This is a genomic window from Glycomyces sp. L485 (genome assembly GCF_022548875.1).
In the GTDB taxonomy this organism is placed as follows: Bacteria; Actinomycetota; Actinomycetes; order Mycobacteriales; family Micromonosporaceae; genus Glycomyces.
This window is the reverse complement of sequence record NZ_JAKZEW010000032.1, coordinates 1-51,034: the sequence shown is the minus strand read 5'-3', so window position 1 is coordinate 51,034 and position 51,034 is coordinate 1. Positions and strand designations below refer to the sequence as shown.

The window sequence follows — 51,034 nt, the reverse complement described above, 5'->3', positions numbered from 1 at the left end:
ACTCCACCGACCAGGAAGGACAGCGATGACCCACACCGACGACCGGCCCCGGGCCTTCATCCTCACCGGAGCGTTCTGGGTGATCTGCCGCAGCCCCCGCTACCTCACCGAACTCGCCGACCGCGGACTGAAGATCCTCGTCGTCACGCCCGAAGGCTTCCGTGACCGCGCCGAGGCCGTCCGAGCCCAAGACAGCGGCCCCGCCTCGCTCATCGACGACGTTGCCTACGTGACCGGTTCGCTCGACAAGGAGGCCTCCTTCAACCCCGGCGTCGTCGCCGCGTTCACGGCTTGGCGCGCCCGCTACCGCGTCGAAGGCGTCTACGCCGTCGGCGAGACCCTCGTCGAGCCGACCGGCATCATCGCCGACCTCCTCGGCCTGCCGTTCCCGGGCCTACGCGCTACCCGGGTGTGTCGCAGCAAATACCTCCAGCGCTGTTACCTCCACGGTCACAGCCCCGCTTCGCTCATCGTCCCGCCCTCCGACCGGGACCGACTCGACCCCGCCGCGATCGAGTACCCGGCGGTGCTCAAGCCGGCCACCCGCCACTCCTCCTCCGGCGTCGTGACCGCCGACAGCCCCGCCGACATCGCCCGCGAACTCTCCGCGTACCCCGACCACGAGACCGTCCTCATCGAGCAGAAGATCACCGGTCCCGAGTACTCGGTCGAGACCCTCAGCCAGGACCGGCGGCGCGTCTTCGCGTCGGTCACCGCCAAGACCACCACCGACACCCACAGCCGCGCCTTCGTGGAGCTGTCCCACACCGTCGGAGGCACCGGCCCCGCCGACCGAGCCCTCCTCGACGCCAACGCCGAGGTCCTCGACCGGCTCGGATTCGCGGACGGCATCACCCATTCCGAATGGCGCCTCGACGACACCGGCACGCCGCGCCTGATGGAGATCGCCGCCCGCACACCGGGCGACGGCCTGCTCCCGCTCTACGAGCTCGCCACCGGTCTGCCGCTCGAAGACCAGATCATCCGCATCGCCCTCGGCGAGCGGGCCGACTACCCGCGGCCCGCCCGAGTCGCCCGCCAGGTCTACCTCGAACACCCCCTCGGCGTCCTCGAGGACGTCAGGCTCGACTGGCCCGGCGTCACCGCATCGTGGATCGGCGAGACCGACCTGTGGCCCCGCCTCGAACCCGGAGGACCCGACGACGCCCCGAGCCTCCGCGCCGTCTTCGTGCACAAGGAGAAAGGCACCCGCCTCGAGCCGCTGCGCTCCTCGGACGACCGCGCCGTCACCTTCTACATCGACGCGCCGGATACCCAAGGGCTCGACGAGCTCGAAGCCCGTGTCCGATCCGCCATCGACATCGTCGTGTCCTAGGAGCGATCCGTGACCGACACCGCCCCCGCACCCGCGGCGCCCCGCGTCTGGGAGACCTTCCGCGACAGCCCCGCCGCCGCCAAGGTCATCCTCGCCGGCGTCACCGTCAACCGACTCTCGGGCTTCCTCCAGATCTTCATCGTCCTCTACCTCACCCACGAGGGCTTCTCCTCCGAGCAGGCCGTCATCGCCGTCGGCTGCTACGGCGGCGGCGCCGTCGTCGGTGCCCTCGCCGGCGGCACCGCCACCGAACGGCTCGGCCCGCGCGCCGCCACCGTGATCAGCATGGCCGCCACCGCGGTCCTGACCGCCTCACTGCTCTACACACCGAACTACCTGCTGCTGCTCGCCTTCGTCGCCGCGGCCAGCGCGTGCACCCAGCTGTTCCGGCCGGCCTCGTCGACGTTGCTGTCGTCCCTGATCGAATCCGAGCGACAGACGATGATCTTCGCGATGTACCGCCTGGGCCTCAACCTCGGCGCCACCGGCGCCCCGCTGGTCGGCTACGGGCTCTACAACCTCGGCGGCGAGAGCTTCGTCTACGTGTTCTGGGGCGAGGCCGCCATCGCCGCAGCCTACGCCGCGCTGGCCTACGCCACGCTTCCCTCCAAGAGCGCGCTCCCGGTCGTCCCCGACGACCCAGACCAGACCGTGACGAAAGCGCGCGGCGGCTACGCGGCCGTCCTCGCCGATCGGAGGTTCGCCCTCTACCTGGTCGCGACGCTGCTGCACTCGGCCGTATTCGTCCAGTACGTGACGACGCTGCCGCTCCAAGTGGAGGACCGGGGCATCGCCCTGTTCTGGTACACGCTCGCCGTCTCGGTCAACGGCGCGATCGTCATCGCCTTCGAGCTGGCCATCACGAAGATCACCCAGCGCCTCGCGGCGCGGACCGTGCTCGCCGCCGGCTTCGCGCTCGTCGGAGCCGGCGTGGCCTTCTACGCTCTCCCCATCGGACCCGCCGCCCTGATCGTCGGCACCCTCATCTGGTCACTCGGCGAGATCATCTCCGGGCCGGCGTTCTTCGCCCACCCAGCGAAGGCCGGCCCCGCCCGGCTCAAGGCCCACTACCTCGGCAGTTTCCACTTCATGTTCAGCCTCGGCATCGCCGTCGGACCTCTGGTCGGCGGCTGGCTGTACCTCCACATCGGGTCACTGGTGTGGCCGGCGATCGCCACCGCGTCCCTCGCGGCGGCCGCCATCGCCTGGACCTGCATCCCCCGACCCGAACGGCACGGCAACGCCTGAACCCACCCCAACACCACCGCACGGGCGCAAGCCCGTACCCCACAGGAAGGACTCGACGTGGGACCAGCACCACAGCATTGGACGACGTCCGATGGTCCGACACGCCACCTCCGGCTCGCCGGCATCGGCGCCGGCCCGGCCAACCTCAGTCTCGCCGCACTGCTGCACGGCGACCCCGAGCAGCCGAACGTGTTCTTCGACCGCAAGGCCGACTTCACCTGGCACGACGACCAGCTCATCACCGGAGCGACCCTCCAGGTGTCGATCTTCAAGGACCTGGTGAGCCTGTCCGACCCGACCAACCGATTCTCGTTCCTGTCCTACCTGCACGAGCACGGACGGACCTACCACTTCCTCAACGCCCAGTTCGCCGAGGCGCCACGCACCGAGTTCCGCAACTACCTGGCCTGGGCGGCGCAGAGCAACGAGAACATCGCCTTCTGCGAGTCGGTCGAGCGCGTCGACTTCGACGGGGTCTTCCACGTCACCACCGACCGCAGGAAGGTCACCGCCGACAACATAGCCGTCGGCGTCGGCACCGTCCCGTGGGTCCCCGACTTCGTCCGGCCGCACCAGGGCGACACCCAGTTCCACGTCAGCGAGCACCTGAGCAAGTCGAAGGGCCTGGGAGGCAAGCGCGTCGCCGTCGTCGGCGGCGGCCAGTCCGGCGCTGAGGCGTTCCTCGACCTCCTCGCGCTGCCCGAGTCCGAACGACCCGAACGCGTCGTGTGGATCTCCAGGCGCCGCAATTACTTCCCGATCGACGACTCGACGTTCACCAACGACTTCTTCATGCCGGACTACTCCGACTACTTCTTCCGGCTGCCCGAGAACAAGCGTTCCGAGCTCGTCGCGGCCCACCTGCTCGCCTCCGACGGCATCTCCGAGTCCACGCTCCGCGCGATCTACCAGGAGCTCTACCGGCTCCAGTTCATCGACCACGACGAGCGCCGGTTCGGGCTGCTGCCCAATCGGACCGTCACCGCCTGCGACCGCGCCGGAGGAGGGACGTGGGAGCTGACCCTGCGCCACAACGACGAGCCCGACCAGACCCAGTGCCTCGCAGTCGACGCCGTCGTCTGGGCGACCGGGTTCCTGCCGGCCCCTAAGACGTTCCTGGAGCCACTGCTCGACCGCATCGAGACCGAGAACGGCGAGTTCCGCGTCAACGAGGACTTCGCGGCAAGTTGGGACGGCCCGCCCGACCGCAACATCTTCATGCAGAACGCGGTGCGTGGGCAGCGCGGACTGCCCGACGTCAACCTGAGCCTCAACGCCTGGCGCGCGAGGCGCATCGCCGACCGCCTGCGCGGCCGGCCCGCCGCCGACCCGGCGATGTCGTTCATCGAATGGTCCGCCAAGAACTCCAAGGACACCCAATGGACGGTGTAGACATCGCGATCATCGGCGGCGGCATCATCGGCGCCGTCACCGCCTACGAGGCCGCGGCCGCATTCCCCGACGCCCACATCGCCGTCGTCGAACGCGGTCTGGTCGGCCGGGGCGCCACCGGCCGCTCGGCCGGCGTCCACTTCCCGCGCGGCGCGACCGAGCGCGTCCGGTCCATGACCGAGCACAGCCACCGCTACTGGCAGCGCCTCGCCGCCGAGCTCGACCTGCCGCTGCACCCCACCGACGCGACCGTCCTCGCCTCGGCCGACCGCGCCGCGTCGATCCGCGACGCCTACCTGCGGCTCGGACCCGAGACCGACACGGTGCCCGGTGCCCGCGAATGGACCCTCCAAGGGTGTCACTACGCCGACGTCGAAGGCGTCGCCCGAGCGATCCTCACCGAACTGCGCCCCCGCGCGGCCGTCTGGGAGGGCGTCGAAGTCGCCGTCCTCGAAGCCGACGACGGCTGGCGCCTGACCCTCGGCCACGGCGAGCGGCTCCGGGCCCGCCGCGTCGTGCTCGCGCCCGGCCCTTGGATCGCGCACCCCGCCTGGGCCGAGTTCGTCGCGCCGCTGGGGTTGCGGGTCAAGAAGATCGTCGCGGCCCACATCGACGCTGTTCCCGGCCCCGACGACGCGCTGGAGGTCCTCGACGACGAGGACGCCTTCGTGCTGCCGCTGCATCACCGCGGGCATTTCTTGTTCAGCTACACCTGTGATGACTGGGACGTCGACCCCGACACCGTCGAGCGCGGACTCGCGCCAGCCGACCTCGCGGACGCCCGGGCCGTCCTCGAGCGCTACGCACCGGAGCTGGCTCCGCTGTGCCGCTCCGGGCGTGTCTTCTGCGACGCCTACAGCCCGGCCCGCGAACCCGTGGTCGCCGAGCTGCGCCCCGGCCTGGTCTTCGCCGGCGCGGCGGGCGGCTCAGGCTACCGGCTCGCCCCCGCCATCGCCGCCGAGACCGTAGACGTACTCGCCCCCACACCCTCCCAGGCCCCGAACCGCTAACGACGGAGGAAGTCATGATCCTGAACCAGTACAGCGAATCCGAACTCACCGAGGCCTTCGGCATCGATATGTCCTCAATAGATGGACTGGGCGTCGGCGCCGGCTGGGGTCGCGTCGCAACAGGCGTGAGCTCCACCAGCCACCAGCACGACGAGACCGAGTTCTTCGTAATCGTCGCCGGCGAAGGCGAACTCCACGTCGACGGTGCCGTCCACCCGGCCCGACCCGGCACCGTGGCCCTGTTCGAGCCGTTCGAATCCCACGTCATCACCAACACCGGCGAGAGCGACCTCGTCTTCTTCACCCAGTACTGGCGCGACGCCGCCCGCGCGCAGACCTCGGCCACGTCCCGGTTCCGGCCCCACGCCACCGGCCGCCCCCAGTTCGTGTTCTCCACGCCGCCCACCCCCAATGGCGACCTCCACCTCGGACACCTCTCGGGGCCCTATCTCGGCGCCGACGCCTACGTGCGCTTCCAGCGACTCTGCGGCAACCGCGCCTGGCACCTCACCGGCAGCGACGACTTCCAGAGCTACGTCGAGGCCGCCGCCGCCCGCGACGGCGTCACCCCCGCCGAGGCCGCCCGCCACTACTCCGCCGAGATCGCCGCCACCCTGAAGGCGATGGACATCGACGTCGACCAGTACTACGCCACCAGCGTCGACGATGGTTACATCGAAGGGCTCAGGCGGTTCTTCACCCGCCTGGTCGAGTCCGGCCGGGTCCGCCCGAAGGCGACCCCCGCCCTGGTCGACGGCGACAGCGGCAAGTACCTGTACGAGGTCGACGTCTCCGGCACCTGCCCCGGATGCTCAGGTCCCACCGGCGGCAACATCTGCGAGGAATGCGGCGAACCCAACCTCGTCGCAGACCTCGGCGAGCCGCGCTCGCGCGTGAGCGAGGCGGCCCCGCAGTCCGCCGACGTCGAACGCTGGAGCCTGCCGCTCCACGAATTCGCCGACGCGGTCGCCGACCACCACCTGCTCGGGCGCGTCCCGGCCCGCCTGCGCGAACTCGCCGAACGGGTCTTCTCCCGCGACACCCTCGAACTGCCCGTCTCGCACCTCTCCGACTGGGGCGTGCGACCGGCCGAAGACGACCCCGGCTCCCAGGTGATCTGGGTGTGGCCCGAGATGAGCTACGGCTTCCTCCACGGCATCGAGCGCCTCGGCGGCGATGTGGGGGAGCAGTGGACCCGCGAGAAGCCGTCGAGAGACTGGAAGATCGTCCACTTCTTCGGCTACGACAACAGCTTCTACCACTCGATCCTCTATCCGGTCCTGTACCGGCTCGCCTTCCCCGAGTGGAACCCCGACATCGACTACCACGTCAACGAGTTCTACCTCCTCGAAGGCTCCAAGTTCTCCACCAGCCGCCGACACGTCATCTGGGGCAAGGAGATCCTCACCCCCGAGACGGTCGATTCGGTGCGCTACCACCTGTGCCGCACCAGGCCCGAGCATGAGCGGACCGACTTCCGCCGCGCCGAGTACGACCGCGCCGTCACCGACATCCTCATCGGACGGTGGGAGGGCTGGCTGAACGGCCTCGGTGAGCGCGTCCGCCGCGACTTCGACGGACGCATTCCGGACGCCGGCACCTGGACGACCGAGCACACCGCCTTCTTCGCGCGGCTCGCCCAGCATCTCGACCAGGCCACCGCCGCCCTCGGCGCCGAGGCGTTCTCGCTGCGCCGGGCCTCGGCCGTCCTAGACGCCATCATCGACGACGCCGCCGGGTTCTCCCGCCAGCAGTCCCGGCTGCACGGCCTCGGCCGCTGGGAGTCCGAGGGCCGCACCGCGATCGCCCTCGAACTGGCCGCGGCCCGACTCCTAGCGACCGCCGCCGCGCCGCTGATGCCGCGGTTCTCGCGGCGGCTGGCCGCCGCGCTCGGCCTCGCCCCGATCGACGCCTGGCCCGACACGGTCGAACTCGTCCCGCCCGGCAACCGTTCCACCTTGGCCGAGACCCGCTTCTTCACCGCCGCACCGCCACCCGCCACGCTTCCCTGGCTGCGCGCCAAGGTCGCCGTCCTGCTGAGCCTTGAAGCGGACTTCGAGGACCTGTCGCTCCCCGAACTCGGCGCGAACTCCCTGGCCGCGACCACACTCCAGTACCACGCCCTCAACGAGCTCAAGGCCGATGTGCCGCTGGAGGCCCTCCTCGGCGACGTCCCACTGAGCGCCCTGGCATCCACACTGGATGACCTGGCCGACCCTGACCTGCTCGCCGCACTCGGACGGGAAGAACGATGACCGACACCCCAGCCGCCGTCCTCGCCGACCTCCACCGGGCGGGCCTGGCGATCTCCGTGGTCGACGCCAACCTCAAGCTCGAGGGCCCCAAGGAGGCCATGACCTCCGAGCTCGTTGCCCGGCTCAAGGCCTCCAAGGCCGAACTGGTCGAGCATCTCACCGCGCTCGAGGACGCCTTTCCCCTGACGCCCCTGCAACGCGCCTACCTGCTCGGACGCTCCGACCTGGTCGACATCGGCGACGTCGCCAACCAGGTCTACCACGAGATCGAAGGCACCTGGGACCTCGACCGTTTGCACCGCGCCCTGGAGGACGTCGCCCGCGCCCACTCCGCGCTGCGTCTGGCAGTCCTCGACGAGGAACGGCAGGCCGAGACCGGAACGCTCCCCGGCTTCACCGTCACCGACCTGCGCGAACTCGACCCCGAGGAACAAGACCGGCGGCGCCTCGCCGTCCGTGAACGCCGCTCTCACCTCAAGCTCCCCGCCACCGGACCCCTGATCGACGCCGAGGTCTGCGTCCTCGCCGACGACCGGATGGCGCTGTGCGTCAACCACGACGGCATGGCCGTCGACGGCATCAGCATGTTCCTCCTCTTCAGCGAGTGGCACCGCCGCTACGTGTCCGGCGACGACCGCGAGGCGCCCCGCATGGACTTCCGCGCCCACGTGGAGGCCCTCGATGCGCTGGCCGGCACAGCCGTCCACGAACGCTCCCGCGACTACTGGCGCTCGCGCCTCGACGAGATCCCGCCCGCGCCCCGGCTGCCGCTCGCCGCCGACCCATCCGCCATCGGCCCCACCAGGGTCGTCCAGCGGCGGGTGCGGCTCGACGCCGACGACTGGACGCGGCTGCGACGCAACATCAAGGCCGCCGGCCTCACACCCTCGGCCGCGCTGCTCGCCGCCTGGGCCGAGACGCTGTCGCAGTGGGGAGCCGGGAACGAGTTCACACTCAACACCACCGTCTCCCAGCGCCGACCGATCCATCCCGGCGCCTTCACCGCCATCGGCCAGTTCTCCGACCCTCTGCTTCTCGCCGTCCACATCGATCGGACCAGGCCGTTCGTCGAACGCGCCCGATCCCTCCAGGAGAGGCTGCGGACCGACCTCGACCACCGCCACTACTCCGGGATCGACGTCATGCGCGACCTGGCGCGCCACCGCTCGGATGCTCGATCCGCCGCCATGCCCTACACCTTTAATTCCACATTGGACGCCATCGGTGGCGTCGACGGCTCGGCGCTGGAAGCATTCGGGACCGAGGCCTACACCGTCTCCCAGACCCCGCAGGTCCACCTCGATGTGTTCGTCCTCCAGCAGCACGGCGAGCTCGTCATCCGCCTCGACGCGGTCGAGGCACTGTACCCGCCCGGCCTGCTCGACGCCCTCACCTCTGGACTCGACGTGCTCCTGCACCGGCTCTGTGACGAGACCGCTTGGGACGCCGTGCGGTTCGATCTCCTGCCGGTCTCGCAGCGCGAGGCCCGCGAGCGCGCGAACGACACCGCGCGCGAATTCGAGCCGGCCATGCTCACCGACGCCTTCCTCCAACACGCCGCCGAGCGCCCCGAGGCGGCGGCGATCATCAGCGCGAGCGAGCGGATCACCTACGGCGAACTGCTCGCCCGCGCCGCCGGCGCCGCCACCTGGCTCCGTGGACGGGGCGTCGGCCGCGGCGACCTCGTCGGCCTGGTGATGCGCCGCGGACCGGAGCAGATCGTCGGCATCCTCGCCACGCTCCTCTCCGGAGCCGCCTACGTCCCAGTCGACGCCGACCTCCCCTCCGCCCGCCGCGACCGGCTGCTGCGCGACGGCCGAGTCGCCCAGGTCCTCACTAACGCGGACCCCGAGACCGGTCTCCCGAAGCTCGACCTGCGCGAAGCACCGCGAGCGGACGAACCTCCCGAGCTTCGCGGCGCCGACCCCGGCGACCTCGCCTACGTCCTCCACACCTCCGGTACCACTGGAGAACCCAAGGGCGTCATGGTGACTCACAGGAACGTGGCCAATGTCGTCGCCGACTGCGCCGAACGGTTCGCAATCGGCCCCGACGACCGCTTCTTCGCCATCAGCGCCTTCAACTTCGACCTGTCGGTGTGGGACGTCTTCGGCGCCCTCAGTGCCGGGGCGGCGCTGGTCATGCCGGAGGCCGACCGGGCCGCCGACCCCGCGCACTGGAGGGAACTCGCCGAAGCGTCGGGCACGACAGTCTGGAACTCGGTCCCGGCGTTCGTGCGCATGCTCGCCGACCACGACGAGGCACTGCCGCCCTCACTTCGGCTGGTCATGATGAGCGGCGACCGCATCCCGCCCGATCTGCCGGCCGCGCTCTACCGCCGCCGCCACGACCTGCGTGTCGTCTCGCTCGGCGGACCGACCGAGACCACCATCTGGAACATCTGGCATCCGATTCCGGCCGATCACCCGGCGGACGTGCCGATCCCGTACGGCCGCCCCAATGCGAACAATCGCGCTCACGTCCGCGACGCGGACGGCCACGACTGCCCCGCCTGGGTTCCCGGCGAGATCCTCGCCGCAGGCGCGGGCGTCACCCCCGGCTACCTGGGCTCGCCCGAACTGACCGCCGAGCGCTACTTCGACGACCCGGCCACCGGCGATCGGCTCTACCGCACCGGCGACCTCGGACGCTACCGGCCCGACGGGACGATCGACATACTCGGCCGCACCGACTTCCAGATCAAGGTCAACGGCTACCGCATCGAGGCCGGCGAAGTCGAGACCCGGCTGGCAGCCCTCGACGCCGTCGCACAGGCAGCCGTCGTGGCCCACAAGGCCGCCTCCGGCGCGCTGCTCGTCGCACATCTGGTCCCCGCCTCGGAAGCCCGGCCGACACTCGCCGAGATCCGCGAGGCCCTGCGCATCGAACTGCCCGACTACATGGTCCCCGCCGCGCTCGCGTGGCACGAGGCGCTGCCGCTGAACCGCAACCGCAAGGTCGACCGGGCCTCGCTCGCCGCCGTCCCGATCGACGACCAGGACGCCTCGACCCAGCGGCCCGCCGATCCGGCCGTCGAGGCCAGGATCGCCGCGCTGTGGTCGAGCGCTCTGCACGTCGACCAGGTCGAGCCCGAGGTGGACTTCGCCGCCCTCGGCGGCGACTCCCTGACCGCGGCGCGCATCCTCACCGCCGTGCGCGCCGAATACGGGATCGGCCTGCCTCTCGACGCGATCTTCGCCCTCAACACCGTGCGCGCCATGGCGGCCCACATCGCAGACGCCAAGGAACGGGAGCAATGATGACCGAATCGATCGTCAACCGCATCATCGCCGAACGCCCGAACCACGACGGTGCCCTCACCGTCGCCGGGCTCGGGCACCGTCGCCGCATGCCGCTGTCCGAACTGCACGACCGCGCCCGCGCCGTCGCCGGAGCCCTGGGGCGCAATGGCATCCGAGAAGGCGACCGGATCGGCGTCCTCGCCGCCAACCGCCTCGAATGGGTACTGCTGGACCTCGCCGCGCTGATGCTCAAGGCCCAGACCGCCGGGTTCGAGCCCGGCAAGTTCACGCCCGACGCCGAACTAGTGGAGCGCTACGACCTCGACCTGCTCTACACCGACGTCCCGGTCCCCGGCGGCGCGCCGGCCACCGTGCGCCCGATCGCCGAGATCGCCGGGCACGCCGACGAGGACCCTCCGGAACTCGGGAACCTCCTGTGGGAACCGGGCGAATGCACCACCGTCAAGTTCACCTCGGGCTCCACCGGAATCCCCAAGGGACTCGAGGCCACCGCCGCGAGCGTCGACTCCTCGCTGCGCGACGTCCAAGGCATCTTCGGGCACCGCCCCGGCGACGACGTCCTCGTCTTCCTGCCGCTGTCGCTGCTCCAGCAGCGCTACTGGCTCTACTCGGCGCTGCGCTGGGGCCACGACATCACCATCACGACCTTCCAGTCGGTGTTCGCCGTGATGCCCGCGGTGGAGCCGACCGTCGTCATGGGCGTGCCCGCGTTCTTCGACACCGCGAAGCGGCACATCGAAGGGCGCCTCGCCGACGGCGTCGACTCCTCGAAGGCAGCCGCCGAGCTGTTCGGCTCGCGCATCCGCTACCTGTGGACCGGATCGGCCCCCGCCGACCAGGCCATGCTGCGGTTCTTCAACGAAGCCGGGCTTCCGATCTTCGAAGGCTACGGTCTCAACGAGACCTGCATCGCCACTAAGAACCACCCCGGCGCCCACCGCGAAGGTAGCGTCGGCAAGGCCCTCCCCGGCAAGGAGATCCTCATCGGCGACGATGGCGTGGTCCGTGTCCGCAGCGACCACCCGGTCAACACCGCCTACACCTACGCCCCGCCAGGAGAGAGCGAGCGGATGTTCAAGCTGGGCGGCGTCGTCCGCACCGGCGATCTCGGCCACCTCGACGACGACGGCTTCCTGTACATCCACGGCCGCGCTGACGACCTCATAGTCCTCGACAACGGCAAGAAGGTTATCGTCCGCCCCGTCGAGACCCGCTTCCGCGACACCGGCGCCGTCGCCGAGTGCGTCCTGTACTGCCCCGCCCAGACCGAGCTGGTCGCCGTCGTCTCCCCGCCCCCCGGCCCGGTCGACGCCGAGGCGATCACGGCGGCGCTCGAAGCGGTCAACGCCGCGTCCGAACCCGACGAGCGCATCGCCAGAGTGATCACCGCCGACGAGCCGTTCACCATCGACAACGGGCTGCTCACCTCCCAGTTCAAACCGATCCGCAAACGCATCCACGAGCGGTACCGAGCCCGCATCGACGACCCGAAAGAAGGCATCCATGCCCGCTGACATCGACACCCTGGCCCGCGAGCAGCTCGCGCAGGTCCTGCGCGACCGACCCGACCCGACCTCCCTCGACCTCGGCGAGGACCTCGTTGAAACCTACGGGCTCACCTCCCTGAACAAGGTCCTGTTCCTCACCTCGCTTTGCAAGGCCGCCGAAGTCGGCCTCGAGAGCTTCACCGAAGACGACCTCGCCGGCATGCGCACCCTTGGCGACGTCGTCGACGCCCTCCGACCCCACGCAGACCAGAAGGGATGACACCGATGACCGACACCGCGTGGAACCGGACCGCCTCGGCCGTCCTCGAGAACGACCACGTTCAACTGAGGCCGGTGACCGAGGCCCACCGCGAACCGCTGCGCAAGATCGCGTTCGGCGACGGCATCTGGGACTACTTCGTCAGCCGAGTCGACACGGCCGCCGACTTCGACGCGCTCTTCGACGCCATGGTCGCCGACCAGGCCGCCGGACGGCGCGCCGTCTTCACCATCGTCGACAAGGCCACCGAGCGAGCCGCCGGCAGCTCCAGCTACGGCAACATGGCCGAGGCCGACCGGCGACTCGAGATCGGCTGGTCCTGGCTCGGCGTCGACTTCCAAGGCCAGGGCGTCAACCGCTGGGCCAAGTACCTGCTGCTCCAACACGCATTCGAGGACATGGGCGCCGTCCGCGTCGAGTTCAAGACCGACGTGCTCAACGCGCGTGCCCGCGCCGGTCTGCGCAAGATCGGCGCCCGCGAGGAGGGCGTGCTGCGCAGCTTCAACTACATGCCGGGAGGCCGCAGGCGCGACGCCGTCTACTACTCGGTGCTCGCGAACGAATGGCCGTCGGTGAAGGACCAGCTCCGCGACCGGGGCAAGGCCGTCAACCCGTCGCTGTGAATGACATGACGCACATCGAACTCGCTGGAGGGCCCCGCGAGCGGGGCCTTGCGCACGGGCGTGCCATCGCGGAACGGCTCCGTGCCTTCCTCGACGACGCGCTCGCCCGACTCGACCACCTGACCGACCGGCCCCTGGACCGCCGCGCGGTGCGCCTCGCGATCACCGCCCACAGCAAGGCCGTCGCCGAGGCACTCCCTGACCTCGCCGAGGAGATCGACGGCCTGGCCGCCGGCGCCGGCATCGACCTAGACGAGGCATGGCTGCTCCAACTGCGCCGCGAGCTCCTCGGTTACAGCCGAATCACCGCAGGCGACTGCACCACCTACGCGTCCGCGCGGGGCCGGCCCGTCCTGGCCCAGACCGTGGACTTGAACGGGAACCTCGACGACCAGATCGCAGTCCTCGCCGTCTCCGGACCGCGCCACCGCTCGCTGGTGCTCAGCTTCGGAGGCCTCCTCGGCTACCTCGGCGTCAACGACGCCGGGGTGGCCGTCGGCCTCAACCTCGTCATCGGAGGGACGTGGAAGCCCGGAGTGCCGCCGTACCTTGCGATCCGGCACGTCCTCGACAACGCCGACAGCGTCGACCAAGCGGTGGAGATCCTCAGCGGGCTTAGGCTCGCCAGTTCGCGCTCGTTCACCGTCTGCGGCGCCGACCGCGCCGCCTGCGTCGAGGCACTTGGGACGGAGCGCCGGCTCCTCGAAGGCCCGGAACTGGTCCACACCAACCACTTCCTGCACCCGGACTTCGCCGTACACGACGAGATCCACGTCTTCGCGAAGAATTCCTCGAAGAGGCGGCTCGAGGCCGTCCACACCGCGGGCATCCCCGACGCGGACGACGTCGAGGGCCACCACCGACTCCTGGCGGGCCGCCCGGTCAACGTGCCCGACAACGGCGACATCCGCCGCGAGCGCACGGTCGCGGCGGCCATGCTCCGCCCCGACACCGGCGAACTTCGCCTGTGGCCCGGCGATCCCGCCACCGCGAAGGAACACCTGTGGGCCCTGCGGTGACGGTCCACGTGTGGGTGGTGCCCCCGGTTGAGGAACACCGGGCGGAGGCGTCCCGCCTGCGCGCCATGCTCGCCGACGACGAGCGAGACCGCCTGGAACGCTTCGCATACCCTTACACCAGAAGCCAGTACCTCACCGCGCACGCGCTCCTGCGGTGCGCACTGAGCGCGCTTACCGACGGCGTTGTCGCCGCGCAGTGGCGGTTCACGGCCTCCCGAAGCGGCAAGCCCGCGATCGCGGCCCCCGATTCGACGCTGCGCTTCAACCTGTCCCACACCGACGGCGCGGTCGCGTGCGCGATCGCCGACGGCGCCGAATGCGGCATCGACGTCGAGGTCGCCGACGCGGTCGGGCAGGACGTCGACGCCTTCGCCTTCACCGCCGAAGAACGCGTACGCCTCGCGCTGGTGCCCAATGAATCACGCAGTCCGCTTCGAACAGCGCTGTGGACACTGAAGGAGGCCTACGGCAAGGCCACCGGCGAGGGCCTCACCGCTCGGGTCCGAGCCACGACCCTCGACCCTTCGCCGCCCGCAGGCCGCCTCCTCCGACAGTGGCGCTTCAAGCGCTTCGCTGCGGGCCGCCACACGGTGTCGCTCGTCTGCGAACCCAAGGGTCGACGGCTCAGATGCCGCCTGCACCACGTCTTTCCCACCCCGCCGACGACAGGGAGAAGAGTCTGATGCCGACGCCGAGACGCAGAGGATGGTTCATCGAGGCCGACGACGCGCCCGACTCCGGCCCGAACCTCTACACCTTCGTGCACGCGGGCGGGCGGTCCGACCGATTCCTGGACTGGCAGCCCGGCTTCCAAGACCTGGCCCGCGTCGTCGCGGTCTGCGCACCCGGCACCGGCCACCGCTTCGCCGAACCCCGCCTCGACGACATCGCCGAACTCGCCGAGGCCGCCGCCGAAGCGATCACCGCGCACGCCACCGGGCCGTACTTCCTCTTCGGACACAGCCTGGGAGCCCTGGTGGCCTTCGAGACCGCGCGACGACTGCGCGAAGGCCCGGCGGCCCTGGCTGTTTCGGGCTGCGCGGGCCCGCCGCTCCTGCCGTCCGATCGCGTGAAGCGGCTCGCCGCCCTCGGACCCGGTGAATTCGCAGAGGAGGTCCGTTTCTTCGGCGGCATACCGCCCGAGATCGAAAGTGGCTCCGCGGCGGCGGCGGCGCTGCTGCTCGAGCCGCTCCGTCGCGACTTCTGCATGGTGGCTGCCTACGCATTCCGACCGGCACGCCCGCTCGACGTCCCGGTGGTCAGCGTCGTCGGCGCCGACGACCCGCACGTGGACGGCGAGGGCGCCACACGTTGGCAGGACGTCACCTCGCAACCGCTGGAGCGCCACGACGTGACCGGCGACCATTTCTACTTCGAGGACGACGACCGCCCCGTCATCGAGATCCTCCGCCGAACCGTCGACCGCCACCACCCGGCCCCGCGCGATTCCGACACTCATGTCGAACTCATCTAGCCTCGGTCATTCGTACGCCGAACGATTGGTAGGTGGTCAAACACGATCATGAGCTGGTCTGAAGCTCGTCGGTGCTTGCCGGTGCGAGTCCGGTCCGGGTAGTCGCCAGGGAGCCCAGTAGCAGGCTGGAGGCTGTGCAGCCGCCAGGCGCTCCCACTACCGACGCAGAGACGATCACTGCACGTCATGAAACGAACTTCCGCTCGCGCGCGTCTTCCTGCAGCCCGATGCCGCCTCGGACCCGCAAGGAACTGCGGACGCGATCGCCACAGCGCGTCGGTCGTCCGATATCTACGGCGTGCTAAGGAATCTGACCGAGCCGCTCCGTTGAGTGCTCCCAAAGCCGTCGAGCGAACATCGCGGCGCGCCCTCGTACCGGGATCAGGATCTCCGACTCGGCAGACCGCTGAGCGGCCGACGTCTCATCTGCCCTCCCGCGGATCAAGAACAAGAGCAGCCGCGCCTCCCAGTCGTCTGCCCGCTCGAGCGCCGAGACGTCCGGCGGAGCGCCGTCGGGCCGCAGCAGCCAGGACTTGACCAGGTCCCGCTCCTGCTGTGCGAAGTTAGCCATTGCCGCGTTGCCTGCGGCGGACGCACGCCACCACCCCGCCGCCTTGGCCATGTCTCCGGACAGAAAGTGGATGTTGCCTCTGAATTGTGCGATCTGCGCCCGGCCCGGCTGGTAGCCAATGTCGGTGAACAGTCGTTCGACCCGTTCGAGCAGGTCCAGAGCCGCTTCGGTGCTTCCCTCGAACCCCTGGACCAGCGCCTTCGAGCATTCGATGAGCGCACGAAGCGTAGGCGTGTCCCGCACCTCCTCGGTCAGGACCTCCAAGGCGTCCAATGCCTCCATGACCGGGCGATCGTCGAGGGCAGTGAACAGCGAGAGATTGCCGTACACTTCGGCTGTCCCCAGGCCGTAGCTATACTCGCGCGCCACATGATGCGCGCTGGAGAGCAGCGCCACCGCGCCCGGATAGTCGCCCTTCCTGGCCATGAGGATTCCGTCCCAGGTGGTCAATCGCATGGAAGCCATGGGATCGGATGCCTGCTCCACCTTCCTTCTGGCCTCACTGGGATCTCCCACACCCAGTACCAGCGCCGTCACGGCAAGATGCGCGGCAGCCGAAGCGTTGGCCTCCGAGGTCCGCGTCCGCCTCGCGAGCTTCCGGGCCTGTTCCAGCCGGCCGACGGCCGCCAGCGCGTAGCAATGGAGCGAGACCGCCTCCTCATGAGAGGCGGTCTCCTCGCCCTCCTCAGCGATCTGTATCGCCTGCTCAGCGAAGTCGAGTGCCTTGACCGGCTCGGTGATCGCGATCGCATACCGTGCGGCACCGAGCAGGGAACCGACCGCCAGAGCCCGCGCCTCGGGGACGCGGTCCGGTTCGGAGTTCACCGCGTCCTCGAACGCCTGCACCGCGTTCTGCACGGCGAGCAGCAGCAGCTGGGGGTCGGTCCGGCTCATCGCCGCCAGAGTCGCGGCGATCCGGATCCTCAGCTCGATCCTGTCCTTGACGGTCAGGTGCTGATAGGAGACCTCGCCGATCATGCGGTTGCCAACGAATGCCGCCTGCTGCAGCCTGTCGAATGTCTGGAATACGGCCTCGTCGTCGAGATCCGTCATCACAGTGAAGAGGTCGGATGCCCGGTCGATACCGAGGATCGAGGCGGCCGCGAGCAGCATTCGCTCTTCTCTGGTCAACGGTGCGATTCTAGCGCCGAATACTGCCTCGGCGGCCGGTGGGAGCAGGTCGCGCTCGCTTTCGGCCAGCGCCGCGAGTTGCTCGATGTAGAGCGGATTGCCATGGGCGCGTTCGATCACCTCCGTCGCGTCGGCGGTGTGCGAATGGAGTTCGAGCTCCGGCCGGAGCAGTTCGACGAACTCGCCGGCGTGCGCATCGTCCAGAGGCGGGATGGCGACCGATTCGACATTTGGCAAGGGGGCGGATCCGGAGGTCACGAGCACCGCACCCGGTCTGGACAGGACTGCGGCGGTCAAGAAGTCGCTCACCGACGAGGCCAGCAGGTCGGCGTCGTCGACCAGGTAGACAACGGCGTCGCCGGTCGACATCCGGGAGAGGCGCGTTCTCACCTGCCACTGGAGTTCTCGCACGGAGAACATTCTCGACGTGACGGGGAGGCCCTCCGCCGAGCCGAGCTGTTCGTCGATCTCGCGGAGTTGCCACAGCTCCTCGTCCGGTCCCCGAGGGCACTGCATCGGCACGGTCCGGAGACCGGCCCGCCGGAGCAGGTGTTCCAGTTGGAGCAGGAAACTGCTCTTACCTACCCCCATGTCTCCGAAGACATGGAGGTGGAGCGGCTCGGATTCGCGCCCTGCCGGATCGATCCTTCCCGTGACCGTCTCCAAGAGCGGTTTCTGGTTCACGAAGATCTGCTGCGGAGCGGGAGCGGGAGGCCGCGCTGGGTCCGCCGACCATACCCGCAGCGGATGATCGAAGCCCTTGGCCCGCACGGGAGCGAGTTCCTCGGTGTGGAAGCGGTCTCGCACGAGGAACCAGGTCCGCACGTCGATGCCGATGCCGTCCAATGGAGCGCTCGATTGGAGTCGTGCCGCCTTGTTCATGACCGAGCCGATGGCGAACGATGAGTCGCGGCCCGCGGTCACTACCCGTCCCGAGGCGATGCCGGTCCTGGTGTGGAAGTGCGCACCGTACCGCGCGGCGGTCTCCCTGTTGAAGTGCTCCAACTGGTCGCGAATCGAGGCGGCTCCCATGACTGCGCGAGGCGCCTCGTCGCCTTCGGCCGCGACCGCACCGTACACGGCGACCACCGCGTCTCCGATGAACTTCTCGACCCTGCCCCCGGTCGAGGTGAGGGCCGTCTTGGTGCCCGTGAAGTACTCGTCGAGGAGTGTGTTCCAGACCTGTGGATCGTACTGCTGGCTCAGCTGCGTGGAGCCGGCGATGTCGCAGAAGACCGCGGTGACGAAGCGCATGACCGCGTGGTCGCCGTCGGCGCCGAGGTCGGAGCCGCATGCCATGCAGAATCGGGCGACTTGCGGGTTGCTTGTGCCGCATTGGAGGCAGTCGGCGTAGTTCGTCACCATACCGCTCCTCCTCCGATCATGTCCTCGTGCCCCTCGACGTCGAGCCCGTCGTCCAGCCGGTCCTTGAGGTGCAGCAGCATGTTCCACTCCTCGTCGTCGAGCGCGAGGATCTGCTCGGCCTGCCGGTCGCTGAGTTGTGTTCGATCGAGGCCCAGTTGTGCAAAGCGGTCCGGGTTGCTCATGGTTTCCCCCTGATGTCGCGGATGGAGTGCATGACGGAGATCTGGTCGGTGACGGATGCGATCAGACTGCGTCGTATCAGTTGCTGGAGCGCCGGTTCCGGATCCAGTTCCTTGAGTAGTCGAGTGAGTACGTCGCCGTGGTCGACGTCCAATTCTGAGTGTCCGATCAGCGTTCGGAACGCCGAGTCCGGCAGTCCGGTACGGCTTCGCAGGTCGCGCACGAGCGCCATGGTGGGGGGTGTCGACTCCAGCGCCGCGATGTGGGACAGGAGTGCGACGGGATGGCGCAGTAGGAGGGCTCGCTGGCGCCCCACCATGTTCGCCACGGCGGGCGGTTCGGGTCCCGCTGACACCGGCTTTCCGTATACGGCTTGGAGATCCGACAGGGCCCACTCGTGGTGCCCGCTCTCCTCGACGAGTTGAAAGTGGAGATAGGGCGCCAGTTGCCGCGAGGTCGGATCGTCGCGCCGGGAGCATTGGTCGAGCGCCGCTCGGAGCAGCTCCGGAGTGTGGCGCATGGCGTGGTAGCTCGACCGCAGCCAGGCACCGTAGAGGTCCACGGCGGGCTCGGCCGTCCACATGAGCGCGGCTTGCCTGGTGAGCTGGGGACGAAGCAGCATGAACAGTGCTTCTATCATGTGGCCTCGCTTTCGAGCAGGTCGAACAGCACCGAGATGTGCCGCTGCCGGCTCCTCGCGTCCTGGAGGGTCCAGCACGCACCGCAGAGCGTCGCCCTATCCTGGGTGAGCAGGGACGCCAGGGCTGCCGGACCGGTCCGCCGCAGGATCCGGTGCAGGGGGTCGGCGGCGAGGCCGTCGAGAATCCCGCCCAGTTCCTCGGGCCGGGTCGCTTGGCGGCGCAGCCGGTCGGGGCCGCCTCCTATGATCACCTCTTCGTTGCAGCAGGCGGTGACCGTTCCGTCGTAGCGGATGGTCGGCGAGTTGAGCAGATGGCATGCGCCCAGGTCGGCGACGGGCCGTTCCGCCATCCCTTGCCGCAGCAGGCGTCCCCGCCCATAGGGCAGGATCGGCACGCGGTGCACCTCCGCCTCTGGAATCCGGTCCGCCCAGCGGTCGGCTTCCTCCCGGCTCCCCGCGACCTGGACCACCAAGGTGCAGTCCGACTCCAGCACGGCTCGGGCCGCGGCCTCGACGGTCGGAGGCTTCACACTGGCGGCATGAAAGGAGTCGGTGCTCAGGTACACGGTTCCGGTCGCCTGGAGTACGCGGCGAATCCACAGGGGAATGCGAGGGCCGGCCCAGTGGCCGCTGGTGAAGACGGCGGTGGTCTTCCCGTTCGCCGTCAGCGCCTCCGTGGCCAGTTGCAGTCCGCGGCGCTCGGCGAACGGCTCGCCGCCGGTGAGGGCGACCAACTGCAGGCCTTCGCGCGATCCGAGCTCGTCGACTATGCCGGTGAACAAGTTCCAGTCGGTGATGCGAGGGCTTCGGGGCAGCGAGCCCACCGAGCAGTGGTCGCAGCCGACTGGGCATCGATCCGTGAGGAAGAGTACGGCGGTCGCGCCCGGCGTCCGGCGCAGCGCCTCGCACTCCGCATGGGTCGGCCCACTCATCGGGACCGCCCCCACTCCACCGCGTCCGCGTAGGGTCCCGCACCCCACCGGGCGGCGAGGGTTCGCGCCGGAATAGCGGGTACGAGGCGCTCAGCGGAGGTCAGGAAGCGGTCGGACGGCAGGCTTTCGGCGGAGTCCAGACCGACACAGGTGCCGCAGATGCCCCCCGAGTCGCGCAGTCCCGCCGCGGAGGCCGTCCCGATCGGTCCGATGGTGCGGACGCTTCGCAGATGCGGGCTGGTCAGTACCCGGTCGCGGACGGTCCGCCAGGCGGTGTCGGCGGCGTTGCCGAGCACCAGGTGCGGGGGCCGCAGCCGCCGCAGCATCGACCCCTGGCAGCACGCGAAGATCGTCCCGTCCGAGTCGATCAGTGGCCAGGAGGCGAACTCGCAGGGGCCGACGGAGAGGACGTCGTCGTGTCGGGGGGCCCATTCGGCGGCACGGCCCGCCGACCGGAGCGAAGCGACCAGCACCGGCACTTCGGAGTCGAACTCGTCTCTGATCCGATCGACCAGATCGCGCAGATACGGATCGTGCCCGCGGGCTCCGACCGTATGGAGGCTCACCTCCACACCCCAGCTCCTGACGGTGTGCAGTGCGGCGAAGACGTCGGTCCTCGGCACCTCACGCTCGTGGAAGACGTCGATGCTGGCCGAGAAGTGGTCCACCGCCCGGATGGCTCGCTCGATCGGTGGAGGAATGCCGCCGGACCGGCAGAAATACATGCCGGACAGCACCGCGGTGGCCGCGCCGCACGCCCTACCGCGCGCGGCCAAGCGCCGGACCAGGCCGGGGCGCAGCAACGGCTCACCGCCGGACAGGAATACGACCTCCGGATGGGACTCGTCGGTCCAGGTGCCGCTGAAGGCCAAGAACGGCTCCTCGCCGAACTGAGGAGCACCGCGGTTGGACGAGGTCGAGCAATGAGCGCAGCTCAGCGGGCAGCGGTCGGTGAGCGACACGAGCACTCCGGCGGCGGGCACGGTTCGCAAGGAGAGGAGGTCTGCCAGATGCACGATTCACCTCACGGTCAGCCGCTCGATGACCTCGAACAGGTCGTTGACGGCCGTCTCCTGGGCGGGGTTCAGGCGGTCCAGAACCTGGGCCAGCCGTTCCACCGCCCCGTCCGGTTCCGCGCGGCGGCGCTGCGCGGCGCGGTCCTGGAGGATCAGGGCGAGCGCGGCTCCGCACTGGCCGGCCAGCTCGGTCAGCAGGTCGACCGCCGAGGTGCCCCCGATCGTGTCCGACTTGGGATCGAGCACTTCGAGGACGCCCAGCACCTCGCCTTCGAACTCGACCGGGGCCGCCATCAGGACATCGGGAACGAAGCCGGTGCCGCGGGCGAAGGCGGTGTCGAATCGGGGGTCGGATGCGGCACCGCGGATGATCGCGGACTCGCCGGTGTTGGCCACCCAGCCCGCCACTCCGGCGTCCGGGGCGATGGCTGCTCCCAGGACGAATTCCTCGCCGATTCCGGAAGACGCCTCGAAGACCAACATCCCGCGCTCCTCGTCGTACAGGAATACGGAAGCCGCCGCGGCGGAGAACGCGAGGCGCGCGAGCCTGACGGTGGACCTGAGGATCTCACCATGTTGATTCATCATGCCGCTCTCATTCCAGATTGTCGGCGATACAGGACAGGACGATCCGCAGTTGGGACGTTCCGAATTTCGGATGCGCCTCGAGGATGCGCGCGCACATGCCGGTGACGTGCGGAGCGGCGAAGCTGTTCCCCGACACTGAGCGGGTGGCGCCGCCGATCCAGTTGACGGGGACGTCGACGCCGTAGGCGAAGAAGTCCACCGGAGGGGTGGGGTTCCATTGCAGGTGCTCAGCGTCTGCTACCGCGTGCGATCCGACCGACAGCACCGAGGGGAAGCGCCACGGATAGCTGATGACCGGACTGTTGTGTGCCGCGGTGACCAGCGTGACGCCTGAGTACCAGGCGGTGTCGGCCATGTCGTGCAGTTGCTCCTTGATATCGGGCTTGCGGGTGGACAGGCTGAGGTTGATGAGTTGGAATCGCTCCTGGATCGCCCACGACAGGGCCGCGGCGAGCGCCTGCCCGCTGGACCGGAGGTTGCCGGTCAGGATCCGGACGCTGGTCAAGCGGCAGTCCGGAGCCAGGGACCGGATGATCCCGGCGCAGGCCGTCCCGTGACCGGCGGTGTCGTTCGGCGCGTCGGGGACGACGTGCCATTCGTCGCCGCGCTGTTCCATGGTGAAAGCGGAGCCGTCGTCGAGCAGCTCCGCCTCCACCCCGCTGTCGATGACGCACACCTCGACTCCGCGGCCGGTCGCCGATCCCCAGGCCCATGACCGGTCCAAGGGTTCCCGAACGGGGAGGGCACTCCGGGTTCCGCTGCGGCCCTTGGAGGCATGTGCGAATGGGATATCGGGCATCCCGGTCCTTTCTCGAGGTCGGACATCGGTGCGTACGCGGGTCACGGTGGCACGAGGCGGCCGCGAGAGCGCTTGACGTCGGCCAGGCCGAGCCCGACCCGAAGCCGCAGTTCCTCGATGACGTCGTTGGACGGGCCCGGGGCACTGTCGGGCTTTCGCCCGAGACGCTCGAACGCACCCCTCCTGACCTGCCCGTCGCCGGCAGTCTCCCGGTTCGCGACCACCCGCTCCAGGAGCCGGTCCGCCTCCTCCTGCGAGCCCATGCGGAGCAGCGTGTCGGCCAGGTGGGCCTCGCACTTCATCCTGGTGCCCGGCTGGGCGTGGGCGAGATCCGCTCCGGTGACCGACTCGACGAGTTCGTCGGCGTCCTGGCCGGCCCGCCCCTCCCGATCGACCTCGGCGGCGAGCATATGCAGTCTGCTGACGACGGCGAGCGTGCGCAGGTCCTTTCGGAGACGCTGCCAGTGTTCGCCCCCGAACGCGGTGGTCTCCCGTCCCAGCATCCAGGGGACCTCGTGGGCGTGGTGCAGGGTGGACCGGCGCAGCGGCCACTTGGCGCGCAGCCGCTCCGCATGCTCGGAGAGTGCTTCGTACCTTCGGTGTCGCCATAGGATCTTGCACACCTCGACGATGACGGCGTTCTTCGCGAACGTGGACAGGGGCACTCCCGCCTCCCGCATCGCCTCGGCCGTGTCCGCGCCGAGGTCGAGTCCGTCGAAGCGGGCGCCGAGCCCAGGCGTGGTCAGCCGTTCCATCTGTTCGAGTTCGGCCAACGCGTGGTCGGCGCGGTCGCCGTATCCCCACAGGCGAATGAGATTGACCTGAGCCTGCAGCGCGAACCGGGCGAGGTGAACCCGGTCGTCGACTGCGCCCGCTTCGATTGCGGCGGCCCGTTCCTCCCTGCACAGCGCCTCCGCCTCCACGCCCCGCCGACGCCGGAAGAGGATGAGCGCCAGCAGGTTGGCCGCCGTGAACACGTCGTCAGCGGTCCGCTCGGGCTTGTCCAGCAGATGTTCGACATCGGTCAGCACTTGGTGGTCGTCGACGGTGGTGCGCACTTCATCCGAGAGGGGACCGGTCCAGCGAGTCGCGGAGATGATGTTCATGGTCATGCCCGCCACGGGTCGATGGGGGCCTGGACGCCGCCGGGCAGTCCGTCGGGAGCGATGACGGGGTGCCCGCATGCCAGCGCGAAGGTGACGAATTCCGCCGGCCCCGCCAGGCCGAGGAGGGCGTCGGCCTCGCTGTTGCGAATCGCGCCGGTGATCGCCGCCCCGAGACGGAACGCGGCGCAGACGGTCGAGAACACCTGGGCGACATGGCCGACGTTGTGGTGGAGGAGCTTGTACGCGACGGGATGCCGATACTTCCAGACGAAGCGCTCGGTCATGGCGACGGTGAACACGCCGAACGCGGCGCGTTCGTAGAATCCTTGGTGGAAAGTGAGGTGCTCCATCTGGTCTCGCGTCACCTCGTCGCGGACGGGAGCCAGGCCGTGGCGGATTTCGTCATACCGGTACAGGCCGGGGGCCACGTCGGCCACATTGAAGACCGCGACGTAGGCGTCGGTTTCATGGCGCGCGCCGCCTGATGCCGCGGCACGCAGCTGCAGGACGCCCATCTGGCCGGCGTCCACGAACCGCAGCGGCGCGAACGAGTAGTGGAGTATGTCGGCGAGGTGCTGGAGGTCGACCGGTGCGTCCTCGAATCGACGGCAGGTCCTACGGCGCTCCAGCACCTCCCAGAAGTCTTCGGCGGTGCGGCTTCGGGTCCGGGGCAGCAGGAGCACTTCCGCCCCTTCCGTGCGCGGAGCGACCGGCAGCGGACGGCTGAGGACCTCCTCGAGGTACCGCTCAGATCGCTCCTCCTCGTGCGTGTGCTCGATGAACCTCGTGTCGCGAATCCTCTGGTGGTAGTTCCACGCAGCGACGCCCCAGGTGTCCCATGGGCGGGGCGTCTGCGGTGCCTCCGCGCCGTCGCCTCGGAGGAATCCGGTGCGCTTCAGGTGCGCCACGCGGGGATCGTCGGGGTCCAGGTCGCTCCCGGCGCGTGCCTCCAGAAGTGTCGTGAGCACTTCGGGTGCCACCTTGAGCCTGGCGGAGAGGCGCGGGCTCGAGACCACGGTCTTCGCGTGTTCGCATTCGATGACCAGGGGGTCAACGGTGAAGAGTTTTTCGGTCACTGCGAGTCCTCCATGCTGGTCATACGGATCATGGACGCTTGACGGGCGAACGCCTCGAGATGGGAGTGGATCGCTCCGGGGAACGACTGGAAGACGATGCCGAGGAAGCGTTCGAACGACGCGGCGGACATGCCGGCCTGGATGAAGGGCGATATCCACGACAAGAGCTTTTCGGCGTCGCGAACCTGCGTGTCCAGCGAGCGGGCGAATTGCTTCCGGTGGATCTCCCACTGCTCGCGAGGCAGGTGGGCGATCCGGGCGATGTCGCTCTCGGCGATCCGGGCGATCTCGGCCGACCGTCGGGGGTCGACGGATGTGACGATTCTCGTCATGGCGATTGCTTCCGACCCGTGGCGCGCGCAGATCACTTCGGACTCCATCTCGTAGGCCGCGCCCAACTCCTCGCGGAAGTGGCGGTGCCAGGCGGCTCCGCTCCAGCCCGCCAGGCCGTGACAGACGATGTGCGCCACGGCGAACCGTTCGGCGTCTTCGAGGTGGACCACGGCGGCGACGGCGAGCAGGTCTTGGGTGCAGCGGGGTTCGTGGAGCGTCGATCGCGGTTTCGCCCTGTCCGGTCGAGCGACCGATGAGGGTTCGCTCTGTTTCACGGACGGCAGCGAACACAGCCAGTCCTCGGACTCGCCGTGAGTCAGTCCGACGCCTATCAGGTTCCAGGCATGTCGTGTCTCGAGTGCAGCGATCGCCTGCCTCGCATCGTCGGCGGTAAGGTTTTCGATGGCGCGAGCGCTGCCGTCGGGGTGGTCTATGACGTTGGATTCCGGGTGGAAATGCATCGCACGCACGTGCCTGCGGGCCGCGTCGACCGGTCGTCGCTCCGATCTCGCCGCGCCGGCCCGCCGGATGCTGCGGGCGCGGTCGAACAGGGAGCGCTCAAGCGGCGGCTCGACGATCGCCCTGCGACACTCGTCGACGGCGTCCCAGATCAGTTCGCTCGGCGCGGCCACCGCTACTGCGATGGAGCCGAGATGGGATTCCACCGACCATTGTGCGCCAAGGGAATCGAGTCGACGGGAGCGGCCCAGCGCCCAGTCGAGAGCGATGGCGTAGCGGGCGTCGGAGGGGTTGTCCACTCGCCAGAACAGCCGGGCGGCGGCGATCCGCCGATGTTCGGGCGCGTCGAGCAGGTGCACCGTGTGCGGACCGAAATCGATCGGCGTCATCGTGAACGGAGTGCCGGACTCCTCGGTGTCGCGGGTGTTCACGGGGCGAACAGGATCTCGCATCGCTCCCCCCTCTGCCAGGTCTGCAGTGCGCCGCGGATCTCCTCTGCGCCGGGCATCGGGGTGTCGGGCCACTCCAGGTAGGCGGCTTCGTCGCCCGTGAGCAGGGCATGCGACAGGCCGTTGGCCAGGCCGACGGGATCGTCGTCGCCCTGCAACCACTCCGTGCGATAGGTCGGCCACACTCGTTCGATGCGGTCCTCCAGATCGGGTGCGTCGGCGAGCTGCCGCAAGGCGAGGTCGAACGATGCGACCGCGTGCCGGGCATCGCTCCCGGAATCGGGCACGAGTTCGATCAGGCCGATCGAATGCGTCCTGGACCGCGGCAGGAGCTTGGCCCGCACTGTGGCGACGCACTTGGGGACGATGCTCTGCCGCAGTCGGTCGGACCTGTCGTTTCCCGCGAACAGCAGGGTGGCGAGGCGGAGATGCTCGAAGGAGTGGATCTTGTAGGCCGGGAGCGGAACGCCGAGGACGGCTCGTTCACCGCCGTCGACGGAATGAGCGGCGACGCACCGGGGACCGGGATTGATCGGCAGGCGTTCCGCTGCCGATGCCGAGGAGCCGTCGAACCGAGTCCCTAGCGACTCGGCGAGTGCCGACATCTGCTCGGGCTCGACGTCGCCGACCGCCGATACGGCGACGCGTGCTCGGCGGTAGCGGTGCTCCAGGAACGCGACGCATGACTCCGGCTCGATACGTTGGAGGTGCGAGGGCGTTCCCATGGAGAGGAAGGATGCCGGGGCTCCCGGGCCGTACCACGAGCTCATGACGTGCTCCTGAGCGGCCAGCAGTTCCTTCCTGCCGCGCCGCTGCCGGATCTCGTTGAGGACCACGTTCTTCTCGTGCTCGAGTGATGCGGAGGTCAGCCAATCCAAGGTGTCCGTCATGCGGTCGGCCTCTCGCGCGAACAGCTTCGAGCTCAGTCCGGCCGGAACCGCCGCGTAGAAGTTGGTGTGCTCCGCCGAGGTTCTCGCGTTCGCGAAGCCGCCCATGTGTTCGACGACTTGGAAGCTGCCCCCTTGCGAGCCGGGATTGGGTCCGTACAGGAGGTGCTCGACCAGGTGGGTGGTGCCATTGCGGCCCTCGGGGTCGTCGAAGGATCCTACGGAGAGCCGGATGCTGAGGGCGGTGACGCGCGCTCCGGGTCGGGCGACGACGACGGCGCTCGCGCCGCCGGTCGTCTCCAGGAAGTGGGCGGTCTCCGGGGCAGGTGAATACGGCATGGTTCGCACGGACTGGTTCGCCCTTTCGTGGCGGCGTACTGGACGGCGTTGGCCGCTGCCGTCAGATCAGACGGCGGGCTGCGCTTCGGGGTGAAGGAGCAGCCCGCCGTCGTACGGCGTACGGTGCTGATGCGGGGACGCACCTGCGCCTAGTTCGGCCTACTGCAGCTTGTTGCAGCCGAAGTTGACGTCGAGAACATCGGCGTCGCCTTCGTCCTCGTCTTCGATTCCGTGGCCTTCCACGTCTTCTTCGGCCTTGGCGAGTTCTTCCTCGCCGGGGGTCTGTTCTTTGTCTGGCATCCGAACGACTCCTTTACGCATGTGATTGATGTGCGTCTGAGGCATGCCGCAATTGAGAATATCAGCGAGTGACCATGATGGTCAATGCATCGACATGGATGCATTTCCCGGTTCCCAAGACTGCTTGCTGTCGAATTCCTCGATGGCGAGCGATGATCAATTTCCATGATCATTCTTTGCCAATGTTCATGTGGAGATTCAGGACGATGCGAATCGTCGCTGATAGATCTTGATTGGCAGAAGGGATACATTGGCGCTCTTGCGGCTGCATACGAAAATACAGAAATTTCGATGAATTGCCGGATTTCAGCGATTATGGACCGAATGCAACCGGTCTACCTGGGGATACGACCGGGTGCCGAACGCATCTACCAGCGCATTCGAGAGATCCCGGATCGAGCCGCGGCCGGCGGTGCGGCGGATGTGGAGCGACTAGGCGGCATCGTTCACGAGGTGTTGACATGCGTCGCCGCCGACGGTATCTTGGATCACATGCGGGTATAAGTAGACCGAGTGGGCCTATCGGGGTTCCGCCGTGTGTCATGCGTCGAGAACGACAATGCGATGGTGCATGACGGATCAACTCACGTCGGCAGTGCGCGGTATGCGTATTCGAAGATTCAGTCTGCCCAATTCTCAAGTGACTCGTCGCCATCTTTAAGGCTCGGATTTCGCCCCGTTCATAAGGAAGCATATGGATCCACTCAAGACCCTCGCCGACGACCCGGACTTGCTAATGGAATACTGGGACGAAAAGCCACTGCTCACCACCGTCACCAGAGATTTCTCCGACATCCTCGATTTGAAGGAGATCGAGTCGATGCTCTCTAGAGGAGTTCCCGAGCGATCGCTTCGGGTCTTCGAGGACGGCAGCGCGGCTGAACGGGGCGGCATCTTCCACCCCAGGGAGCGGGGCGGCAGGACAAGGGAGCGGGTCGCGACCGCCTCCGGCTTGGCGGAGGTCCTCTCCTCGGGTTGTACGGTGCTGCTGGAGGAGGTCCAGACCTTCAGTCCCGGCGTGGCCCGCTTCGCCGACGAGTTCACCCGAGCGACGGGCTTCGAGACCTACTGCGTCGTCTTCATCACTCCGCCGGGACACAGCGGGGTGAAGCTCCACTACGACGTGGACAGCGTGTTCCTGCTGCAGCTTCACGGTTCCAAGTCGTGGCGGCTGCACGCCCCGACCGCGCCGTATCCCCTCCGGCAGACCGTGCTCGAATGCACCACCGAGCCGGTGCTCGAGACCGACCTCGATGAGGGCGAATGCCTGTACATCCCCCGGGGATACTGGCATGCGGGAACCGCGCGCGGATCGGCCTCGGTCCACCTGAGTATCGGGGTCCGCACGAGAGCCTGGCTCCCCGAAGTCCTGAGAGAACTGGAGCGGAGGGCGGGTGCCGATCCCGAACTCCGGCGGTCACTGACCCCGCACCCCGCCCAAGATGACCGCGACGACTCCCATCTGTTCGACCGCCTCACCGCGCTGGTCCGCGAGATCCCCAGCCCGCGTGCGACGGCACGGCAGCTCTCCCGGCCCGCGCCGCACGGGTGGCTCGGCGCGGCCATCGGCGAGCGGAGGGCCGCGGCATGACGACCGCGAACAGGCGGACAGGGCTCCGAAGCAATCGCAACTTTCGGCTCCTGTGGACAGGCCAGGCGATCTCCATCGTCGGCGATCTCATCTTCGACGTCACCGTCGTCCTCTGGGTCGGGACGGTCGTGGCCGGAGGGGAGTCCTGGGCGCCGACGGCGGTGTCGGCAGTGCTGATCGCCGCGGCGGCACCCATCCTCGTGGTGGGACCGCTGGCCGGCGTCTTCGTGGACAGGTGGAATCGCCGCACGATCATGATTTGGGCGAACCTCGCGCAGGCGATCTTGAGCTTCGCCATGCTCGCCGTCGCCGTGACCGGCGGCGACCTGCCCGCGGTGACCCAGCTGAGCGCCATCTGCTTCCTGGTGTTCTTGAGCAACTCCGCCGCGCAGTTCTTCAATCCGGCCCGCTTTGCCGTTATCGGTCAAGCGGTGCCCGAATCGGACCGCCCCAGGGCGTTCGGCCTGTTCTCTGCCACATCGAACACCGCCGCGATCCTGGCACCCCCGTTGGCGGCGCCCATCCTCTTCGCCAGCGGCGTCGAGTGGGCACTCGGGATCAACGCGGTGTCCTTCCTGGTCTCCGCGCTGTGCGTGTGGGCGGTGCGGCTCCGGCCCGCCGAGCCTGCGGAGCGGACCCCGCATCAAGGCTTCTGGAACGAGCTCAAGGAGGGGTTCGCCTTCTTCGTCACCATGCGACCCTTGGTCATCCTGATCCTCGGGACCTGCGTCTACATGTTCGGGATCGGTGCGCTCAACGTCCTGGAAGTCTTCTTCGTCACCGACAACCTGGCCACGAACGCCTCGTGGCTCGGCACGATCACCGCCGCGGCGGGGGCGGGCACGATCGTGGGCGCCCTCCTGACGGGGCGGGTGAGCGGCAGACTCGGCGAGGCCAAGGTCTTCAGCTGGGGCCTGGTGGCGATCGGACTGCTGGTTCTGCTCTACTCCCGCCAGACGGCGCTCATACCGGCCCTGGTCGTCCTCATGCTCGCGGCGGTGCCGCTCGGGATGGTCAGCACCATCCTCGGCCCGCTCGTCCTGAAGATCGTCCCGGACCACCTGCTCGGCAGGGTCAACTCCATAATGAACCCACTGACCTACACCACGTCCATCACCGCCATGGCCGTGACGGGCGTCCTCGCCGGCACGGTCCTAGCGGACTTCGACACCACGGTCGCCGGGGTCCGATTCACGACCGTCGACACGGTCTACGGTGTGGCCGCGCTGTTCATGATCGCGGCCGGAGCGGTCGTGTTCAGGCCGCTGCGCAACGCCCTGAAGAAGGCCCCCGAGGGCGGGCAAGACGCGCCGGCGGTCTCGGATTCGGGAGCTGAGCGCGTATGAACACCGCAGCCGGCGAGGAGCCTCGCGACCCCTGTGCTCGACTGCTCGAGGTCTGCGCGGGACATGGGATGCTCGACGGGAGCCCTGTCGTGGTGGGCTTCGAGGCGGATCGGAAGTCCGAGGCCGCGATGCTGCTGGCCTATCTGCGGACCGCGGGCGCGCCGGCAGTTCCGAAACTGCGGCGCTCGGCCGAAGGCGCTGAGGTGGTTCGACTCGGGCGGGGCCACCGACGGTGGCACCTGTTGGTGGTCGGTGAGGACCCGCTGGCGGTGCCGGGAGTCCCAGGGCTCGCGGGAGCGATGCAGGTGGCCGGACCACCTGCAGGCTGGGGGACCGAGTCGGACGGCGGGCCCCGTCCACCGGCCGTGCTCCACCGCGGGGACCTGCGCCTGAAGACCACCGGACCGTGGGAACGCGCGGCCCTCGCCTCCCGCATACCCTTGTCTCCCACGCCGTACGGATGGCGAGCGGGAGTCGGCGTCGCCGAGGGACGATTCGTGGCCGATGCCGCCGTCACCTACTCGAGGCACCTGGGCATGGACGGGCGGCTGGCCGGCAGCCCGGTCGAAATTCTCCTGAGCGACGGCAGAGCGACCGAAGTCTCCTGCACCGACGTGGTGCTGCACCGGTTCCTGAACCGACTGCTCGAACACCACGGACTCTCCAGAGTCGATTCGGTGTTCACCCGCTCACCCAGCGACAGCCGGGACCGGCGGGTGTCCGCACTCGGCGGTGTCACTTCACTGGAGTTCCGCCTCCCGGCCCCGGCGGGCCGGGCCGATCGGGACGCCGACCCGGTGCTGTCATTCCTCTCCACGGAACGGACGAAACCATGAAGCGAAGCCGCTACCTGCTCATCGGTTCGAAGACCTACCGCGATTCAGCGGGAGCCGAGGTGCGATTCGCCTACGCGACACGCACCGGAACGGTGTTCGCGCTTCCCCTGCCGGTCGCCGCCGCCTTGGAGAACGGCGAAGACGTGTCCGACCACGACCTCGCCCCCACGCTGAGCGACATCGCGGCGGTCGTCCCCGAGGACGAGAACGAGCTGCGGACGGTCACCTCCGGCTTCGAGCAGCGCGCCGCGGAGAGCCGGAACCGGACGTTCACCGTCATGCCAACCTCATACTGCAACATGGATTGCGACTACTGCGGCCAAGAGCACTTCAAGACCGCGGTGAACTGGAACCGGGTCGACAGGATGACCGGTCGGATCACCGGCGTCCTCGAACAGCCCCAAGTCGACGGAGCCTCGGTCACCTGGTTCGGCGGAGAACCGATGCTGGCCTACAAGGTGATCACCACGATGAGCGCTCGCATCGTGGCGGCCGCGGAGCGTCTAGGAAAGACCTACTCCGCTGCTCTGGTGACCAACGGCAGCCTGCTCACACCGGGCAAGATATCGGAACTGAGCGAAGAATGCCGGGTCCGACTGCTCGAAGTGACCATAGACGGACCGCGCGAGATCCACAACGCCCGACGCCACAAACGCAACGGGAAGGGGAGCTTCGACACCACCGTGGAGGCCCTGGCGGAGACCGTGAGCTCCGGCATGGCACCCGACCTCGCGATCAGCGTCCGCGTCAACGTCGACCGGGAAAACCGCGAAGAGGTCGACAACCTGCTGTTCGACCTGGCCCACGCGGGCCTCGCGGTCCGCCGCATCGAACTCCACCTCGCCCCCGTCCACTCCTGGGGCAATGACGTCTCAGCGGTGGAACTGCAGGCCAAAGAATTCGCCGCCTGGGAGATCGCCGCATACGAGACCGCGCACCGACTGGGGTTCAGCGTGCCCCGCATGCCGAACCGGCCCAAAGCGGCGACCTGCCTGGCCACCACTCGCAAGGGAGAGCTCATCGACCCGCTCGAGCGAGTGTACTCGTGCTCAGAGCATCCCCTCGTCCCCGGACCCCGGAGTAGCGAGATCATCGGCACCGTCGAGAGCCTCGGCAACACGCTTCGCCCGGCGGGCAAGTTCGACGACTGGTACGCCCAGGTGACCGCGGGCGAATGGCAGTGCAGCTCGTGCCCCATCCTGCCCGTTTGCGGCGGCAGCTGCCCGAAATTGTGGACGGAGGGGCACCTGCCGTGTCCAAGTATCAAGTTCAACTGGGACGAGAAGCTGTCATGGGAGGCCGAACGCCGAGGATACGTCCCTGCCGCGCCCGCGAATCCGAACACCCGCGTGTAGAGTGCGTGCTCGGCCAGGCTGACGATCATGGAGGCCGCAGGAAATCGTGCTTTCGCCCCTCGCGGCGATGCGGTCGAGCCGCTCTGCTCGGGCGGTCAGATCTCGTTCTATGGGCCCTGGACAGCACGAATGGCGCTGATATCCGGCCGGCGTGGTTCACATCGGTGACCGCTCGGGTACCTCGCAAATCGGCTTTCCAGCGCGGGCACGGGGCCATTGCCTCGACGCGCTTGCGGCCGACGTGGATCCCGTCCCGGCCGAACCGGCCCCACACCCGGTCGGATCCATAGGTCCGACCCGAGTCCTCCCAGATGCGGCGGATGTGGACGCCACCTTCCGCGAGGGCGCCTCCCGGCTGCGCACGCAGAACGCGCCCCGCGCCATGGCCAGCTTCCGCAAACTCGCCATCGGCGCGCTCCGCCTTTCGGGCGTCGACAACCTCGCCAAAGCTACCAGACGCAACGCCTGAAACCCTTACAGGCCACTGACATTCATCGGAATCACGCTATTAGCGACACCGCGAACTTTCGCCCACGCCCTGACGCACGGAACTGCCCGAAGCCGCGAATCCGCCGCTCCGGGCCACTTTCCGTCAACCGGTCAGGCAGTACCTACTTCGCTGTACCGATGGCCTGAGTAGGTCCCGTTCCGTGAGAACCAGAGGTGGATTCGGACCACCTTGCCTTCAGGGAGACTGTAGTTGCAACACCGTTGTTTTAGGGTGTTGTTGCTGGTGGTGGGGTGAGGCGCCATATGTGGATTCGGTAATCGGCCCTGGTCGTGGCGGGTGTGGTGCGGTCGCGGGTGGGGAAGCGGAAGGATCTGCGGGTGACTTCGCGTGACGCGGTGCGGCTTCGGCGTTCGGGGAGCAGATCGTCGAAAAGCTCGCCCAGTGCCCATCGGTCGAGGGCGGCAAGGTGCTCAGGGGGAAAAGGGCCGTCCAGTCTGCTTGACTGAGCGGCGGGCGGTGTTCAGGGCGGTGGTGAAGGAGATCCGGTCGGGATCGAGGCCGGCCGGTCCGGCGGTGCGTCCGATGAGGTCGGACAGGGCCTGGTAGACCAGCAGCAGCGCCCAGGCTTCCTGGCGGACCAGGTCAGGGGTCTGGGAGCGGAACCGGACGGTCGTGCCGCCGCGCAGCTCGGTCTTGACCGCGTCGTAGAGGATCTCGGACTCCCAGCGGGAGGCGTACAGGCCCGGGAAGTCCTCGATCGGCCACAGGTCGGGGTCGGTCAGGCTGGTGACCAGGGTGATCGTCTCTCCGGTGGTCTCGGCCCCGGTGTCGGGGTCGGTGGTGTAGACGGTGTATTCGATGACCCGGACCAGTGGCCCGCCGGCCTTGAGGTGGGCGGTGTAGGACCCGTCGGGCAGGACCTGGACCGGGGTGAGGCCGAACTGGGCTCCGGCGCGCATGATGACCTCGCATCCGGTAGCGGTGACCTGCTCGTAGAGGTCGGAGCCGCAGAAGCCGGAGTCGAAGACGGCGAGCATCCCGCGCCGGAAGGAGGCGGTGATCCGTTCGGTCAGGGCTTTCTCGCTGGTGGCGTAGGCGTCGAAGGCGGCGTCGATGACCGCGCGGGTGCCGATCTCGCAGTGGCAGACCAGGCGGAGCTGCCCGAACGCGCCATCGGTCGGGCCGCCGAACGCCTCCCGGTTCTCGGGCGTGTTCGCCACATCCAGGCAGGTGCCGTCCACCGCGGTCAAGCGCAGTCCCCGCCACCACGCGCCGGGCGTGTCGGGCCGGGCGAGGGGGCCGGCGGTCTCGGCGAACAGCAACGCGAGCGGCTCGGTCCCCAGTCGGGCTCGGGCCCGGGTGATCGAGGAGGCCTCGGGCGCACCGGTCGCAGGCAGGGCCAGATCGTCGGCCCCACCGCTGAAAGCGCAGCCATCGGCGAGCCGCCGCCACACTTTCTTATAGGACAGGTTGCGCCACAGCCACAAGGCCAACACCAGGTACAGCGTCAACCGGGCGGGTAGATCCCGCTGCCGCTCCCACACCGCGCCGCCCTCGGCGGTGACAGTGTCGACCAGGCCAGGGTCGAACGTCTGGGTCAACACTCCAGAAGAGGCACGATCAGCCGCGTTCGTCACGCCACCAAGCATCTCCCAGACCACACCAGCCCCGGACACGACCCCACCGACCAGCAACGATCACCGAACCGCAATGACCCGCAACCCCACGACCAGCACCTCCACCTAAACGCAACGGTGTTGGTGGCCAGGGGTGGCGGTCCCGAACCGCTCGTTGTGGGTCTTGAGGGCTTCGATCAGGCGTGGCGGGATCGGCGCCGGTCGGGTGCTGAGGGCGCTTGCATGACGTCTCGGTTGATCTCGCCGTAGTTTAACCACACGCATGTTTGGCCGTCGAGTACACGCATGTTTGGACAGGGTGCGCAGGCATGATGGTTCGGGGGATTTCACCGCAAATGTACGATATTTAGGGGTGTCAAGTCCGGATCTAGAGGAGGCTGAGAAGCAATAGACGGGCTACTGCGCATGTTTGGTCGCAATCGCTGAGCTGCTTTTGGCTTCAGCGATCGCCGCGCGGCCGAAGCCACACCGGCCTCCGCCTCTGCGCGCCCGCCGCAGGGTCGACGCTCTGTCTTGGCGAGCGAGCGCGAGCGCGCGCGCGGGCGTTCGCCTGGACCAGATGTGCGGGCCCCGCCTGAGTCCATCAAAGCGCCCTTGGGGTCTTCACCGCTCGCGAGCTGACCAGCATCGCCAAAGGCCCATTGAGCCGGCGCCAACGCATCGGTCCGGCAGGCGCGAGGCGACCGCGTGTTGCAGGTCTTCGGAGCCGGCTCGTGTCCTCGGATCGACATCTGCGTCAGTGCAGACTGTCTCGCCGCAGGCGAAGCGGGAGGAGTTGTGATCAAAATGTGATCTAGGCTCGTTACTGCGGAGATTCCAGTTCGGACTTGATATTGCGTAATCGCATGGTGTCACCTGTGAGGGTGTGTCTAGTGTGCTGCATGTTTCTTGATGGCTTATGGCGAGCAATGCACGTGGATTTTAGGCGATTCGGGCCAATAATCCATTTTGATCATCACCGCTATTTGAGTGCAGGGGTTGACTACAGGAATGCGGACCGTTAGTTTCCGTCCTGTCCCGACTCTGCCCGGTGTCGAGGGCTTGCCCACTACAACTGGAAGACCTCTCGTGAATTTTTCTCTGTCCCTTGTAGGTGATATTGGCCGACGGGTGCGTGAAAGCGCCTTCAGGCTGGCCCTACCTCGGCCTAGTTCATTCTCCCGCTTGGGTGTCCGATCGCTGGCACTCGTGGTGCTAGGAACGGTCGGGCTGGTCGGCGCCTCCGCGCCGGCCCAGGCGCAGACCTGTGTCGGCGATGTCGAGTCCGACTTCGACGGGGACGGCGTAGCCGACCTGGCGATCGGCGATCCGGACGCGACGGTGTCCGGAGCAGCCCGCTCAGGGAGCGTGCACATTGCCTTCGGCAACGGAGATACGCAGACCATCACGCAGCTTGGGGTCTCTGATAACGACAACGCGGCGGGGGACCGGTTCGGGCATGCTCTCGCCTCGACGGACTGGAACGGTGACGGCTGTTCGGATCTGTTCATCGGCGTGCCATTCGAAAACTGGGCGAACAACACCAAGGCCGATGCCGGTGTCATCGTGTACATCCCAGGTTCCCCCTCAGGACTTGACCAAGCTACCGCCGAGACCTGGAACCAGGCGACGTTCGGTACATCGGCAGCCAGCGAACCCGGTGACCAGTTCGGACACAGCTTGACGGCCGGGACCATGATCAACGGAACGCCGTACCTGGTCGCGGGAGCACCCGGCGAGTCGATCGGCACCATTGCAAAAGCCGGCATGGTCATCTACTCCACCCCGACCCATGCAGTGAACATCCACCAGGATTCGACCGGAGTGCCCGGCGTGGCAGAGACCGGAGACCTATATGGCTTCGCGCTGTCGTCTTCGCCTACCAGCTTCACCGTCGCCGCCCCGGGCGAGGCAATCGGAGACCTCAAGAACGCCGGAATGGTACAGGCGTTCGTGCACAACGCCGCAGAGAGCATTCCTTCGCTTCTCGGTGGGATCCATCAAGACACTGAGGGGATCTCGGGGGCAGCTGAGTCCGGCGATCTGTTCGGTTACGCCGTGGCGATGGTGGATTACACCGCGCCTGGCGGCTCGGGTACATCGACGCTGATAGCGGTGTCAACGCCTGGTGAAGACGGCGGGTCTCAGGATCAGGGAGGGGTTTACGAGATCGCTGCGGACGGCTCGCTGACCGAGAAGGCCGCCTTCAATCAAGGCACTGCAAGTGTCGAGGGAGCCAGGGAAGACGGTGATCTGTTCGGCACAGCCCTGGCCCTGGTCAACCGCAGCCCTGGGTCGGCAGTGTCATGGGAAGACCTGCTGCTGGCAGTAGGCGCGCCGGGTGAGGACCTCGAGTCAAGTGGACTTGCCGACCGTGGCTGGGTGCAGGTCTTCTCGATGATCGGTGAGCCTGGCGACCACGACGTCTCCGCCTCTTCTGCCTTGGAGGACGGAGGCGTCAAATGGCGCTCAGGGATGCAGTTGGGGATCTCGATACATGCCACGGCCGGGTACCTGTACATAGCCGACCCCTGGTCCACTATGCCTGCGGTGTACGGGATTCCCTGGAACAACTTGGTCGCAGGTGCTGAAGCGACGGTACAGGTTTACACCCCAGAAGACTTCGGCGTTTCGGCAGCGGCCAGTGGCTCATTCGGAATGAGTTTTGGATGAACCGGTTACGCACATCGGATCGAGCTGTAGTCGCCTGAGCCCCTTGGAATGAACGGAATACCGATGTCCTCCGCCCCGCGTGGATCCGAGTCCGCCCCTGTACTCCCTTTGGAACAACACCGCCGGTCGCGGCTGCGTGCCCGCTGGTTCCACTATTCGTTGATGCTGTCGCTGTTGGCCGGACTCCTTGCGGTCCCTCCAGGGGATTTCTTCAGCACGGGCGACGATCCGTGGTGGTGGCCGTTCGGCGGCAGTACCGAGGCGCCGCAGCAGGAGGTTCCTGAAATCGCGGTCGGCGATGGTACGGCTGAGATGGACGGGAGTTGGGACGTTGAGGTGCCCGAGGTACCCGGTGCTGTGCATGTGGACGATCCGACGCTGGAGCCGATCGATTTCGACGTGCCCGAGCTTGAACCCCAGTCGCTGGATCTGCAGACCACAGATCCGGGCATTCCGACCGGCTATGTGGAGGGACAGTCGCAGGAGCAAGTCGAGGATCGAACTGAGACAACGACGGTGTTCGACAATCCTGACGGCACCAAGACCCTCCGAGTCTTCCAGGCGGCTGCGTTCACCGCCTCCGGCGCTGGCCAGTATGTCCCCCTTGACCCCACCCTGCGGCCGAACATCTTCGGGCGTTGGGTCCCCGAGGCAGCGGCCGACGTGTCGTTCGCGTCAATTGCAGGGCCGGACGACATCATCCGATTCGACGTCGGTGGACACGAGATCCACTACGGGGTGCTCGGAGCTGAGCCGGTGTTCGCGCAGATAGACGGCCACCAGGTCGTCTACGAGGACATCCTCCGAGCGACCGACCTGCGGTTTACCGCTGCGGGTTGGGGGGCGAAGGCCGACATCGTGCTCCATGATGCGACCGCTCAGACGTCGTGGCTGTTCCCGCTCGAACTGGACGGGCTCTCGGCGGTAGTCGATGAAGCGTCCGGGTCCGTCCAGTTCCGAGATGTCGATGGAGCCGTCGTCGCGATCGTTCCTGCAGGGTTCGCCGAAGACAGCGATATCAACGAGCTCACCGGCGAGGGCACCCGGACCCACGCGCTGGGCTACGAGGTCGTCGACATCGACGGCGCTCCGGCGCTGCGGGTGAGCCTCGACAAGGAGTGGTTCGACGATCCGGGCCGCGTCTTCCCGATCACGGTTGATCCGACCTTGAGCGACAGCAATGGACTGGTGTACGGCGACACCTATGTGATGAAGCCGTACAACAACAATTACTCCGGCGAGGGCGAGATCAAGGTCGGCACGGTCGACGGGCTGCTCGCGGCAGGACTGTTGAAGTTCAACACCTCCATGAGCGCGCTGGACAACAAGTACATCCGCGGCGCCACGCTGAATATGTACAACACGTACTCGTGGTCATGTGCCGACAGGACGGTGAAAATCCACCGGCTCACCGAGTCGTGGTCGGCCAACTCCTCGATGTCCTGGCCCGGCCCATCCTACGATTCGACGGCCTTGACCTCGAAGAGCTTCGCCCACGGATACAGCTCGAGCTGCGGCCGGGCTTGGGAGACGTTCAATCTGGATCCGTGGCAGTTCACCCAGTGGACCCATGGGAAGGAAGCGTTCTACGGCTTCCGCATCGAAGCCTCCCACACCGACGTCAAAGGTTGGAAGAAGTTCGCGTCAAAACAAACCTCAATCCCCGGGGCGGTCCCGTTCCTCGATGTCGTCTATTCCGATCAGGCCGCCAGGTACTCCCTTCCCTCAGGCGGGTTCACCTCGCCGGTGACGGCCAGTTCGTCGGGCACGCTTCCGGTGACCGTGACCAACTGGGGGAGCGACACGTGGAAGGCCGGTACGGGCTATCACTTGCGGGTCAAGGTCTATGACCTCGACGGCAACGCGGTGCGGATTAGCGAGGGTCCGTTCTACGCCCCCACAGACGTTGGCCCGCATCAGTCGGCCACGTTTGAGGCGACGGTCAAGGCACTGCCGCCGGGATCGTACAAGTTGAGGATCACGATGGTCGATCCCCAGGGGAAGTGGTTCACCAGCTCGCCGTATTACATGCCGAAGACCTGGGCGAAGTTCGATGTGGTCAATGCCTCGCCCTATATCGCCGGCAACAGTCCGGGCCATGGGGCGGTAGTGGAATCGAACGAGCCGACGCTGTGGGTGCAGTTCGCCGACGCAGACACCTCGGCCTCGAACGCTGAGTACCGGTACAAGATCTGCCGCGGTGAATCGGGCGACACCACCGACTGCATCGCCTCGGCATGGCAGTCGGTCCCTGCATGGAAGGTGCCCGCCGATTTCCTGTCCTGGGGCGACCGCGTCCACTGGTACGCCCAGGTGACCGATGGTATCGCCACCTCCGAGTGGACTCCCGGCATCGCCTTGACTCCGCAGCCGCAGCAGCCGCCGATCACCTCCCATCTTGCCGGGGCTGCCGACGGTTCGACCGTCCCGGGTTTGAACCCGCAGGTCGGAAACTTCACTACGACGGTGACCGACGCGCAGGTAGCCGCTGTCGGTCCCGCTCTGGCAGCACAGCGGACCTACAACTCCCAGGACCTGCGCACCGACGGTGCATTCGGCACCGGCTGGTCGACACCTTGGGACCAGCGCCTTGTCGTCGAACCCGAATCGACGGTGCTGGTGGTACTGCAGTCTGGTCGCACCGTCCGGTTCGGGCAAAACCCCGACGGCAGCTTCGCTTCCCCGCTGGGCGAATCATTGGAGCTCAAAGCCTCTGGTACAGGCTACCTACTGCGAAACACGGCAGGCGAAATCAGAGAGTTCAATGCCTCAGGGCAATTGGTGCGCATCACCGATCCGTTCGGGCGGCATCAGAACCTTGCCTACACCTCCGGGCAACTGACCGCGATCACCGACGACGCTTCGGGACGCTACATCAACCTTGAATGGACCGGCGAGCACGTCACCGCCGTCACGACCGCCCCGGCGGCCGAAGGAGCACAGCCGGGCCGTTGGACGTATACCTATCAGGGCGACCTGCTGGTCAGCGTGTGCTCGCCGCTGTCGACAGTCGACTGCACGACCTACGACTATGAGTCGACGTCGTTCTACGAGGCCGCAGTCCAGGATGCGAACCCGAAGGCCTACTACACCTTCGATGAGCCCAGCCTCGGATCGGTCCTGCCCAACCAGGCTGCCGACGCTCAGGGTGAATTCGACGGCCGGCGAACCGGACCGTTGTACACCTCGGTCGGCGGCGCCTTGGCAGCATCGAATGGCCGAGCACTGGACCTGGGGGGCAGCAGTGAAACCCTCGCACAACTACCGGACCGCCTGATGGAGGGATCGGTCACCGTCGGCATCGAGCTTTGGTTTCGCGCTGAGCCCGGTGAGCGAGGCGCTCTGTTCTCTATCCAACGAAACGATGACGGCACACAGAGCCCGGATTGCTACAACCCGTTGCTGTACATCGACACCGATGGTTATCTCAGGTCCGGTTTCTGGATGTCCAGTGGTACCACGAAGCGACAAGAGCTCGTCTCTGGCGCTGTGGTCGACGATGGACAATGGCACCATGTGGCATTGACATCGGCGGCGACGCAGCAATGGTTGTATCTTGACGGCGATGTTGCTGACGGTGAGTCAGGGCGCACGGTCAATCAGTACAACTGCGTCAAGGCACTTGTCGGCAACGGATGGGGCACGGACTCATGGCCGGGTATGCCATCCGGCTCCGGCTACTACCCGTATCCGGGCGAGATCGACGAACTGGCCGTCTACACCCGGACTCTGACGGCCGAGGAGATCGCGCTTCGCTTTCAGTCCGGGCGGTACAGCACCGCTCGGATGACCACCGTGACCAACGACCAGGGACACGCGGTCTGGGACATCGACTACGACAAGACGACCGGTCGGGTGGCCACGCTGACCGACGTCAACGGCGCCGAATGGCAGCTGTCCTCACCGTATATGACGGACACCTCCCGGCTGGTGACGCTGTCTTCCAGTTACGGCATGACCGAGCAGTACACCTACGATGCCGCGCACAGCGGCCGACTCATCTCCCGCTCCGATGCGTTCGGGACGGTCTCATGGGAGTACAACTCGGCCGGGTTCGTCTCCGAACACCACGACGAGACGGGCCTGACCCGAGCCTTCGCCACCGATGAGCACGGCCGCCGTCTCGCCCAGACCACGTGCCGCGCTGAAGGCGACTGCGCCACCCCCTACACCGCGTACTACGACAGCGCCGATTCGTTCGATCTTCGCAACGGGAGAGTCGTCTGGCGATCCGACGGCCGATCGGCCGACAGGAACGACACCACCTACCGCACCACATACTCCTACAACAGCAGTGGACAACTGCTCACGACCGATTTCCCTGGCACCGCCGGAGACGCCTCAGACCCGTCCGGTCAGGTCGCGCACACCTACACCACAGGCAGCGAAGCAGCCACCGACGGCGGCACCGTTCCGGCCGGTTTGACCGCCATGGTCATCGACGAGTCCGGCGCTCAGACAGAGTACAAGTACAATCAGGCGGGTGACTTGGTAGAAACCCTGGCGCCCACCGGGCAAGTGACCCAATTCGGCCACGACCAGTTGGGCCGCATCGTCTCGAGCGCGGTCGGTCATTACGCGAATGGACAGTTCGAGGCCAGACACACCACGGCCTACACCCTCAACGCGCTCGGAAAGACGGTTGCGAGTAGCGGTACGGCGTTCACCAACCCTGTCACCGGTACCGAACATCGTCTAGATGAGTCCTACACGTACGACGAGTTCGGACGGCTCGAGTCCACGTCGAGCCGTGACACCGCCGATTCGCTGCAATCGCGAGTGACCTCCTACACCTACGACCCCGGCGGGCGGATCATCTCGACGACCTACCCTGACGGCTCGATCGCGACCCGACAGTGGGATGAGGCCGGACTGACGACAGGGGAGACAACACCAACCGGCCTTGAACTCACCTACACCTATGACGAGCGCGGCAGACTCCTGACGACCGCCGCCGTCGGCGAGGGGATCGACCCGTCCGACCCCGCTGCCACCGAGCTCCTGCTCGAGTACCGCACCTACTACGACAACGACTGGCCGGCCTCGACCACTGACGCAGCCGGGCGCAAGACGTCGTTGGAGTACTGGGGCGACGGCAACGTCAAGATCGAAACACATTCGTTCGGCGGCGCTGACACAGTCATGGCCCAGTACGACTACGACCAGGCCGGCAACGTCACCTCCGCCTCCGATGCAGCTGGGAATGTCACCGCTACGACCTACAACCGCCGCAGCTGGCTCGTGACCACCACCATGGACCCTAGCGGCGCAGCCGCAAGTACGGCCATGGTCTATGACGCGGTCGGGCGCACCACCGGAATCGACTACACCTACGGCGGCCAGACCTACCAGAGCGAAACATTCGACTACGACGCAGCCGGAAACATGATCGCCTCGTGGACCACGGCGCCCACCGTCGCAGGTGTCTGCATCGACGACGCAGGCCACTTGTGCACCGTGACCAAGACCCGCAATGTCTACGACACCGAAGGCCTCCTGGTCGAGACCGCGACTGGCGGGGACGGCGCTGAGACCTACACGTACAACGCCCACGGCCTAGTCGAAACCGCGACCGGCACAACCCGAGACGTCTGGCTCGACGGCGTGAACACCGGCACCCATGCACCAGCCACTACATACGGCTACAACGCCTTCGGCGAACTCACCCACCTCCGCGACGCCAACGGGAACATCACCGAGACCCGCTACGACACCTCGGGCCGACCGACCAGCACCCTGCTGCCCGCCGAAACCGTGCCAGGTGCGACCGAACCGGTCAGGCCACAGATCACCACCAGCTACCAGCCCGGCGGCCTCGTCCAGTCCGAAAGCGACCCCCGCGGCGCCGTCACCTCCTATGAGTACGACGCCTTCGGCCAACCAGTCCGACTGACCCAACCCGACCCCGACGCCGAAGGATCACAGACCGCCCCGGTCACCCAGTACGCCTACGACCGGGCCGGACAACTGGTGAAAGAGACCGACCCGCTCGGCGCGATCACCACCTCCACCTACGACGGCTTCGGGAACCTCGCCACGGTCACCGGGACCGAACGCGTCGGCACCGAACTGGCCTACTTCACCAGCACGCTCGAATACGACGCTGCCGGGAGGCTCACTGCAACCACCACACCTGGCGGGGAGCAGACGGCCTACACTTACGACGCGCTCGGGCGTACCAAGACTGTCACCGATCCTTCCGGCGCGGTGACCGCGTTCGAGTACCCGACCGCCACTAGGGAGGAGACCTACCTTCCCGACGGCGGCGACGGCATCGCCCGCCGCCAGGCAACAGTCCGCGACGTCCTCGGCAACCCGATCGCCGTCTCCTCTGAAGTCGACACCGGCAGCGGCTGGTCGAGCGTCCAATGCTCAGAGAGCCGCTACGACCTGTCCGGACGAGTGACCGATTCGACCGGGATCCAGCGCCAGACCTGCACCGGCGCCTTCGACACCGCCTACACCTATGACACCGCAGGACAGCTGACCGCCATCACCGGCACGGTCAGTGACACCTCGGCCATCACGGTCGAACTCGGCTACGACCTGGCCGGCAACCAGACCCGCATGGTCGACGGCAACGGCCACGCCACGTTCTACGACTTCAACGCCTGGGGCCTGCAGACCAGCACAACCGAACCGGCCACCGCCGCCCATCCCGATGCGGCCGACCGGACCTGGACGACCGGCTACGACCTGGCCGGCAATACAGTCGAACAGCACCTGCCCGGCGGCGTCACACAGACTGCCGAGTACGACCTGCTCGGCCGCAAGACCAAGGAGACCGGCACCGGCGCCGCAGCCCTCACGTCGATCAAAACCTACGAATGGGACGCGGTCGGAAACCTGACCAACTTCTCCGGCGACGTCGGCGACACGACCCTGACCTACAACGATCGGGGCCTACTGACCGGCATCGGGGGCGCGCAACAGGCGACTTATGCATACAACGCCAACGGCATGGTCATCGAACGGACCGACGCGGCCGGCACCACCGGCTTCACCTACGATGCGGCTGGACGTCTGAACACTCTCACCGACCCGCTCACCGGCATCACCCACACCTACGGATGGCGCCAGGACGGCCAACTCGCCTCGGTCACCTCCGGCGACGTAACCCGCAGCTTCACCTACGACGGCTACGGCCAACTCGCCCTCGACCAGATCACGGTCGCCGGCCAGACACAACGCTCGATCACCTACGACTACGACGGCCAACTGCTCACCGCGAAAACGACGGCGGGGCTGCCCAACGCCGGCACCCAAACCTACGACTACGACCAGCAAGGCCGCCTGACCAACTGGACCGACCCGGCCGGGGTCGAGACCACCTACGCCTGGGACGGCGCCTCCAACCGCATCGCCGTCCACCGCTGGGGCACCGAATGCGGCACCGCAGCCGCCGAGACGCGCCTGTACGTCTACGACGAACGCAACCGCGTCACCGAAGCCATGGACGGGCCAGTCCAATGCGTCCAAAACGGCGAGATCTGGGAAGCCCAGACGGTCACCACCACGACCGACGAGACCTGGACCTACACCCCGCGAGGCACCCTGGCGAGCCATCAGGAGACCGAGGGGCAAACCACCTACAGCTTCGACGCGTTCGAACGCCTCAAGACCGCCACCACCGGCAGCGGATCGATCAGCAATCTATATGACGCCCTTGACCGCCTAGTGGATCGCAACGGAGCGACCTTCGCCTACGACGGCCTGACGAACAACCTGACCGCCATGCCTTCGGGCCAGGCGGGCACCGACACCATCGTCCGCGACCCGGCCGGCGGCACAGTCTCCCAAACCCACAACGGCACCACCGGCCTGACCTGGACCGACCGTCACAGCGACCTCGTGGCAGTCCTGTCCGCGACCACCGGCGAGACGATCACCGGCGGCGGCTTCGACCCCTTCGGCCAACCACTCCCTGACACCACCACCAGCGGTATCGGGTTCCAAGGCGGCTACACCGACCCCGAAACCGGCGAAGTCAACGCCCACGCCCGCTGGTACGACCCGGGCACCGGCACCTTCATTAGCCGCGACACTTGGCAGCTGTCCCCAAGTCCTGTCACCCAGAGCAACCGCTACCTCTACGGAAATGCCTCATCCCTCAACTACACCGACCCCACCGGTCATCTCGTCTTCTTGCTGGCGATCCCGGCAGTTATTGGAGGAGGGGAGCTTCTCGCTGCCGCCGGAATCGTGGCGGGTGCCGGCTTGGCTACGGCAGCCTGTGTCGACTATTGCGACGAGATCAGCGTCCCGACTACTAGCTCCGGTGGGAACGGGAACAGATCCAGCTCGGGTACTTCAGCCGCAACAACCGGAGCCCTGGGCCTTGGAATCACGAGCGCAGTTGAATCCTGGCGTTACAACCAGAACAATTCGCCGCACGGGTCATCAAATCCGAGTGGCCCGTCTCCATCCGATGTGGCTAGTGTCACAAATCTTGGGAACGGAGTACTCTACTGCACCTATGCAGGGAACTGCTGGGTCCAGGGCTTCAATCAAGGAACGTCTCCAGGGCCGGATACCGATACCGATCCAGGAACTCCGCCTGGAGGTGGGAACGATGATGGAAATTGGTCCGGTGGCGGCTCTGGTGGCGGCCAGCCGCGAGTTCCAGTCTGGATCGACTGGAACGCCATCAAGACCCGCCCAGCGAACACAGCGCAGGACGCTGCCGATGAAGCTCCGAGCGAGATCGACCTGCTCAACGGCGCGCTCATGGGCAATGATGAGCTAGTCAAGGCGCTCGAAGGGGAGAACATCGTTACTACCGACCGTGATGGTAATGTCGCTGCCATCAATTGGCGTGCAGATGATCAGGACTGCGAGAACACGGAGATCTACATGCCCGCAAACTACAAGAAAGCGAGTGATCCAATTTCGCGTAATAGTGGATTCCAGGCAAGTGGTGCCCTCGCATATCTTTGCAATGCTAAAGGGGGAAGTTCGGCTGAACATGCAATCGAACCTTGGGACTGGCCAAGGAATAATAAGGTATCGGTTAAGAATGGGAGAATGTCACGATGCCACCTACTAGGAAAACAGCTGGGCGGATCTGGTTACTTGGTCGAGAACTTGGTTACGTGCTTTCAATACCCTACTAATAGTCCGGATATGAGTAAGCTGGAGTCCGACGTCCGAAAGGCTGTAGACTTTGGGGAGGATATAGTCTATATATCCATACCGCAGTATAATGGCACGAACGGCGCATTGAGTGGAATTCGAATCCAAGCGATTGGGGACATGGGATACTATGCTGATCAATGTTTCAAGAACTCCAAGGGTGGGGGAATAGTTTATGGAGCTCGCTGCTGAATTTCAGTCTCTCGTGGGTCCGTCGGAAGCGCCTCATCCGCCTATTGACTGGCCTGTTATTGAACGCAGGCTCGGGATAGAATTCCCGCCTGATTACAAGACCTGGGCTCAGAGTTATCCGAGTTTGGAGCTCGACGGCTTTCTCTGGATTCGGCATCCCACTGAATTCTATGGGCGAAGCACGATAGAAGAGGTAGCTGAGGAACTGCTTGGGCTATCGGATATTAGTGCGGATCGAGAGGAAAGGGAGGAGGTGTTTGACAGCCAAGGAAATCTCCTAGGTTCCAAGCCTGCTTTGCCATTTTACCCCCAAGAGAATGGGTTGATTCCGTGGGGAACAACTGACAATGGGGACTATCTAATGTGGCTCGCGATTGGAAAATCGAGTGACTGGAAAATTGTTGTTGCGGACGGCGACGCATTCTCGTGGCAGGAGTTCGATTGTGGTTTTCTAGAATTCCTTATTGGTCTTATGCGGCACGAGTTTGTCATGAAGATTTTTCCAGAGGATTTTCCCAATGTTTCTTCAATCAAGGAATGTCGAGATATGGAGAGTCTAGCTGGCGATTCATACCTTCCTGAGTTTCGAACGACTTCTAGATGGGAAGCCTATTTTCGAGGTATCTAGTAGTATTTTGTCTGGTTTCTGACGTTCTTCTTGTGTTACAGGTGATCTGAGGGTTTCCATGGGTTCATGGATGCTACGGGGGATGTTGAGTTCGCTGAGGACTTCTGCGAGGTGGTCGGGGGCCTGACCGCTTCGCTGGCAAGGTATCAGTGGCAGTCGCGGGCGTTCGACTACGTCAAGGGGCTGCTGCTGGCTGGCCACCGGAAATCGATCGAGGGCATCAGCGTCGCGCTGGGGCTGCCGCACTGCCAGGGGCTGCACCACTTCATCTCGAACGCCTCGTGGGACGCCTCGGTGGTGATGGCCGATCTGGCGCGGGCGGCCGAGGCGGTGATCGATCCGGCCTGGTGGATCGTGGACGACACTGGGTTCCGCAAGTGCGGCAAGCACTCGGCGGGCGTGGCGCGGCAGTACACCGGGACGGCCGGGGATGTGAAGAACTGCCAGATCGGGGTCAGTCTGCAACTGGCGCGCCATGAGGCCTCCAGCCCGATCGGGTGGCGGCTGTTCCTGCCCGAGTCCTGGGATCCGGCCAGCCCCAAGGCCGGAGCCGACATCACCGAGCGGCGCCGGCGGGCGAAGGTCCCGACCAGGGCCCCGGCAAGGTAGCTGTGCGTGACTGGTCATTGGCTCAGTAGTGTTTTCCGGAGGTGTTCGGGTCGGTTGGCGCATCGTCTAAGTCCTGCGGCTATGTTGGTTTCTCCTGCGAGTCTGAGCAGGCTGATGACGAGGTTGCGCAGCGTGGCCATGATGCGTGGTCCGGTGCCGGTGCGGATCTGGGATCGGTCCTCGTCGAAAGTGACGTCTCTGACCCAGTGGAGCCGGTTCTCGATATGCCACTCCGAGCGGATCCATGTCGCGAGTTGAGTGGCGGTGGCGTCTTCGAAGGCGAGGTTGGTGAGGTAGTAGCAGACCTCGACTGATTCGCGGTGGCCTTCGCGGCGGACGCGTTCGACACGGATGACCTGGGCCGCGGCCGGGAAGTCGAGTACGAACGCTTCGCCGAGGGCGAGGGTCTGGACGGTGCGCAGCTCTTCCCTGCCGTGGCCGGTCGAGTCGTCGGTGGCGCCGATGCCCGCCTCGCTCCAGTCGAAAGCCTCGACGGCTTCGAACATGCCGCCCTGGTTGGCCTTGAGCTGCAGCAGGTAGTAGCCGCCGCGGCCGGCGATGGTGGCGGCGAGGTCTCTTTGGCAGTGGAGGGCGTCGGCGAGGACCACGGTGTCGTGCAAGGGGATACGGGACAGCAGCGGGGCCGCGGCGGGGATCTCGTTGGACTTCTTCGCGACTTGCCGCTGGGCGATGACGGTGCCCGAGTCGATGTCGAGCAGGGCCACGGTGACCGGTGTGACGTATTTGGGGGCGGCCCCTCGCAGGGCCTTGCCGTCGAAGGCCACGGCCCGCAGGCCCGGGCGCTGCGGCAGGTGCGCCCAGATCCATGAACCGAGCGCGTTGTCGACCGCCTGGCCGTCGACCTCGGACAGGGTGCGGCGGAACGTCGATTCATCGGGGATGCCGTGCCGGTATCCGGTCAGATCCATGCGGTCGGGTGCCACTTCGGCCGCCCACTGCCCGATGGCCTCCCAGGAGCGGTTCCCGCAGGCGACCGCTGCGGTCGCGATCGACAGCAGCAACCCGATCGGGTGACGCACACCGCGTGGATCGCGCGGGTCTTCGACCAGGTCATAGAGCCCCAGCAGACTGCCTGGGGCGATGTCCAGGTCCTCGACGGACTCGGCGAGGGTTGCGATCAGCTCAGGGGTAGTGGAAGACTCGCTCACGGCAGGTTCCTTCGGCGCGGATGTGTGAGAACACCTCGCCTAACGAGGAACCTGCCCTTCCGTTACGCCCCAAACGGAATCCATCACACTTCACCGACTTTGCCGGGCCCCTGGGTCCCCGACACCGCGAGCCACCGCACCAAGGGCGAACTCGCCCTGGACCTGATCGATGCCGCACTGGCGCAGGGACTCTCCCCCCGGCCGGTCAGCGCCGATTCGGGCTACGGCAACGAATCCCTGGGATTGGCCTTCTGGCAAGAATCCAATGGGAGAGAAGAACCAGCAGAAGTACGCTCGATGCCACCTTGTTGCTAAGGTGTTGGGCGGATCCGGAAATGCCAACAATCTCGTAACTTGCTTGCAGGAGCCGACTAACAGGTCGCATATGAGACCGTTCGAAGAGCGCATCAAGGATGAAGTGGACGTTGGAGTGAATGTTCTATACATTTCAGTCCCTCATTACAATGGCTTGAGTGACTCCGGGCGGCACGCTTCACTGTCAGGCATTCAAGTCCTTGCCTTCGCGGTTGACGGGCAGGTGTACGATAAATGCTTCGCAAATAATGTTGTTGGAGTTAATACGAGACCAAAAGGAAGGCCTTGCTAGCATGCCGTCAACGAGCATAGAAGATTTCAAGCTACTGGTCGGACTGCCTGAAATTGATCCGAACGCTACACAGTATGAGCGGTTTCGAAATGAAGTTGGGATTGACCTGCCAGATGATTACGTTTCATGGTCTCGGGAATATTCAACGCTAGAGATATGTAACGAGCTGATCGTATTCAATTATCTTTCAACACGAGTGGACTTGATTGGAGCTGAAAGGTGCAGTGAATCGCTAGACAGTGTTCGGCGAGTTCAATATAGAGATGAAAGAAGTCATGTGTATAATGAGATTGGTCTCAAAATCGATCCGAAGCCCCGTCTCCCGGTTTATCCGGATGAGGGTGGGCTATTTCTCTGGGGAAGCGACAATAATGCCGCCCAATACATGTGGAACACGGGTTACAAGGATCCTAACAAATGGACTATTGTAGCTTTCGATGGCAGGTGGCACGAGTTTGATTGTGGCTTCCTTGAATTTCTGGTGAATCTTCTTCATTTGCGCTACTCAGGTTCGAATCTATTCATGCCAAATTGGCCGTGGTTGCCTGCCATTCAAGAATATGTGGGCAAGGTAGATGGTGAGGAAATCTGGAATGTTCCAGAGCAATGGATGGATTTCTACGAAGATTTTGAGCTGCGTTCAGAAAGCGGCGACTTCAATTGGGGAGACATTTCATGGATGGACCAATACCGGTGAGGGGGTGTAGCCTCGATTCGTCAGTGGCCATTGTGGTTTGAGTTGCGGCCCGTGTTCTCCCGGTTTGTCCTCGGCCGGTTGAGGATTGACCGGGTCGTCGAGTCGTGACGGTGACGCCAGGCGGCATCCTTGCCTGGTCAGGGCCGCGTTTCCTCCTTCCGGCGTCGGATCGGCGGGATAGGGGTGTCGGTTAGGTTGGGAGCGGATCGATGGCGCCGATGCGCTTCCAGCACTGAGCGAACGCTGTGGCCCAGGGCCAGTCGGCGGCGAGGCGGAGGGTGCGGCGGCGGGCGTGGCGGGCGAGCTTGGCGGGGATGGCGTAGAGGCGATGGCGCATCGAGCTGATCTCGGCGTCGGCGAGGTCGGGCTCCTCGCGCAGGCCCAGGTGGGCTACCCCCGTTTTCTTGGACATGACTTCCTGGTAATTCCACGCGTGTAGTTGTGGAGGAAGGTACTACTTCAGGAATGAATGTCCGTTATCCCGAAGAGTTCAAGAACCGTGCGTTGAGCCTGCACTTCGACGAGGGTATGACGCAGGGCTTGATCAAGTTCCGTGAGGGTCTGGTTGGTTGCT

General features: G+C 66.5%; 38 protein-coding genes. 23 read left to right on the top strand and 15 right to left on the bottom strand.

Annotation, left to right across the window (positions count from 1 at the left end):
• Positions 1 to 25: 25 nt before the first annotated feature.
• The 12 genes from L0U85_RS15140 to L0U85_RS15085 are packed head-to-tail and all read left to right on the top strand — an operon-like array spanning position 26 to position 15,387.
• Complete coding sequence (locus L0U85_RS15140) at positions 26 to 1,336, top strand: ATP-grasp domain-containing protein (RefSeq protein WP_347177454.1); 1,311 nt, start codon at positions 26 to 28, stop codon at positions 1,334 to 1,336.
• Between the two features lie 9 nt (positions 1,337 to 1,345).
• Positions 1,346 to 2,584: an MFS transporter gene (locus tag L0U85_RS15135; RefSeq protein ID WP_347177452.1), complete on the top strand. Its 1,239-nt coding sequence runs from the start codon at positions 1,346 to 1,348 to the stop codon at positions 2,582 to 2,584.
• Between the two features lie 57 nt (positions 2,585 to 2,641).
• On the top strand, positions 2,642 to 3,976 hold the full coding sequence (locus tag L0U85_RS15130; protein WP_241378601.1) for a SidA/IucD/PvdA family monooxygenase: 1,335 nt from the start codon (positions 2,642 to 2,644) through the stop codon (positions 3,974 to 3,976).
• Positions 3,964 to 4,986: an FAD-dependent oxidoreductase gene (locus L0U85_RS15125; protein WP_241378600.1), complete on the top strand. Its 1,023-nt coding sequence runs from the start codon at positions 3,964 to 3,966 to the stop codon at positions 4,984 to 4,986. Before L0U85_RS15130 ends, L0U85_RS15125 begins: the two co-directional genes overlap by 13 nt.
• A 14-nt stretch (positions 4,987 to 5,000) precedes the next feature.
• Entirely contained in the window at positions 5,001 to 7,241 is a 2,241-nt protein-coding gene (locus tag L0U85_RS15120) for a class I tRNA ligase family protein (RefSeq protein WP_241378599.1), read from the top strand.
• Positions 7,238 to 10,501, top strand: coding sequence for an amino acid adenylation domain-containing protein (locus L0U85_RS15115; protein WP_241378598.1), 3,264 nt, complete (start codon positions 7,238 to 7,240; stop codon positions 10,499 to 10,501). Before L0U85_RS15120 ends, L0U85_RS15115 begins: the two co-directional genes overlap by 4 nt.
• Positions 10,501 to 12,018, top strand: a complete 1,518-nt coding sequence (locus L0U85_RS15110; RefSeq protein WP_347177453.1) for an AMP-binding protein — start codon at positions 10,501 to 10,503, stop codon at positions 12,016 to 12,018. Before L0U85_RS15115 ends, L0U85_RS15110 begins: the two co-directional genes overlap by 1 nt.
• Positions 12,008 to 12,271, top strand: a complete 264-nt coding sequence (locus L0U85_RS15105) for a hypothetical protein (protein WP_241378596.1) — start codon at positions 12,008 to 12,010, stop codon at positions 12,269 to 12,271. The genes L0U85_RS15110 and L0U85_RS15105 overlap by 11 nt, the downstream gene beginning before the upstream one ends.
• A gap of 5 nt (positions 12,272 to 12,276) precedes the next feature.
• A complete protein-coding gene (locus tag L0U85_RS15100; protein WP_241378595.1) occupies positions 12,277 to 12,894 on the top strand; it encodes a GNAT family protein in 618 nt (205 codons plus the stop codon).
• 5 nt (positions 12,895 to 12,899) lie between these two features.
• Positions 12,900 to 13,913 carry a C45 family peptidase gene (locus L0U85_RS15095; RefSeq protein ID WP_241378594.1) on the top strand — a complete coding sequence of 338 codons (1,014 nt, stop codon included), beginning with the start codon at positions 12,900 to 12,902 and terminating at the stop codon, positions 13,911 to 13,913.
• Positions 13,898 to 14,596, top strand: a complete 699-nt coding sequence (locus tag L0U85_RS15090; protein WP_241378593.1) for a 4'-phosphopantetheinyl transferase superfamily protein — start codon at positions 13,898 to 13,900, stop codon at positions 14,594 to 14,596. Before L0U85_RS15095 ends, L0U85_RS15090 begins: the two co-directional genes overlap by 16 nt.
• Positions 14,596 to 15,387 carry an alpha/beta fold hydrolase gene (locus L0U85_RS15085; protein ID WP_241378592.1) on the top strand — a complete coding sequence of 264 codons (792 nt, stop codon included), beginning with the start codon at positions 14,596 to 14,598 and terminating at the stop codon, positions 15,385 to 15,387. The genes L0U85_RS15090 and L0U85_RS15085 overlap by 1 nt, the downstream gene beginning before the upstream one ends.
• A 301-nt stretch (positions 15,388 to 15,688) precedes the next feature.
• Here L0U85_RS15085 and L0U85_RS15080 read toward each other — a convergent pair whose 3' ends face one another.
• From L0U85_RS15080 to L0U85_RS15025, 12 genes are all read right to left on the bottom strand, one after another.
• Positions 15,689 to 18,454: an adenylate/guanylate cyclase domain-containing protein gene (locus L0U85_RS15080; RefSeq protein WP_241378591.1), complete on the bottom strand. Its 2,766-nt coding sequence runs from the start codon at positions 18,452 to 18,454 to the stop codon at positions 15,689 to 15,691.
• A complete protein-coding gene (locus L0U85_RS15075; RefSeq protein WP_241378590.1) occupies positions 18,448 to 18,636 on the bottom strand; it encodes an aroma-sacti cluster domain-containing protein in 189 nt (62 codons plus the stop codon). Before L0U85_RS15075 ends, L0U85_RS15080 begins: the two co-directional genes overlap by 7 nt.
• Positions 18,633 to 19,274 (bottom strand): iron-containing redox enzyme family protein, encoded by a 642-nt coding sequence (locus tag L0U85_RS15070; protein WP_241378589.1) that lies wholly within the window; start codon positions 19,272 to 19,274, stop codon positions 18,633 to 18,635. The genes L0U85_RS15075 and L0U85_RS15070 overlap by 4 nt, the downstream gene beginning before the upstream one ends.
• Entirely contained in the window at positions 19,271 to 20,206 is a 936-nt protein-coding gene (locus tag L0U85_RS15065; RefSeq protein ID WP_241378588.1) for a radical SAM protein, read from the bottom strand. Before L0U85_RS15065 ends, L0U85_RS15070 begins: the two co-directional genes overlap by 4 nt.
• Positions 20,203 to 21,222, bottom strand: a complete 1,020-nt coding sequence (locus L0U85_RS15060; RefSeq protein WP_241378587.1) for a radical SAM protein — start codon at positions 21,220 to 21,222, stop codon at positions 20,203 to 20,205. The genes L0U85_RS15065 and L0U85_RS15060 overlap by 4 nt, the downstream gene beginning before the upstream one ends.
• A 3-nt stretch (positions 21,223 to 21,225) precedes the next feature.
• The gene (locus tag L0U85_RS15055; RefSeq protein ID WP_241378586.1) at positions 21,226 to 21,810 is read right to left on the bottom strand and encodes a GAF domain-containing protein; all 585 of its coding nucleotides are present in this window, start codon (positions 21,808 to 21,810) and stop codon (positions 21,226 to 21,228) included.
• 7 nt (positions 21,811 to 21,817) lie between these two features.
• Complete coding sequence (locus L0U85_RS15050) at positions 21,818 to 22,609, bottom strand: S8 family serine peptidase (RefSeq protein WP_277605867.1); 792 nt, start codon at positions 22,607 to 22,609, stop codon at positions 21,818 to 21,820.
• A gap of 41 nt (positions 22,610 to 22,650) precedes the next feature.
• Positions 22,651 to 23,721, bottom strand: a complete 1,071-nt coding sequence (locus L0U85_RS15045; protein ID WP_241378584.1) for a hypothetical protein — start codon at positions 23,719 to 23,721, stop codon at positions 22,651 to 22,653.
• Positions 23,718 to 24,791 (bottom strand): SagB/ThcOx family dehydrogenase, encoded by a 1,074-nt coding sequence (locus L0U85_RS21400; protein ID WP_241378583.1) that lies wholly within the window; start codon positions 24,789 to 24,791, stop codon positions 23,718 to 23,720. Before L0U85_RS21400 ends, L0U85_RS15045 begins: the two co-directional genes overlap by 4 nt.
• Positions 24,788 to 26,014 carry an insulinase family protein gene (locus L0U85_RS15035; RefSeq protein WP_241378582.1) on the bottom strand — a complete coding sequence of 409 codons (1,227 nt, stop codon included), beginning with the start codon at positions 26,012 to 26,014 and terminating at the stop codon, positions 24,788 to 24,790. Before L0U85_RS15035 ends, L0U85_RS21400 begins: the two co-directional genes overlap by 4 nt.
• Positions 26,011 to 27,258, bottom strand: coding sequence for an insulinase family protein (locus tag L0U85_RS15030; protein WP_241378581.1), 1,248 nt, complete (start codon positions 27,256 to 27,258; stop codon positions 26,011 to 26,013). Before L0U85_RS15030 ends, L0U85_RS15035 begins: the two co-directional genes overlap by 4 nt.
• A 159-nt stretch (positions 27,259 to 27,417) precedes the next feature.
• A complete protein-coding gene (locus tag L0U85_RS15025; RefSeq protein ID WP_241378580.1) occupies positions 27,418 to 27,558 on the bottom strand; it encodes a hypothetical protein in 141 nt (46 codons plus the stop codon).
• A 694-nt stretch (positions 27,559 to 28,252) separates the two neighbouring features.
• On the opposite strand from L0U85_RS15025, the gene L0U85_RS15020 reads away from it, so the two are divergent.
• From L0U85_RS15020 to L0U85_RS15000, 5 genes are all read left to right on the top strand, one after another.
• Positions 28,253 to 29,149 (top strand): cupin domain-containing protein, encoded by an 897-nt coding sequence (locus tag L0U85_RS15020; RefSeq protein ID WP_241378579.1) that lies wholly within the window; start codon positions 28,253 to 28,255, stop codon positions 29,147 to 29,149.
• Positions 29,146 to 30,495, top strand: coding sequence for an MFS transporter (locus L0U85_RS15015; RefSeq protein WP_241378578.1), 1,350 nt, complete (start codon positions 29,146 to 29,148; stop codon positions 30,493 to 30,495). The genes L0U85_RS15020 and L0U85_RS15015 overlap by 4 nt, the downstream gene beginning before the upstream one ends.
• A complete protein-coding gene (locus tag L0U85_RS15010) occupies positions 30,492 to 31,331 on the top strand; it encodes a hypothetical protein (protein ID WP_241378577.1) in 840 nt (279 codons plus the stop codon). Before L0U85_RS15015 ends, L0U85_RS15010 begins: the two co-directional genes overlap by 4 nt.
• On the top strand, positions 31,328 to 32,686 hold the full coding sequence (locus L0U85_RS15005) for a radical SAM protein (protein ID WP_241378576.1): 1,359 nt from the start codon (positions 31,328 to 31,330) through the stop codon (positions 32,684 to 32,686). Before L0U85_RS15010 ends, L0U85_RS15005 begins: the two co-directional genes overlap by 4 nt.
• Positions 32,687 to 33,008: 322 nt before the next feature.
• Complete coding sequence (locus L0U85_RS15000) at positions 33,009 to 33,155, top strand: hypothetical protein (RefSeq protein ID WP_241378575.1); 147 nt, start codon at positions 33,009 to 33,011, stop codon at positions 33,153 to 33,155.
• A 452-nt stretch (positions 33,156 to 33,607) separates the two neighbouring features.
• Here the strand turns inward: L0U85_RS15000 and L0U85_RS14995 are convergent, their stop codons facing one another.
• Positions 33,608 to 34,741, bottom strand: coding sequence for an IS4 family transposase (locus L0U85_RS14995; RefSeq protein WP_347177451.1), 1,134 nt, complete (start codon positions 34,739 to 34,741; stop codon positions 33,608 to 33,610).
• A gap of 1,197 nt (positions 34,742 to 35,938) precedes the next feature.
• On the opposite strand from L0U85_RS14995, the gene L0U85_RS14990 reads away from it, so the two are divergent.
• The 4 genes from L0U85_RS14990 (at position 35,939) to L0U85_RS14975 (ending at position 47,987) form a co-directional block, all read left to right on the top strand.
• The gene (locus L0U85_RS14990; protein ID WP_241378573.1) at positions 35,939 to 37,426 is read left to right on the top strand and encodes a VCBS repeat-containing protein; all 1,488 of its coding nucleotides are present in this window, start codon (positions 35,939 to 35,941) and stop codon (positions 37,424 to 37,426) included.
• A 108-nt stretch (positions 37,427 to 37,534) separates the two neighbouring features.
• A complete protein-coding gene (locus L0U85_RS14985; protein WP_241378572.1) occupies positions 37,535 to 46,750 on the top strand; it encodes a LamG-like jellyroll fold domain-containing protein in 9,216 nt (3,071 codons plus the stop codon).
• The gene (locus L0U85_RS14980; RefSeq protein ID WP_241378571.1) at positions 46,734 to 47,378 is read left to right on the top strand and encodes an SMI1/KNR4 family protein; all 645 of its coding nucleotides are present in this window, start codon (positions 46,734 to 46,736) and stop codon (positions 47,376 to 47,378) included. The genes L0U85_RS14985 and L0U85_RS14980 overlap by 17 nt, the downstream gene beginning before the upstream one ends.
• Before the next feature lie 66 nt (positions 47,379 to 47,444).
• Positions 47,445 to 47,987 carry a transposase gene (locus tag L0U85_RS14975; protein WP_241378570.1) on the top strand — a complete coding sequence of 181 codons (543 nt, stop codon included), beginning with the start codon at positions 47,445 to 47,447 and terminating at the stop codon, positions 47,985 to 47,987.
• 14 nt (positions 47,988 to 48,001) lie between these two features.
• Here L0U85_RS14975 and L0U85_RS14970 read toward each other — a convergent pair whose 3' ends face one another.
• Positions 48,002 to 49,156, bottom strand: coding sequence for an ISAs1 family transposase (locus tag L0U85_RS14970; RefSeq protein ID WP_241378569.1), 1,155 nt, complete (start codon positions 49,154 to 49,156; stop codon positions 48,002 to 48,004).
• 24 nt (positions 49,157 to 49,180) lie between these two features.
• On the opposite strand from L0U85_RS14970, the gene L0U85_RS21395 reads away from it, so the two are divergent.
• Both L0U85_RS21395 and L0U85_RS14965 read left to right on the top strand, forming a co-directional pair.
• Complete coding sequence (locus tag L0U85_RS21395; protein WP_347177450.1) at positions 49,181 to 49,471, top strand: transposase; 291 nt, start codon at positions 49,181 to 49,183, stop codon at positions 49,469 to 49,471.
• A 293-nt stretch (positions 49,472 to 49,764) separates the two neighbouring features.
• On the top strand, positions 49,765 to 50,460 hold the full coding sequence (locus tag L0U85_RS14965; RefSeq protein ID WP_241378568.1) for a hypothetical protein: 696 nt from the start codon (positions 49,765 to 49,767) through the stop codon (positions 50,458 to 50,460).
• 190 nt (positions 50,461 to 50,650) lie between these two features.
• On the opposite strand, the gene L0U85_RS14960 is transcribed toward L0U85_RS14965, so the two are convergent.
• Positions 50,651 to 50,872 (bottom strand): transposase, encoded by a 222-nt coding sequence (locus tag L0U85_RS14960; RefSeq protein ID WP_241378567.1) that lies wholly within the window; start codon positions 50,870 to 50,872, stop codon positions 50,651 to 50,653.
• Between the last annotated feature and the right edge of the window lie 162 nt (positions 50,873 to 51,034).

Coding starts and splice junctions, on each gene's coding strand:
- L0U85_RS15140 (WP_347177454.1), top strand. CDS start 26: ATGACCCACACCGACGACCGGCCCCGGGCCTTCATCCTCACCGGAGCG.
- L0U85_RS15125 (WP_241378600.1), top strand. CDS start 3,964: ATGGACGGTGTAGACATCGCGATCATCGGCGGCGGCATCATCGGCGCC.
- L0U85_RS15120 (WP_241378599.1), top strand. CDS start 5,001: ATGATCCTGAACCAGTACAGCGAATCCGAACTCACCGAGGCCTTCGGC.
- L0U85_RS15115 (WP_241378598.1), top strand. CDS start 7,238: ATGACCGACACCCCAGCCGCCGTCCTCGCCGACCTCCACCGGGCGGGC.
- L0U85_RS15110 (WP_347177453.1), top strand. CDS start 10,501: ATGACCGAATCGATCGTCAACCGCATCATCGCCGAACGCCCGAACCAC.
- L0U85_RS15105 (WP_241378596.1), top strand. CDS start 12,008: ATGCCCGCTGACATCGACACCCTGGCCCGCGAGCAGCTCGCGCAGGTC.
- L0U85_RS15100 (WP_241378595.1), top strand. CDS start 12,277: ATGACCGACACCGCGTGGAACCGGACCGCCTCGGCCGTCCTCGAGAAC.
- L0U85_RS15095 (WP_241378594.1), top strand. CDS start 12,900: ATGACGCACATCGAACTCGCTGGAGGGCCCCGCGAGCGGGGCCTTGCG.
- L0U85_RS15085 (WP_241378592.1), top strand. CDS start 14,596: ATGCCGACGCCGAGACGCAGAGGATGGTTCATCGAGGCCGACGACGCG.
- L0U85_RS15080 (WP_241378591.1), bottom strand. CDS start 18,454: ATGGTGACGAACTACGCCGACTGCCTCCAATGCGGCACAAGCAACCCG.
- L0U85_RS15075 (WP_241378590.1), bottom strand. CDS start 18,636: ATGAGCAACCCGGACCGCTTTGCACAACTGGGCCTCGATCGAACACAA.
- L0U85_RS15070 (WP_241378589.1), bottom strand. CDS start 19,274: ATGATAGAAGCACTGTTCATGCTGCTTCGTCCCCAGCTCACCAGGCAA.
- L0U85_RS15065 (WP_241378588.1), bottom strand. CDS start 20,206: ATGAGTGGGCCGACCCATGCGGAGTGCGAGGCGCTGCGCCGGACGCCG.
- L0U85_RS15055 (WP_241378586.1), bottom strand. CDS start 21,810: ATGATGAATCAACATGGTGAGATCCTCAGGTCCACCGTCAGGCTCGCG.
- L0U85_RS15050 (WP_277605867.1), bottom strand. CDS start 22,609: ATGCCCGATATCCCATTCGCACATGCCTCCAAGGGCCGCAGCGGAACC.
- L0U85_RS15045 (WP_241378584.1), bottom strand. CDS start 23,721: ATGACCATGAACATCATCTCCGCGACTCGCTGGACCGGTCCCCTCTCG.
- L0U85_RS15030 (WP_241378581.1), bottom strand. CDS start 27,258: ATGCCGTATTCACCTGCCCCGGAGACCGCCCACTTCCTGGAGACGACC.
- L0U85_RS15025 (WP_241378580.1), bottom strand. CDS start 27,558: ATGCCAGACAAAGAACAGACCCCCGGCGAGGAAGAACTCGCCAAGGCC.
- L0U85_RS15020 (WP_241378579.1), top strand. CDS start 28,253: ATGGATCCACTCAAGACCCTCGCCGACGACCCGGACTTGCTAATGGAA.
- L0U85_RS15015 (WP_241378578.1), top strand. CDS start 29,146: ATGACGACCGCGAACAGGCGGACAGGGCTCCGAAGCAATCGCAACTTT.
- L0U85_RS15010 (WP_241378577.1), top strand. CDS start 30,492: ATGAACACCGCAGCCGGCGAGGAGCCTCGCGACCCCTGTGCTCGACTG.
- L0U85_RS15005 (WP_241378576.1), top strand. CDS start 31,328: ATGAAGCGAAGCCGCTACCTGCTCATCGGTTCGAAGACCTACCGCGAT.
- L0U85_RS14980 (WP_241378571.1), top strand. CDS start 46,734: ATGGAGCTCGCTGCTGAATTTCAGTCTCTCGTGGGTCCGTCGGAAGCG.
- L0U85_RS14975 (WP_241378570.1), top strand. CDS start 47,445: ATGGATGCTACGGGGGATGTTGAGTTCGCTGAGGACTTCTGCGAGGTG.
- L0U85_RS14965 (WP_241378568.1), top strand. CDS start 49,765: ATGCCGTCAACGAGCATAGAAGATTTCAAGCTACTGGTCGGACTGCCT.
- L0U85_RS14960 (WP_241378567.1), bottom strand. CDS start 50,872: ATGTCCAAGAAAACGGGGGTAGCCCACCTGGGCCTGCGCGAGGAGCCC.